The 56,595-nt window shown below is 71.9% G+C and carries 57 protein-coding genes (1 of these 57 only partly in view); 34 read left to right on the forward strand and 23 right to left on the reverse strand.

Features of this window, described 5'->3' with window-relative positions:
* Positions 1-335: 335 nt before the first annotated feature.
* Together AB1673_07575 and AB1673_07580 are read right to left on the reverse strand one after the other, a co-directional pair.
* Positions 336-566 carry a hypothetical protein gene (locus tag AB1673_07575; GenBank protein MEW6153832.1) on the reverse strand — a complete coding sequence of 77 codons (231 nt, stop codon included), beginning with the start codon at positions 564-566 and terminating at the stop codon, positions 336-338.
* 1 nt (position 567) lies between these two features.
* Entirely contained in the window at positions 568-948 is a 381-nt protein-coding gene (locus AB1673_07580) for a carboxymuconolactone decarboxylase family protein (GenBank protein MEW6153833.1), read from the reverse strand.
* Positions 949-2,365: 1,417 nt separating this feature from the next.
* Between AB1673_07580 and AB1673_07585 the strand changes: the two genes are divergently transcribed.
* The 3 genes from AB1673_07585 to AB1673_07595 all read left to right on the forward strand — a co-directional run bounded on the left by AB1673_07585 (position 2,366) and on the right by AB1673_07595 (position 5,030).
* Positions 2,366-2,962 carry a GAF and ANTAR domain-containing protein gene (locus AB1673_07585; protein MEW6153834.1) on the forward strand — a complete coding sequence of 199 codons (597 nt, stop codon included), beginning with the start codon at positions 2,366-2,368 and terminating at the stop codon, positions 2,960-2,962.
* A 181-nt stretch (positions 2,963-3,143) separates the two neighbouring features.
* The gene (locus AB1673_07590; protein ID MEW6153835.1) at positions 3,144-3,878 is read left to right on the forward strand and encodes an ANTAR domain-containing protein; all 735 of its coding nucleotides are present in this window, start codon (positions 3,144-3,146) and stop codon (positions 3,876-3,878) included.
* Between the two features lie 315 nt (positions 3,879-4,193).
* On the forward strand, positions 4,194-5,030 hold the full coding sequence (locus tag AB1673_07595; protein MEW6153836.1) for a sugar phosphate nucleotidyltransferase: 837 nt from the start codon (positions 4,194-4,196) through the stop codon (positions 5,028-5,030).
* Here AB1673_07595 and AB1673_07600 read toward each other — a convergent pair.
* Both AB1673_07600 and AB1673_07605 read right to left on the reverse strand, forming a co-directional pair.
* On the reverse strand, positions 4,923-5,912 hold the full coding sequence (locus AB1673_07600; protein ID MEW6153837.1) for a GDP-mannose 4,6-dehydratase: 990 nt from the start codon (positions 5,910-5,912) through the stop codon (positions 4,923-4,925). The two genes, AB1673_07595 and AB1673_07600, sit on opposite strands and share 108 nt — an antisense overlap.
* Positions 5,909-6,886 carry an NAD-dependent epimerase/dehydratase family protein gene (locus AB1673_07605; GenBank protein MEW6153838.1) on the reverse strand — a complete coding sequence of 326 codons (978 nt, stop codon included), beginning with the start codon at positions 6,884-6,886 and terminating at the stop codon, positions 5,909-5,911. The genes AB1673_07600 and AB1673_07605 overlap by 4 nt, the downstream gene beginning before the upstream one ends.
* Before the next feature lie 47 nt (positions 6,887-6,933).
* On the opposite strand from AB1673_07605, the gene AB1673_07610 reads away from it, so the two are divergent.
* From AB1673_07610 to AB1673_07675, 14 genes are all read left to right on the forward strand, one after another.
* Positions 6,934-8,118: a glycosyltransferase gene (locus tag AB1673_07610; protein ID MEW6153839.1), complete on the forward strand. Its 1,185-nt coding sequence runs from the start codon at positions 6,934-6,936 to the stop codon at positions 8,116-8,118.
* Complete coding sequence (locus AB1673_07615) at positions 8,115-9,113, forward strand: hypothetical protein (protein MEW6153840.1); 999 nt, start codon at positions 8,115-8,117, stop codon at positions 9,111-9,113. Before AB1673_07610 ends, AB1673_07615 begins: the two co-directional genes overlap by 4 nt.
* A complete protein-coding gene (locus AB1673_07620; protein ID MEW6153841.1) occupies positions 9,110-10,240 on the forward strand; it encodes a hypothetical protein in 1,131 nt (376 codons plus the stop codon). Before AB1673_07615 ends, AB1673_07620 begins: the two co-directional genes overlap by 4 nt.
* Before the next feature lie 158 nt (positions 10,241-10,398).
* Positions 10,399-11,352, forward strand: coding sequence for a glycosyltransferase (locus AB1673_07625; GenBank protein MEW6153842.1), 954 nt, complete (start codon positions 10,399-10,401; stop codon positions 11,350-11,352).
* Positions 11,349-12,290 carry an SDR family oxidoreductase gene (locus AB1673_07630; GenBank protein MEW6153843.1) on the forward strand — a complete coding sequence of 314 codons (942 nt, stop codon included), beginning with the start codon at positions 11,349-11,351 and terminating at the stop codon, positions 12,288-12,290. Before AB1673_07625 ends, AB1673_07630 begins: the two co-directional genes overlap by 4 nt.
* Positions 12,284-13,327 (forward strand): polysaccharide biosynthesis protein, encoded by a 1,044-nt coding sequence (locus tag AB1673_07635; GenBank protein MEW6153844.1) that lies wholly within the window; start codon positions 12,284-12,286, stop codon positions 13,325-13,327. Before AB1673_07630 ends, AB1673_07635 begins: the two co-directional genes overlap by 7 nt.
* Positions 13,324-14,400 carry a UDP-N-acetylglucosamine 2-epimerase (non-hydrolyzing) gene (gene wecB, locus AB1673_07640; GenBank protein ID MEW6153845.1) on the forward strand — a complete coding sequence of 359 codons (1,077 nt, stop codon included), beginning with the start codon at positions 13,324-13,326 and terminating at the stop codon, positions 14,398-14,400. Before AB1673_07635 ends, wecB begins: the two co-directional genes overlap by 4 nt.
* 68 nt (positions 14,401-14,468) lie before the next feature.
* Positions 14,469-14,849 (forward strand): VOC family protein, encoded by a 381-nt coding sequence (locus tag AB1673_07645; GenBank protein ID MEW6153846.1) that lies wholly within the window; start codon positions 14,469-14,471, stop codon positions 14,847-14,849.
* A gap of 206 nt (positions 14,850-15,055) precedes the next feature.
* Complete coding sequence (locus tag AB1673_07650) at positions 15,056-16,459, forward strand: DEAD/DEAH box helicase (protein MEW6153847.1); 1,404 nt, start codon at positions 15,056-15,058, stop codon at positions 16,457-16,459.
* A 112-nt stretch (positions 16,460-16,571) separates the two neighbouring features.
* A complete protein-coding gene (locus tag AB1673_07655) occupies positions 16,572-16,859 on the forward strand; it encodes a hypothetical protein (GenBank protein MEW6153848.1) in 288 nt (95 codons plus the stop codon).
* On the forward strand, positions 16,846-17,145 hold the full coding sequence (locus tag AB1673_07660) for a hypothetical protein (GenBank protein MEW6153849.1): 300 nt from the start codon (positions 16,846-16,848) through the stop codon (positions 17,143-17,145). Before AB1673_07655 ends, AB1673_07660 begins: the two co-directional genes overlap by 14 nt.
* A 62-nt stretch (positions 17,146-17,207) precedes the next feature.
* On the forward strand, positions 17,208-17,498 hold the full coding sequence (locus AB1673_07665; protein ID MEW6153850.1) for a hypothetical protein: 291 nt from the start codon (positions 17,208-17,210) through the stop codon (positions 17,496-17,498).
* Positions 17,495-17,716: a hypothetical protein gene (locus AB1673_07670; GenBank protein MEW6153851.1), complete on the forward strand. Its 222-nt coding sequence runs from the start codon at positions 17,495-17,497 to the stop codon at positions 17,714-17,716. The genes AB1673_07665 and AB1673_07670 overlap by 4 nt, the downstream gene beginning before the upstream one ends.
* Before the next feature lie 52 nt (positions 17,717-17,768).
* Entirely contained in the window at positions 17,769-19,019 is a 1,251-nt protein-coding gene (locus AB1673_07675; GenBank protein ID MEW6153852.1) for a Gmad2 immunoglobulin-like domain-containing protein, read from the forward strand.
* Positions 19,020-19,069: 50 nt separating this feature from the next.
* On the opposite strand, the gene AB1673_07680 is transcribed toward AB1673_07675, so the two are convergent.
* The 6 genes from AB1673_07680 to AB1673_07705 are packed head-to-tail and all read right to left on the reverse strand — an operon-like array spanning position 19,070 to position 26,039.
* The gene (locus AB1673_07680) at positions 19,070-20,728 is read right to left on the reverse strand and encodes an ABC transporter substrate-binding protein (protein ID MEW6153853.1); all 1,659 of its coding nucleotides are present in this window, start codon (positions 20,726-20,728) and stop codon (positions 19,070-19,072) included.
* Positions 20,725-22,506 carry an ABC transporter ATP-binding protein gene (locus tag AB1673_07685; GenBank protein MEW6153854.1) on the reverse strand — a complete coding sequence of 594 codons (1,782 nt, stop codon included), beginning with the start codon at positions 22,504-22,506 and terminating at the stop codon, positions 20,725-20,727. Before AB1673_07685 ends, AB1673_07680 begins: the two co-directional genes overlap by 4 nt.
* Complete coding sequence (locus tag AB1673_07690) at positions 22,503-23,471, reverse strand: ABC transporter permease (protein ID MEW6153855.1); 969 nt, start codon at positions 23,469-23,471, stop codon at positions 22,503-22,505. The genes AB1673_07685 and AB1673_07690 overlap by 4 nt, the downstream gene beginning before the upstream one ends.
* The gene (locus tag AB1673_07695; GenBank protein MEW6153856.1) at positions 23,468-24,535 is read right to left on the reverse strand and encodes an ABC transporter permease; all 1,068 of its coding nucleotides are present in this window, start codon (positions 24,533-24,535) and stop codon (positions 23,468-23,470) included. Before AB1673_07695 ends, AB1673_07690 begins: the two co-directional genes overlap by 4 nt.
* Positions 24,536-24,564: 29 nt before the next feature.
* Complete coding sequence (locus AB1673_07700; protein MEW6153857.1) at positions 24,565-25,380, reverse strand: class I SAM-dependent methyltransferase; 816 nt, start codon at positions 25,378-25,380, stop codon at positions 24,565-24,567.
* A 20-nt stretch (positions 25,381-25,400) separates the two neighbouring features.
* A complete protein-coding gene (locus AB1673_07705) occupies positions 25,401-26,039 on the reverse strand; it encodes an FmdE family protein (GenBank protein MEW6153858.1) in 639 nt (212 codons plus the stop codon).
* 102 nt (positions 26,040-26,141) lie between these two features.
* Between AB1673_07705 and AB1673_07710 the strand changes: the two genes are divergently transcribed.
* The 8 genes from AB1673_07710 (at position 26,142) to AB1673_07745 (ending at position 35,047) form a co-directional block, all read left to right on the forward strand.
* Positions 26,142-27,056, forward strand: a complete 915-nt coding sequence (locus tag AB1673_07710) for a LysR family transcriptional regulator (protein MEW6153859.1) — start codon at positions 26,142-26,144, stop codon at positions 27,054-27,056.
* 110 nt (positions 27,057-27,166) lie between these two features.
* Positions 27,167-28,609, forward strand: coding sequence for a vanadium-dependent haloperoxidase (locus AB1673_07715; GenBank protein MEW6153860.1), 1,443 nt, complete (start codon positions 27,167-27,169; stop codon positions 28,607-28,609).
* Between the two features lie 66 nt (positions 28,610-28,675).
* Positions 28,676-30,199 (forward strand): L,D-transpeptidase family protein, encoded by a 1,524-nt coding sequence (locus AB1673_07720; protein MEW6153861.1) that lies wholly within the window; start codon positions 28,676-28,678, stop codon positions 30,197-30,199.
* 63 nt (positions 30,200-30,262) lie between these two features.
* Entirely contained in the window at positions 30,263-31,075 is an 813-nt protein-coding gene (locus tag AB1673_07725; protein MEW6153862.1) for an alpha/beta hydrolase, read from the forward strand.
* A gap of 37 nt (positions 31,076-31,112) precedes the next feature.
* The gene (locus AB1673_07730) at positions 31,113-32,234 is read left to right on the forward strand and encodes a peptidoglycan DD-metalloendopeptidase family protein (protein MEW6153863.1); all 1,122 of its coding nucleotides are present in this window, start codon (positions 31,113-31,115) and stop codon (positions 32,232-32,234) included.
* A 27-nt stretch (positions 32,235-32,261) separates the two neighbouring features.
* Positions 32,262-32,789, forward strand: coding sequence for a rhodanese-like domain-containing protein (locus AB1673_07735; protein ID MEW6153864.1), 528 nt, complete (start codon positions 32,262-32,264; stop codon positions 32,787-32,789).
* A 16-nt stretch (positions 32,790-32,805) separates the two neighbouring features.
* Positions 32,806-34,209 carry an MBL fold metallo-hydrolase gene (locus AB1673_07740; GenBank protein ID MEW6153865.1) on the forward strand — a complete coding sequence of 468 codons (1,404 nt, stop codon included), beginning with the start codon at positions 32,806-32,808 and terminating at the stop codon, positions 34,207-34,209.
* Positions 34,210-34,234: 25 nt separating this feature from the next.
* Complete coding sequence (locus AB1673_07745; protein ID MEW6153866.1) at positions 34,235-35,047, forward strand: sulfite exporter TauE/SafE family protein; 813 nt, start codon at positions 34,235-34,237, stop codon at positions 35,045-35,047.
* A 15-nt stretch (positions 35,048-35,062) separates the two neighbouring features.
* On the opposite strand, the gene AB1673_07750 is transcribed toward AB1673_07745, so the two are convergent.
* The 4 genes from AB1673_07750 to AB1673_07765 all read right to left on the reverse strand — a co-directional run bounded on the left by AB1673_07750 (position 35,063) and on the right by AB1673_07765 (position 37,762).
* Entirely contained in the window at positions 35,063-35,734 is a 672-nt protein-coding gene (locus AB1673_07750) for an alternative oxidase (protein ID MEW6153867.1), read from the reverse strand.
* 121 nt (positions 35,735-35,855) lie between these two features.
* Positions 35,856-36,500 carry an arsenate reductase ArsC gene (locus AB1673_07755; protein ID MEW6153868.1) on the reverse strand — a complete coding sequence of 215 codons (645 nt, stop codon included), beginning with the start codon at positions 36,498-36,500 and terminating at the stop codon, positions 35,856-35,858.
* 16 nt (positions 36,501-36,516) lie between these two features.
* On the reverse strand, positions 36,517-37,224 hold the full coding sequence (locus AB1673_07760; GenBank protein MEW6153869.1) for an aquaporin: 708 nt from the start codon (positions 37,222-37,224) through the stop codon (positions 36,517-36,519).
* A gap of 31 nt (positions 37,225-37,255) precedes the next feature.
* Complete coding sequence (locus AB1673_07765; protein ID MEW6153870.1) at positions 37,256-37,762, reverse strand: ArsI/CadI family heavy metal resistance metalloenzyme; 507 nt, start codon at positions 37,760-37,762, stop codon at positions 37,256-37,258.
* Between the two features lie 80 nt (positions 37,763-37,842).
* Between AB1673_07765 and AB1673_07770 the strand changes: the two genes are divergently transcribed.
* From AB1673_07770 to AB1673_07790, 5 genes are all read left to right on the forward strand, one after another.
* Positions 37,843-38,208, forward strand: a complete 366-nt coding sequence (locus AB1673_07770; GenBank protein MEW6153871.1) for a metalloregulator ArsR/SmtB family transcription factor — start codon at positions 37,843-37,845, stop codon at positions 38,206-38,208.
* A 31-nt stretch (positions 38,209-38,239) separates the two neighbouring features.
* Complete coding sequence (locus tag AB1673_07775) at positions 38,240-39,928, forward strand: FAD-dependent oxidoreductase (GenBank protein ID MEW6153872.1); 1,689 nt, start codon at positions 38,240-38,242, stop codon at positions 39,926-39,928.
* Complete coding sequence (locus AB1673_07780; GenBank protein ID MEW6153873.1) at positions 39,925-41,385, forward strand: ATP-binding protein; 1,461 nt, start codon at positions 39,925-39,927, stop codon at positions 41,383-41,385. Before AB1673_07775 ends, AB1673_07780 begins: the two co-directional genes overlap by 4 nt.
* A 298-nt stretch (positions 41,386-41,683) precedes the next feature.
* A complete protein-coding gene (locus AB1673_07785; protein MEW6153874.1) occupies positions 41,684-41,860 on the forward strand; it encodes a hypothetical protein in 177 nt (58 codons plus the stop codon).
* 525 nt (positions 41,861-42,385) lie between these two features.
* On the forward strand, positions 42,386-42,757 hold the full coding sequence (locus AB1673_07790; GenBank protein ID MEW6153875.1) for a hypothetical protein: 372 nt from the start codon (positions 42,386-42,388) through the stop codon (positions 42,755-42,757).
* 790 nt (positions 42,758-43,547) lie between these two features.
* Here the strand turns inward: AB1673_07790 and AB1673_07795 are convergent.
* A complete protein-coding gene (locus tag AB1673_07795) occupies positions 43,548-43,739 on the reverse strand; it encodes a hypothetical protein (protein ID MEW6153876.1) in 192 nt (63 codons plus the stop codon).
* Positions 43,740-43,847: 108 nt separating this feature from the next.
* On the opposite strand from AB1673_07795, the gene lon reads away from it, so the two are divergent.
* The gene (gene lon / locus AB1673_07800; GenBank protein MEW6153877.1) at positions 43,848-46,202 is read left to right on the forward strand and encodes an endopeptidase La; all 2,355 of its coding nucleotides are present in this window, start codon (positions 43,848-43,850) and stop codon (positions 46,200-46,202) included.
* A gap of 123 nt (positions 46,203-46,325) precedes the next feature.
* Here the strand turns inward: lon and AB1673_07805 are convergent, their stop codons facing one another.
* The gene (locus tag AB1673_07805) at positions 46,326-47,432 is read right to left on the reverse strand and encodes a L,D-transpeptidase family protein (protein MEW6153878.1); all 1,107 of its coding nucleotides are present in this window, start codon (positions 47,430-47,432) and stop codon (positions 46,326-46,328) included.
* 56 nt (positions 47,433-47,488) lie between these two features.
* Positions 47,489-49,120 (reverse strand): murein biosynthesis integral membrane protein MurJ, encoded by a 1,632-nt coding sequence (murJ, locus tag AB1673_07810; GenBank protein ID MEW6153879.1) that lies wholly within the window; start codon positions 49,118-49,120, stop codon positions 47,489-47,491.
* 173 nt (positions 49,121-49,293) lie between these two features.
* On the opposite strand from murJ, the gene AB1673_07815 reads away from it, so the two are divergent.
* On the forward strand, positions 49,294-49,749 hold the full coding sequence (locus AB1673_07815; protein MEW6153880.1) for an ATP-binding protein: 456 nt from the start codon (positions 49,294-49,296) through the stop codon (positions 49,747-49,749).
* Here AB1673_07815 and AB1673_07820 read toward each other — a convergent pair.
* Positions 49,694-51,280, reverse strand: a complete 1,587-nt coding sequence (locus AB1673_07820) for an ATP-binding protein (GenBank protein ID MEW6153881.1) — start codon at positions 51,278-51,280, stop codon at positions 49,694-49,696. The two genes, AB1673_07815 and AB1673_07820, sit on opposite strands and share 56 nt — an antisense overlap.
* Positions 51,281-51,457: 177 nt before the next feature.
* A complete protein-coding gene (locus AB1673_07825; protein MEW6153882.1) occupies positions 51,458-52,135 on the reverse strand; it encodes a response regulator transcription factor in 678 nt (225 codons plus the stop codon).
* 531 nt (positions 52,136-52,666) lie between these two features.
* On the opposite strand from AB1673_07825, the gene AB1673_07830 reads away from it, so the two are divergent.
* The gene (locus AB1673_07830; protein MEW6153883.1) at positions 52,667-53,515 is read left to right on the forward strand and encodes a hypothetical protein; all 849 of its coding nucleotides are present in this window, start codon (positions 52,667-52,669) and stop codon (positions 53,513-53,515) included.
* Between the two features lie 40 nt (positions 53,516-53,555).
* Here the strand turns inward: AB1673_07830 and AB1673_07835 are convergent, their stop codons facing one another.
* Together AB1673_07835 and AB1673_07840 are read right to left on the reverse strand one after the other, a co-directional pair.
* Positions 53,556-54,062 (reverse strand): phospholipase, encoded by a 507-nt coding sequence (locus AB1673_07835; protein MEW6153884.1) that lies wholly within the window; start codon positions 54,060-54,062, stop codon positions 53,556-53,558.
* Entirely contained in the window at positions 54,053-54,478 is a 426-nt protein-coding gene (locus tag AB1673_07840) for a VOC family protein (GenBank protein ID MEW6153885.1), read from the reverse strand. Before AB1673_07840 ends, AB1673_07835 begins: the two co-directional genes overlap by 10 nt.
* A gap of 77 nt (positions 54,479-54,555) precedes the next feature.
* On the opposite strand from AB1673_07840, the gene AB1673_07845 reads away from it, so the two are divergent.
* Positions 54,556-55,185, forward strand: coding sequence for a TetR/AcrR family transcriptional regulator (locus AB1673_07845; protein MEW6153886.1), 630 nt, complete (start codon positions 54,556-54,558; stop codon positions 55,183-55,185).
* A 92-nt stretch (positions 55,186-55,277) separates the two neighbouring features.
* Here the strand turns inward: AB1673_07845 and AB1673_07850 are convergent, their stop codons facing one another.
* Both AB1673_07850 and AB1673_07855 read right to left on the reverse strand, forming a co-directional pair.
* Entirely contained in the window at positions 55,278-55,727 is a 450-nt protein-coding gene (locus tag AB1673_07850) for an SRPBCC family protein (GenBank protein ID MEW6153887.1), read from the reverse strand.
* Positions 55,728-55,768: 41 nt separating this feature from the next.
* Positions 55,769-56,595, reverse strand: partial view of a hypothetical protein gene (locus AB1673_07855; GenBank protein ID MEW6153888.1) — the 3' portion only. Its footprint extends 19 nt past the window's final position; only the last 827 of its 846 coding nucleotides appear in the window; its start codon lies beyond the right edge, outside the window; its stop codon occupies positions 55,769-55,771.

Genomic DNA, 56,595 nt, shown 5'->3' on the forward strand with positions numbered 1-56,595 from the left:
CGCCGGTGGCCCCGGCGGCGGCGACTATCGAGCGGGCGGTTCCGTTGGCCGCCGCTGAGCAGTTCTCATGGCCATGAGCGGGCTGTTCCGTGGCCGCATACGGGCATTATCTAGTGGCCGTCGACACATGGCGTGGCTCGAACCGGCGCGTCACCGGCGCCAGGGTCGTCCCAGCTCGCTGATGTCGCCTGCGGTCCTGATCCCCCGAGGCTCCGGAGCATCACGCCTGTGCGGCGCGCGCACCGGGTTCTCGACTGTGCGATGGCGACCTCATCGTCGTGCTGGCTGGCGGCCGGGTGGTCGAGCATCGTACGGATCGCTCGGTTCGCACTCGGTCAAGTCGCGACCGCTTGTACCGAGGGGCCTGAGGGGGCCGAGATGGAGCTGCGCAGGTGGGCCACCGAGCGGTCGAACCCGCGCAGGACCCGTTCGAGCTCGTCTGCCTGCTCGGGTGACTGGGCGGCCAGGGCCGCGGCCGCCAGGCGTGCCCCGGCCACCAAGGCGGCCAGTTCCTCCACCTTGAGCGTCGCCCGCACGACCCCGGCCCGTTCCCAGTCAAGCCGCATGTCAGGCGGCCTTGACGTGCTCGACGACCCGGGCCACCTGGGCCTTGAAGTCGTCGTAGTTGACCTGCAGGCCGTTGATGTAGGTGCTCCAGCCCACCACCAGCTTGGTGTAGTGGACGGCCTCCTCGACCTCCTCGTCGGTCGCGCCGAACAGCTTGGCCGACTCGGTGTGGAAGAGAACGCAGTAGCGGCACCTGGTGGCCGCCGACACGCCCAGCCCGATCAGTTCCTTGTACTTGTTGGGGATGAGCGTCTCGCCGAACTGAACCCGCTTGATCAGGTCCCACTCGGAGTCGATGAACTGGTCGGGGATCTCGTCGATGAAGCCGATGACCTCGCCGAACATCTCCTTCATCTCACGCTGTACGTCCGCTCTGGCCATCTCGGTACGTTCCTTTCGTCTCGGGTCGGGCTCAGGTCGAGCCCGTGACCGGACCTTACGAAGGACCGATTGCAGACGGCCTGCACGGGCCGGCCGGCGCCCCGGCCGGCGCCTGCGCCCCCCCTGCAGGCCGAGCCCCGGCTTGGCGGCCGTTCCCGGCCGGGATTCCGGCCAGCGATCGAGACGTGTCGGGCCGCGGGATCAGGGTTGCCATGATCAACCGGAAACTACCCGACTACCGCCTGGCTCCAGTTGCCGCTGAGGGGAGTGCCGGGTCAGGGGTGTGGGGGACCAAGAGGTTCGTCGCGGCCAGTCCCGTCGGGGTGGCCCGCGATGGTGAGCCCATAGGCCCGCAGGGCCTCTTGGATCGGCTCCGGCGGGTGACTGATAGCCAGGACGGCGCCCCGACGTTGGGCGCGCTGGGCGGCGGAGGCAATGACGAGTGCCGTCAAACCCTCATCGTCGGACGGGCTCGCATCACGGAGGTCTACCGTGAGCGACTTGTTCCCCTGACCGTCGATGAGGTCCGCCAGCATGCGATCGAGCTGTTGGGCGTCGAAGGGCCCGAGCTCACCGCGGACGGTGACGAAGACTGCCTCCTGACGGCGGCCGATTACCACACTGGCAGGGGGTCGGTCGGGCGCTGCCGAGCCGTGGGGACCGATGACCGTGTGCGGGCGGGCACTCTGGCCGGGACGGGCGGGACCGGGCCCTGCGGTCTTTGGCCCGTTCGGCCGGGCCCCTTCGGGGCCGGGGGCGTTGGGCAACACGCTCATGAGGTGGGCCCCTCGGCCCCGGGCGGAACGTCGCCTGCCCGTCGGGCGTGGATGACGACCGAAGGTCGGTGCCAGCCCAAAGAAGGACTCGGCGGGAGCCCGGCAAGCTGGGGCCTACCCGGCATCGGTCGTGCCGGGAGATCTAGCGGGAGCCGATCGGCGCGGCTACGCCTGCTCCACTTCCATGGCTTCGGCTCAGGCCCTTCCGCCAAAGTGTGCTCCTATCCAAGGACGCACTACCGGGGACCAGAGCAGCTATACGAACTTTAACAATCATGCTAGCCGCGACTGGGATGTGTGGTCAACGGGTCGCTCCCATCCACCTGCCGGGCCACGACGTATCCGTAGGTCGGCCCGGTAGCCCTGCGCCCAAGCCGGCGTCGAGGGCGCGGGTTAGAGTGCGTTCCCAGCCCCGAGAATGCGGGGCGGTTACCGCTGGACCGGGTCCCCGTCGAGCGATTCACCCGAGGGGTCCGGATAATGGCTATGAGCGGAACTGCAAGCGGCGCTTCATGGCGGTCCGGCGTGCCGACTAGGGGCTGACGACGGCCGGCGAACGTCTCGCACGGGTCCTGGCTGGCCTGGAATCGGCTGGTTGGGATGGTACGTCCCCTGCCGGGTTGTGTGCCGGCTGCGCCGCGGTGACGGCCGTTTCCGGGGCCGGGGTCATACTCATGTCCGGTGACGTGCAGCGAGGTTCGGTGTGTAGCTCCGACCCCGTGAGCGCCCTCATCGAGGAGCTCCAGTTCACCCTCGGCGAAGGCCCCTGCATCGACGCCTTCTCCGGGCAGCGGCCCGTTCTGGAGTCCGAACTGGCGGCCGCCCCCACCCGCTGGCCGACTTTCAGCCCGAGGGCGGTGGACATGGGCGTTCATGCCATCTTCGGCTTCCCGATGGTGATCGGCGCCGCCCGCATCGGCGCCCTCAACCTCTACCGGGCCGAGCCTGGGCCTCTCCGTGCTGAACAGCATGCCGACGCCTTGGTGCTCGCGGGCGTGGCTGCCCGAGCGGTCTTGGCGGCCCAGGCGGGCGCCCCCCCGGGAGCGTTGGGGCCCGAGCTCGAGGCTTCCTCTGACTTCCGCGTCGTCGTACACCAGGCCGCGGGGATGGTATCGGTGCAACTCGACGTGAGCGTGGCCGAGGCCCTGGTCCGCCTCCGCGCCTATGCGTACGCCAACGACCACTCGCTGAACGCGGTGGCGCAAGACGTTGTCGCCCGGCGGCTGCGGTTCACCTGAGGTGGCCTCCGCGCTGTGGCCCACTGGGCAGGGGGATCGTGGGCACGGCTGAGCTTGGCGCCGGGGAGTGGCCCGGGGGACGAAGAATCGGGTACTCAGCACGACGAGTTGGGCGCTGGGCCCCGGTAACCTCTAGTGCGGCTGGCCCCTTATTGCCAGCCATGAAAGGAATGGGCTGTCGATGATGGCGGGGGACACACTTCTGGTCAAGACGCTGGTCCAACTCGCCGACAATCTGGTCGAGGACTTCGACGTCGTCGACCTGCTCTCCCTTCTGGCTGACCGGTGTGTCGAGATCCTCGACTTGGGCGCCGCCGGCGTGATGCTCGCCTCCCCTGAGGGCGACCTTCGGGTCGTTGCGTCGTCGAGCGAAGCGATGCGGGTCGTCCAGCTCTTCGAGGTGCAGGCCGACCAGGGCCCGTGCCTCGATTGTTACCGTGCCCGCTCCGCTATCAGCAACGTTGAGCTCGCGTCCTCGGGCGTTCGTTGGCCCCGGTTCGTCCCGGTCGCACTCGACGCCGGGTTCGAGGTAGTACACGCTCTGCCCATGCGGCTGCGGGATACAGTCATCGGCGCGCAGAACCTGTTCGGGCGGCAGCGCCTCGATGATGGGGAGTTGGCGGCCGCTCAGGCGCTGGCGGACATCGCCACGATCGCCATCCTCCAACAACGCGTGGTCGACGAAGCTCGTCTGGTCAACGACCAGCTCAACCTCGCTCTTACGACCCGCGTGGTCATCGAGCAGGCCAAGGGGGTGCTGGCGGAGCGGGCCGGCCTGTCCGTCGACGCGGCGTTCGACACCATGCGCCGCTACGCTCGTTACAACAACCTCCGCCTGGCCGACGTGGCGCGAAGGGTCGTCGACCGCTCCCTCCCGCCCGGGGCCATGACAACCCCTCCGCGCCGGCCATCCTGAGGGTCGTGCCGCCCGGGCGGGGCGACCCCTCGGCCGAATGAATCAGAATGCCTGTTCCTGGCAGGCAGCCCGAGATAGCTGAACGCACTCAGGGCCTCGGTGTGGCGCCTGCGAGCAGCTACCTCGCACGACGGAGGCTCGTCTTGACGGTCGCAGGTCCACTCGGGGCGTTGGCCGCCAAGGTGGGCCGTCGTCGGTGGCCTGGGGCCTCGGCGAGGCCCGGCCGGGTCTGGGGCGCCGGTGGCGGGGGTACGCTGCGGTCGTGATGCGGGTCACGGTCGCTCGGCCTGGGCGGGGCTCGGACGCCGCAGCGCCATGAGGGCGGTCGTGCTCATCGGGGGCCGCGGGCAGCGGCTGGCGCCCTACACCACGGTGTTGCCCAAGCCCCTGATGCCACTGGGGGACGAGCCCATACTCAAGTTGCTGGTCGACCGGCTGCGGGACTGCGCGATCACCGATCTGGTCTTCGCCGGTGGGCACCTGGCGTCGCTGGTAGAGGCCTACTTCGGCGACGGCTCTAGGTTCGGTGTCGACATCGAGTACTCGGTGGAGCCCGAGCCCCTGGGGACGGCCGCGCCCCTGCGGCTGGTCGGCGACCTGGGCCCTTCGTTCCTGCTGCTCAACGGCGACCTGGTGACCGACCTCGACTTCCGGCGCATGGTGAGCTGGCACCGGCAGTCGGGGGCGTTGGCCACCGTGGGCCTGCGCCGCCACGAGCTCCCCAGCGACTACGGGGTGATCGAGACCGACGAGAGCGGGCGGGTGACCGGCTACGTCGAGAAGCCGGTACAGACCCGGCTGGTCAGCATGGGCGTCTACGTACTCGACCGGGCGACCCTCGATCACCTGCCCCCCGAAGGGGCCTGCGACCTCCCAGAGCTGCTCAACCGGCTGGTGGCGCGCGACCTGCCAGTGATGGGCTTCGTCCACGAGGGTTACTGGGTCGACATCGGCCACCCCGAGGAGTACCGCCAGGCGGCCGAGGACTTCGAGCGGCACGGGCCCAAGCTCTTCGGCATCGACCGTTCGCCCGGCCCCGAGCGGTCAGCGCCGGTACTCGGAGGGGCAGAAGCGTTCGGGGTGGGCGCGCACCCACTCGATGGTCCGGTCGAGGCCGTCGTCGAGGGGGACGGTCGGGCCCCAGCCCAGTAAGGAGGCGGCCCGCGAGTTGTCGGCCACGAGGCGGTTGACCTCGCTGCGGGCGGGCCGCAGCCGGTCCTCGGTCGAGACGACTTCGGCGCCCGTCCCGCAGCGCTCGATGGCCCGCCGGGCCAGGTCGCCGACCGAGATCTCCCGCCCGCTGCCCAGGTTGACCTCCCGGCCCTCCACCCCGGCGGCGTGGCCCGCCGTCCCGATGCCGGCGGCGGTGTCGGTGACGAACGTGAAGTCCCGTGTCGGGGTCAGCGCCCCGAGCCGGACCGGCCCGCCGGCCAGCGCCTGGCTGACGATCGTGGGGATGACCGCCCTCTGGGACTGGCGGGGCCCGAAGATGTTGAAGGGGCGAACGGTGACGACGGGCACCCCGAAGCAGCGGTGGTAGCTCTCGGCCACCCGATCGGCGGCGATCTTGCTGGCCGAGTAAGGCGACTGGCCCTGCTGAGGGTGGAGCTCGGTAATGGGGACGAACTGGGCGGTTCCGTAGACCTCACTCGTCGACAGGTGCACGACCCGCCGGGGCGAGTGGCGCCGGGCCGCCTCCAGGACGTTGAGCGTGCCCGTCACGTTGGTCTCGACGACCTCGCGGGGATGGGCGTAGGAGTATGGAATGGCGATCAGCGCGGCCAGGTGGAACACGACCTCCTGGCCCTCCATGGCCTCGGCTACCGCGCCCGGGTCGCGGATGTCGCCGAACACGCACTCGACGGCCGCCCGCCGCTCGGGCCCGAGCTCGGCCAGGTTGCCCAGGCTGGCCTCGGACGTGTAGCGCAGGAAGGCCCGGACACGGGCCCCCTGGTCGAGCAGCCACTCCACCAGGTGGCTGCCCACGAAGCCGCCGGCCCCGGTGACCATGGTCGTCACCCCGGCCAGGCTCAACGGTCCTTCTCCTGGGGGCGCCCCCGCCAGTCGGCCAGCGTGTCCCGCACCGAAACCGTCAGCGGCACCTCGGGCTCCCACCCCGTCAGTTGGTGGAGGCGGGCGTAGCTTCCCACCTGCTCGGCCACCTCGGAGGGCCGCAGGCGGGTGGGGTCGGTCCGGAAATCCAGGGGCGCGCCGGCCTCCCCGGCCAGTAGTTCGCAGCACTCGGCCACCGACGTGGAGCGGCCCGAGGCCACGTTCACGACGCCTGGCTTCCCCTGGGCCACCGCTAGCAGGGCCAGCGCCCGGGCCGCGTCCCGCACGTCGACGAGGTCACGGCGGGCGGATCTGTCGCCCACCGGGACGTGGTCGGCCCGGCCCCGCTCGAACTCCACGACCCCGGCCGCCAGCTGGGCCAGCACCGCGCCGCCTCGCTGGCCCGGCCCCACGAGGTTGAACAGCCGGGCGATGACGACCTCGGGCCCACCGGCCATCTCGTGGCCCCGGGCCACCATCTCCTGGGCCAGCTTGCTGGCCCCGTAGGCGCTGGCCGGCGCGGGCGGGACCTCTTCGTCGACGGGGAGCACGCGCGTCGCACCGTAGACCGCGCTGGACCCGGCGACCACCACCCGGGCCACGCCCGCCTCGCCGGCCGCTTCCACCAGGCGCTCGGTGGCCAGCACGTTGAGCTCGAACAGCTCGGCCGCCCCGGCCGGCCCCCCGGGCGAGCCGGCGGCGTGGACCACCACCGCGGGCCGGGCCTCGGCGAGGGCAGACCGCAGGGCTCCGGGGTCGAGCAGCGAACCCGTGAGCAGGCGGCCTCCTGCGAAGGCGGCGGGGTCAAGAACCGGGGAACGGCACAGCCCGAACGTCTCGTGCCCGGCGGCGGCCACGGCCACAGCCACGTGGCGGCCTAGGAACCCCGATACCCCCGTGACGAGGACACGAGCCGGGCCGTGGACGTGAGCCTTCGTGGCGACCGACGCTACCAGCCGACCTGCCCCTGGCGACCACCGGCGGGGGCGCCCACAATGGCGGGGTGCGGCTCCTGGTCGTCGGCTTGCCCGGCAGCGTTCACCTCGCGCGTGCCCTGGCTCCCCTGCGCGGCCTCGACTGGGACGTCCATGTCTTCCCGTCCACCCCCGCGCCGATCACTCCGTTCCTGGAGGACGTGACCTTCTACGACACGTCACCCGGCCAGGGCGCGGGCGCCCATCCCAGCGTGCGGGTGGATCGCCGGTGGGACGAGAGCGACCTCGGCGCCGACTACCCCCGGGTGCGGACGCTGCGGTGGCGGCGCCGGGCCGCGGGGTGGTTGGCCGGGGTGGTGGCGTCGGCCCGCCCCGACCTGGTCCACGCCCACGAGCTCCAGCACGGCGGCTACCTCACCTTCGACGCCCGTGCCCGGCTGGGCCGCCCGGGTGGGTTCCCGCCGTGGATCGTCAGCTCGTGGGGGGCCGACCTCCACTGGTTCGGGCGCGACCCCCGTCACCGTCACCGCCTGGAGGCCCTGATGGCGGCCTGCGACTTCCTCTGGGCCGAGTGTGACCGCGACGCCACCATCGCGCAGCGCTTCGGTTTCCGGGGGCGGCTTCTCCCGGTCCTGCCCATCGCCGGCGGGTTCGACCTCGACGAGATCGCCCGGTTGGCCGTGCCCGGGCCAGCGTCACGCCGGCGGACCATCGCCGTCAAGGGCCGCGAGGGCTGGATCTACCAGGGCCTGAACGCCATGGCCGCCCTCGACCGGTGCCAGGACCTGCTGGGTGGTTACCGGCTGGCCCTGTACCTGCCCTCGCCCCCGGTGGTGGAAGCCGCCCGCCGGCTCTCGAAGGTGTCCGGGGTACGCGTAGACCTGGTCGAACGGGTCTCCCACGAGGACCTCCTGGGCATGCACGGCCGCGCCCGCGTGTCGATCAGCCTGGCCGCCAGCGACGGCATCTGCACGTCGTTCCTGGAGGCCATGGCCATGGGCGCCTTCCCGGTGCAGTCGTCGTCGGCGTGTGCCGACGCCTGGGGCCGCCACGGGGAGCAGGCCCTGTTCGTCCCCGGCGACGACCCCGACGCCGTGGCCGCGGCCATCCGCCGGGCGTTGACCGACGACGCCCTCGTCGACCGGGCCCAGGAGCTCAATCGCCGGGCGGTGACCTCGGGGCTGGACCGGCGGTGCATCGCCCGGGCGGTCGTCGAGACTTACCGGCGGGTGGCGGCCGAGGTGCTGGTGTGACGGACGTGACCGTGGTCGCCCTCGGCCCCGATCCCGCTGGCGGTCCGCCCCTGCCCCCCGGGGCGGTGCCGGCCGACGAGCACGGCGGGTGGGCCCAGGCCGTGACCACGCCGTTGGTCGCCTTCGTGCGGCCCGGGGACCGGTTCCGCCCCGGCAAGCTGGAGCGCCAGGCTGCCGTCCTGGCGGCCCGGCCCGCGACCGTCCTGGTCTTCACGTCCTACGCCCTGAACGACGCCGGTGGCCGGCTCACCGAGGTGGTCAGGGACGGCCGCGAGGCGCGTTCGGGCGGGGCCGGGGTGTTGCTGTCTCGGCCCTTGGAGGCGTCCACGGTGATGGTGCGGGCGGAGGCCCTGGGGGCGGTTACCGGCTGGCCGGTGCTGGGCCAGCCCGGGGGCGACACCGCCTGCTGGGCCGAGCTGGCCGAGGTGGGGCGGCTCGAAGGGGTCGACGAGGTGCTGGCCGACGTGGTCCTCGACCGTACCCGCCACGGCCTCGACGCCGGCCCCGAGCTGGCTCGCCTGGCCACCCTGCTGGCCAGCCCCGCGTGCGGTGGCGAAGTGGCCTCGGTGCTACGCCGGCGAGCCTTGCGCCGGCGTTACATCGACCTCGAGGTGCCCGGGGCCCGCTTACCCGGGCCCGGCCGGGTCGTACGCCCTCGGGCCCGGGGGCGCGAGGATTTCCCGGTGGGGGACGAGCACGACGCCACGGTCCGCGACCTGGAGTGGGCGCTCGAACGCCAGGCCGAGCGGTTCTCGGCCGACCTGGCCGCGTGGGCTAACCCCGAAGGGCCCGTCCCGGAGCTGGCCCTGCGGTGGCCCGACGCCGAGCTGGCGGCCCGGGAGGAGGAGGTGCACGACCTGACCCGCCAGCTCTCCGACGCGGGCAAGACGATCGCCGCCCTCGAGCGGAAGGCGGGCCACCTCGAGCGCCAGGTGAAGGCGCTGGAGGGCCAACTGAGGCGGGCGCGGTCATCCGAGAAGGGCCGGGGCGAGTGAGCACGGTCCTGGTGACCTTGGTCGTGCGGGTCGCCAACCGGCCGGTGGCACTCGTCGAGGCGACCCTGGCGGCGGCCGCCGCCCAGGACCATCCGCACCTCGAAGTGGTCGTGGCCGGGATGGCCGCTGGGGTGGGCCCGGACGTGCGGGCCCGTTACGGGGAGTGGGCCCGGTGGGTGGACGCCGTCCCCGGCGACCGGACGGGAGGGGCCGCGCTGGAGCAGGCCTTGAGGGGAGCGGCAGGGGAGCTCGTCGGTGTGCTCGAGGCCGGGGTGGGGATGGGCTCGTCGGCCGTCGGCGCCGTGGCCCAGGTGCTCGGGGAGCGGCCTGAGACCGTCGCGGCCTGCCCCGACAGCTTCCTGGTCGACGGCCACGGCACGCTGGTGGGGCGGGTGAGCGAGCCCTCGCGGGACCTGTTGGCCATGGCCCGCGACCACGGCCCTGTACCAGGACCAGGCGCGCTGTTCCGGAGGGCCGCGGGCGAACGGGCCGGGGGTTGGGACGCGGCGATGCCCGCCGAAGTGGCGGCCTACGACTTCTGGCTGCGCCTAGCGGTGATCGGCCCCTTCGTCGGCGTGCCCGAGCCTCTCGGGCTGCGCCCCCTGCCTTCGGGCCCGCAGGAGGCCCCCGGCCGGTGGGAGGTGGCGGCGGCCCACGTCGAGGCGGCCCGCCGCCTCTTCCGTCGCTCCAGCCTGCCCGAGGAGGTCAAGGCCGTCGAGATGCAGGCCGCCAGGGCGGCCTACGTCGCGGCTGCCCTCGCCGTCGGTGGCGGCCCGGGCGGTGACGGCGAACGGTTCGTCGTGTACGACCGGCTGCTGGAGCGGAGCGAGCTATGGCGCCCCGATGAAGGTGGGGCACTGTCGGTCGGGGACAGCCTGGTGGGCCTGCGCCGGGCCATAGCCGCGAAGGAGCGCCAGGTCGCCCAATTGGAGGCCCGGGTGGCGGAGCTCGAGGCCGACCGGGCGGGCGGCCTGCTGGGGATGGCCGTAGGGCAGGCCCGGTCGGGCTGGCGGGCCGTGGGCGATGCCGCCCGGCGGCTGCCGCCCCGCTCACCGGTGCGGCGGGCCCTCGCCCAGGCCCGCCTGGGGGTACGAACCTTCGGCCTCGGAACCAGGGCGCGGCGGTGATGACCACCGGCCGACGTTCGCGCCGGCTGGTCCCGGCCCAGGCCGGCCGCCGGGCTGGCGGCCTCATCGCTGGTAGCGCACGGCGCGCCCCTCCGCCCCTGGCGCGGGACGCGGCGATGACTGCCAGGGGGGTAGCTGTCGCCGCGGGTGGGCCGGCGGTGACAGTCCTCGTGCCGACCTTCAACCGGCCTGAGCACCTGCTGGCCCAGGCGCTCGACAGCGTGGTCGGCCAGGATTACCCGTACCTGGAGGTCATCGCCCTCGACGACGGGTCCACGAACGGCACCCCGGCCGTCCTCGACCGCTACGCCGACGCCAACCCCGGCCGGTTCCGAACCGTGCGTCACGACAACATGGGCCAGGCCCGCACCCTCAACCGAGGCTTCGAGCTGGCCCGGGGCGAGCTGGTCGGCTACCTGGCTGACGACGACCTCCTGCTGCCCGGGGCGATAGCCCGTCTGGTCCAGGCCCTCTGTCGAGTGCCGGACGCGGTGGGTGCCTACCCGGCCTTCGAGGTGATCGACGCCGACGGCACGGTCGGCCATGTCGTCAACCCTCTCGAATGGTCGGCGGCCACCGCATTGCGCTGCCACGACCCCATCGTCAGCGTGGGTGCCCTCGTGAGGGCCGAGGTGGCCCGGGCCCACCCGTGGGACCCCGACCTGGCCTACACAGGTGACTTCGACTTCTGGCTGCGGGTCGGTCTCACCGGCCGACTGGTGCTGGTGCCCGAGGTGCTCGCCCGCCACCGGTCGCACCCTGGGTCGTTGACCGTGGCCGGTCACGGCGACCGTCGGAGGGTGGAGGACTCGCTGGCCGTGCTCGACAAGCTGTTCGCACGGACGGACCTGCCGGCCGAGGTGCGGGCGGCGCGGGGGTCGGCCTACCGGGCCGCCTTTGTCACCGCCGCCTTCCAGACGACCCGCACCTTCTACGAGCCCGGCGACCGCTACGAGGTCGTCGACCGGCTGTGGGAGATCGCCGCCGAACGCCCGGCCCGTGACGCCAGCGCGGTGGGCTCGCTCTATGGCCGCCTGCCGAAGTCGGTACGCCGGGCTGCCCGCCGCCGGGCCCCCCGGGTGCTGCGCCGGGTATGGGGACGCATCCGGTGAGCGCCACCGGTGGTACGGGCTGGTGGCCACCGGGCCCGCGAAGCCCAGGTCTCACGACCCTGGTCGTGGGCGGGACGGGCATGCTGGGCCACCGGGTGTGGCTGGCCGCCGACCGCCGGGGCCCGGCCTGGGCCACGGTCAGGGCGCCCATGCTGACGCCCGCCCTGGCCACCGTCCTCCCCGGGGACCGGGCCATCGTGGGCGTGGCCGCCGACGACCTGGAGGGCGTGAGCCAGGCCATGGACCGGGCCCGGCCCGACCTGGTCGTCAACTGCGTGGGGGTGGTCAAGCAGGCCGACGAGGCGTCGGACCCGGTGCCGTCGATCATCGTCAACTCCCTCTTCCCCCACCGGCTGGCCGCCCTGTGCCGCGAGCGCGGGGCCCGGCTGGTGCACATCTCGACCGACTGTGTGTTCTCCGGGCGGCGGGGCTCCTACGGCGAGGACGACCTGCCCGATCCCGTCGACCTCTACGGCCGCTCCAAGCTCCTGGGCGAGGCGGCCGGCCCCGGCTCGCTCACGGTGCGGACGTCGTTCATCGGGCGGGAGCTGGCGGGCGGCCGGGGCTTGCTCGAGTGGTTCCTGTCGAAGCGGGGCGGCCACGCCCCAGGGTTCACCCGAGCGGTGTTCTCGGGGCTCACCACGGCCGCCGCGGCCGAAGCCGTCCTCGATCTGGGCACCGGTGACCGGGCCATCGAGGGCGTGGTGCACCTGGCCGGCCCGCCGGTGGACAAGTACCGGCTGCTGGTCATGCTCCGTGACGCCTACGGCATCGATGTCGACGTCGTGCCCGACGAGTCGGTCGTGATCGACCGGTCCCTGAACGGCGCGATGCTGGAGGCCAGGAGCGGCTGGCGGCCACCGACATGGGAGGCGATGATCCCCGAACTGACCGCAGACCCGTTCCCCTACGAGCAGGTGCGGGCCGAGGCGTGCTGACCGGCAAGCGGGTCGTGGTGACCGGGGGGACGGGCTCTCTGGGCCGGGCCCTAGTGCGCCGTCTGCTGGAGGGCCCGATGGGCGAGCCCGAGCGCATCGTGGTCTTCTCGCGCAGCGAGGCCCACCAGCACCAGATGCGCCTGGACTTCCAGAACCGGGCGGTCGCCACCGACGACATCGTCTACGAGGAGGCCCGCTACCAGCGCATCGTCTTTCGCATCGGGGACGTGAGCGACAACGGGGCGGTCATGGCCGTGCTGCGGGGCGCCGACGTGGTGTTCCACGCGGCGGCCATGAAGCAGGTCCCAACATGCGAGTACAACCCGTGGGAGGCCGTCAAGACAAACGTGCTGGGCGCCGAGAACATCGTGCGTGCCATCCGCGACGGCGGCCTGCCGGTCAGCGCCGTGATCGGCGTCTCTACCGACAAGGCGTGCAAGCCGGTGAACGTCATGGGCATGACCAAGGCCGTGCAGGAGCGCACGTTGACCTCGGCCAACCTCGAGGCCCCGGGCACCCGGTTCGCGGTGGCCCGCTACGGCAACGTCTTGGCCTCGCGGGGTTCGGTAGTGCCCCTGTTCCGGGAGCAGATCGCGGCCGGGGGGCCCGTGACGCTGACCACCCCGGAGATGACCCGGTTCCTGATGACGCTCGACCAGGCCGTCGACACCGTCTTCGCGGCCTTGCGCTCGGCCCGCCCGGGCGAGACCTACGTGCCCCTCGTGCCGTCGGCCCGAATGGTCGACCTGGCCGCGGCCATGGTGGGCAACTCGGGGGTGGAGACCAAGTTCGTCGGCATCCGTCCGGGCGAGAAGGTCCACGAGGTCCTGGTCTCGGAGGAGGAGGCGTCGAGGACGCACCACCGCGACGGCCACCTGGTGGTCCTGCCTATCCTGCCCGAGCTCCGGTCCTCCGACCCCGACGGCCCACCGCTGGGCCAGCGGGAGTACTCGAGCGCCGACCGCCTGCTCGACCGCGAGGAGTGCCGCGCCCTCCTGGCCCGCCACGGGATGCTCCCGCCGGCGCCGGGCCCGTGAAGGTCCTCACCCTGCTGGGCACCCGGCCCGAGATCATCCGGCTGTCCTGTGTCGTCGAGCGCCTCGACGCCCTCTGCGACCACGTGCTCGTCCACACCGGGCAGAACTACGAGCCCGCCCTTAGCGATGTGTTCTTCGAACAGCTCGGGGTGAGGGCGCCCGACCACAGCCTGGGTGTCCGGGCCGGCACCTTCGGGGAGCGGGTCGGGCGCATACTGGCGGCCACCGAGGCGGTCCTGCGGGCCGAGCGGCCCGACCGGTTGCTGGTCCTGGGCGACACCGACAGCGGCTTGGCCACCATCGTGGCCAAGCGCATGGGGGCCCGCACCTTCCACATGGAGGCCGGCAACCGCTGCTTCGACGACCGGGTTCCCGAGGAGGTCAACCGGAGGGTCATCGACCACGCCAGCGACGTGCTCATGCCGTACACCGAACGCAGCCGGGCCAACCTGCTGCGGGAGGGGATCGGCCCCGATCGCGTGCTGGTCACCGGCAACCCGATCAAAGAGGTCCTCGACCGGCATGCCGCGGGCGTGGCCCGGTCGACCGTGCTGGCCGACCTCGGCCTCGACGCCCATGGCTACTTGCTAGTCACGACCCACCGCCAGGAGACCGTCGACGTGCCCGCCCGCCTGGCCCGGCTGGTGGAGGCCGTCAACGTGGTGGCGGCCAAGCTGGGGATGCCCACGGTCGTCAGCCTCCATCCCCGGGCCCGGGCCCGGCTGGCCGAGGCGGGCCTGGCCTTCGACACGGCCGGCATCACCGTTCACGAGCCGTTCGACTTCTTCGACTTCGTCCACCTCGAACAGCACGCCCGCTGCGTGCTCACCGACAGCGGCACCGTCCAGGAGGAGTGCTGCCTCTTCGGCGTGCCCGTGGTCACCCTGCGGGGCACGACCGAACGCCCCGAGACGGTCGAGTGCGGCAGCAACGTGCTGGCCGGGGTGGAACCCGACGCCGTGCTCCGGTGCGCCAACATCGCCCTCTCGTCGCCGCCCAGGTGGTCGCCACCCCCCGAGTACCTAGTCCCCGACGTCAGCGCCACGGTGGCCAAGATCGTCCTCGGTCGGTGAGGGCGGACAACCGGCCCCGGTCCGGCGTAGACCAGGTGTGACGATCCGACTGCCATGAGGAGGGAACCGTGGGCTTGAACCTGAACAGCGTGATGTTGGGCTCGGAGGACTCGAAGGCTCTGGCCGAGTTCTACGGCAAGGTGCTGGGGGCGCCCAACCCGCAGTGGAGCGACGAGGCCAACGGGTGGTTCGGCTTCGGGGTGGGCGACAGTGGGCTGGCCATCGGTCCCCACAGCGACGTGAAGGGCCGGAACACCCAGCCCGGGCGCATCATGTTCAACCTGGCCACGCCCGACGTGACCGGCGAGTTCGAGCGCATCAAGGCCCTCGGGGCCGAGGTGGTGGCCGAGCCCTACTCCCCGGGCGACGGCATGCTGCTGGCCACCTTCGCCGACCCCGACGGCAACTACTTCCAGCTCGCCACCCCCTGGGAGCCCGAGAAGGCGTAGGGCTCGGGCTGCGCCCGCCCGGCCTTGGCGGGGGCATCGCCGGTGGCCCCGCAAGGTTCGGGTAACGTGGTGGCGAGACGGTCCCGCCGGGGCCTTCCAGGTCGAGTGCAAGGCGCCGAGTAAAAGTACTTGTCGCCGGTTTCCCGCTTTCGAGGCGTGCGGCCGCAGCATCAACGGCCATCTGTTCGCATCGAAAGGTCTCACCCTTGCCTACCACCCCACGCGCCGGCGGCCGGTCCCGCCCAGGCAACCGCCGTCGTCCCCAGGCGCCCGCCGCCCGCCGCCCGAAGCCGGTCGCGCCCGTCGAGCGCACCCCCCAGTACGAGGTCGCCCCCGAGCGCCCGCTGGCGGCCACCTTCTCGGAGCTGGGCGTGCCTGCTCCCGTAGTCGCGGCGCTCGCCCGCGCCGGCTGCCACGCGCCGCTGCCCATCCAGTCCTCGGCTATCCCGACCGCACTGGCGGGGCGCGACGTGCTCGGCCGCGGTCGCACGGGCAGCGGCAAGACGGTTGCCTTCGCGGTGCCGACCGTCCTCAAGGTGGCGGCCTCGGCCGAGGCCCGCCGGCCGGGCCATCCCCGTGCCCTCGTGCTGGTGCCCACCCGGGAACTGGCCGCCCAGGTAGTGGCCACCATCGCCCCGCTGGGCCGGGCCATGGGCCTGCGCACAGCCAAGGTCCACGGCGGGGTCGGCCAGGCCCCCCAGGTCACGGCCCTCCGCCAGGGGGCCGACATCGTCGTAGCCACGCCTGGCCGCCTCGAGGACCTCATCGCCCAGCGCCAGTGCAGCTTGGCCTCGGTCGAGGTGACCGTGCTCGACGAGGCCGATCACCTGGCCGACCTCGGGTTCCTACCGGCCGTCAGGCGCCTGCTCGACCAGACCCCGGCGACAGGCCAGCGCCTGCTGTTCTCGGCCACCCTCGACCAGGCCGTCGGGTCCCTCGTGGGCCGCTACCTGTCCAGGCCCCTCGTCCACTCGGTCGACCCCGAGGTCTCCACTCCCCCCGAACTGGAGCACTACGCGTTCACAGTCTCCCCGTCGGACAAGTCGGCGGTGGTACGGGAACTGGCCTCGGGCCTTGAGCGGAGCCTGCTGTTCACCCGGACCAAGCACGCGGCCAAGAAGCTGGCCCGCGACCTCACCCAGTTCGGTATCCCTGCCGTCGACCTGCACGGCAACCTGTCCCAGGCCCAGCGGGACCGCAACCTGGCCTCGTTCACCGGGGGCGGCGCCCGGGTGCTGGTGGCCACTGACATCGCCGCTCGCGGCATCCACGTCGACGACGTCGCCCTGGTGGTGCACGTCGACCCGCCGACCGAGCACAAGGCCTACCTCCACCGGTCCGGGCGTACCGCCCGGGCCGGGGCGCGCGGCTCGGTCGTGACGGTGGTGCTGCCCGACCAGGTGGGCGACGTGGCCGCCATGGTCCGCCAGGCGGGGATCCGTCCGGCCCAGTCCCGCGTGGGCCCGGGGGCGCCCGAGACCCTGGCCCTCACCGGCCCCCCCGCCCGGCTCGTGCCCGCCCCCGCGCCGGCCCCGGCGGCCGGTCCGCCCAGGTCGGGCAGGCCTCAACGGGGGGCTCCGGCCGGGCCCCCCCGGCGCCGTCGCCGGTGACCGAGGACGGCGGGGGGAGCTACTCTCGTCTCAAGCCCAGTTCCTTGGGAGACGCCTCGGCCCGCGAGATGCCGTCGGTGCCTCTTCTGAGCAGCGCACCCGAGGAGAACCGATGACGCCGAGCCCGACCCTGCGAGATGTCCCCTTCGATGGAGACGAGGTGGCCCGCCAGCGGCGACGGCGGGCCGAGGGCCACCTCAACCGCCCGGTGGCGGGCTTCGACATGACCCTGAACGACGTTCTGCGGTCGGTCGTGGCGGCCACTCACGAGAGTGCCGGTCCCCTCGACGTGGAGGCCTTCCTCCGGGAGCGGGGCCACGCGTGGCAGACCGTGGAGATGGTGCAGGTCTGCCTGAAGTTCGTCGACCTTCAGGAGGAGGAGCGCAATGGCCCCCGATAAGACCGACATCGATGAGCAGGCGTTGGAGCTGCGCGGCAAGTCGAAGGGGTTCGGCAAGATCTCCGAAGCCCTGGGCCTACCGCGCCCCAACGACGCCAACGAGGCCTTCAACCGGGCCCTTCGACGCCGCTCGCCTGACGAGCAGGTGAAGATCCGCCAGCAGGAGAACGCCCGCCTCGACCTGCTGGCCCGGTCGGTCAGCGCCGACAGCGTCCGCACCCAGGACGAGATCGACAAGCGGCTGCGGGCCATCGACCGCCTCCGCAACCGCCTCATGGCGGAATGAACCCGGGGTAAATAGGTCTTTCGACCCTGGCGCCTCGGGCCGGGCTGGCTCAAGATCGGTCCATGGCGAAACGAGGCGTGGTGCCCAACATCCCGAGCATCCCCGTCCTGGTCACAGCAGCGGTCTCCACCCTGGTGATCGTGGGGGGAGCCCTCCTGGGGGCGAGCGCCACCGTGATCGTGGCCTGCGGTGGGCTCGGCTTCGGGGCCGTCCTGGCCGCCGGTCGCCGGGACAGCGCCGGCCTCCGGCCCCCCGTGGCTCCCCTGACGTCGTTCACCGCGGAGGTGACTGTGCTGGCCCCCCGGGCCGCGGACCTGGCGGCGTGGCCGGCCGCAGGCACAGAGGCGGCTTGATGTTCGGGGCCGGGTTGGTGGAGAGCCAGCAGGGGGACGAGCGACTGGTGGTGACCAAGGCCGTGGTGCCGGCCGGGCTCTTGGAGGGAGCCCGGCCGGTGCCCGCACCGCCACAGGCGGCCGGGCGGGAGCGCGGCGAGGTCTCCGACGCCGTGGCCGACGGCTTCTTCGTGGAGTGGCAGATAGGGTCGAGGGCCGGAGGTCCGGCGTCACCGTAACGACGGCCCGCCGGGCATGATCTAAGCCTCCTGCCACCTACGGAGGTGCGAGATGAGTGACGCCGCAACCGGTCGTCCCCGCTGGCTGATGCCGGCCCTGGTCGGGGCTCTGGCCCTACTGGTGGCGGTGGCCGCCGTGGTCCTCCTCACGAGGAACGGGGAGGGCGACGGAGCCCAGCCCGCGCCCACGTCGACCACCACCGGCGAACCGGGCCCGACCTCGACCGCGCCGGTCACCACCGGGCCCGGCGGCACGGCCGCGCCCACCACCGCTCCTGCGACCACCGCTCCGCCCGCCGGCGACCTCAGCTCGGCGGTGTGGCCCGTGGCGTCGGGGCCCACCCGGTTCTCGGCGCCAGTCGACGCCGCCCGTAGCTTCGCCGTCGACTTCGTGGGGTTCACCGACCCGGTGGTGGGGACGTTCCGGGCGGGTGACAGCCGCTCGGGCGAGGTCGACGTCCGGCCCCGGGCCACCGGCCCGGTGACCACCGTGCTCCTACGCCAGCTCGGCAATGACGGGTCGTGGTGGGTGATCGGCTCGGCCACCCCCAACATCCGCGTGCAGGACCCGTCGGCGCTCGACACCATCGCCAGCCCGGCCCGCCTACGGGGTACGAGCACCGCCTTCGAGGCCACGGTGAACGTCGAGGTCCGCGAGGACGGCAACCGCCAGCCTCTGGGCAGCGGGTTCGTCATGGGCGGTTCGATGGGCGACCTCGGGCCCTTCGACGGCACCGTGACCTTCACGAGCCCGAGGGCCGCGGCCGGAGCGGTGGTCTTGCTCACCCGGTCTGCTGAGGACGGCCGGGTCTGGGAGGCGTCGGTGGTGAGGGTCCGGTTCGGCTCGTGCGGTCCGGCTCCCAGCCGGCCCACGGCCGGGGCCGGCCAGATGGTGGTCACCGTCTACTTCAGCTGCGGCGACTCGGCGGGCACGGTGGCCGCCTACCGGGTGGTCCCGCAGTCGGCGGGGGTGTTGCGGGCCCCGCTCGAGCAGCTACTGGCCGGGCCCACGGCCACCGAACGGGCGGCCGGGCTCAGCTCGTTCTTCTCATCGGCTACCGCCGGGATGGTGACAGGCGTCAACGTCCGTCCCGACGGGTCGGCCGTCGTCGACTTCGCCGACCTGCGACCGGTGATCCCCAACGCCAGCACCAGCGCCGGCTCGCGGGTGCTGCTCGAACAGCTCGACGCCACCGTCTTCCAGTTCGCCTCGGTCCGCAATGTGACCTACCGCATCGCCGGCAACTGCCAGGCCTTCACCGAGTGGCTCCAGTTCGGCGGGTGCGACCCCCGGACGCGATGAACGGGGGCGGCCGCCGCCGCCCCCGTTCGGTGTGAGCTGGACCGCCCGGGTCAGAACCCGGTGGTCTGGCCGGTCACGTACATGTGCTTGTTGCGGGTGCCTCGGCACGGGCTGCAACCAGGCGTGTAGTACCAGTTGTCGAACACCGCGTTGGCGAAGAACGCCACCCGCTGAGGCACGTACAGCGGGAGGATGGGAAGGTCCTCGGCCACGATGCGCTGCATCTCGACCAGGATGTTCCTGCGCTCGGCCTCGTTGAGCGCCACCAGTTGCTTGGCCGCCAGGTCGGCGAAGGTCGGGTTGTTGTAGCCGATGGCCCGGCTGAACGACGTGCTGTTGCGCGGGGCGGCGTAGCGGTTGCGCAGCGAGTCGGCGTCCCCGGCGATCCCGCCGTAGCCGACGAGGGCCAGCGTGTAGTTGCCCTGGCCGGCGTTGGTGTCGGCTGCCGACCGGTCGAGCACCTGGATGTCGACGTCGATGCCGACCTCGCGCAGGTACTCCTTGATGAGCTCGGACGACTTCGGGTCGAAGCGGTTGCTGGCCTGGAGCTCCTGCACGAACCGGCTCCCGTCGGGGTTCTCCCGGATGCCGTCACCGTTGGTGTCCCGCAGGCCGATCTCGTCGAGAAGGGTACGGGCGCGGGCCACGTTGCGCTCGTAGGTGGGCAGGCCGGGCGCCAGCATCTGGTGGTCGGGGGCGAGCCCGACGACGCTGGCGGGCACACCCCGGCCCAGCAGGAGGCGGTCGACCATGTCCGGGCGGTCGATGGCGTAGGCCAGGGCGTGGCGGAACCGCTTGTCGTCGTAAGGGAAGCCCTTGGCGATGTTGATGTGCAGGGCCAGGTTCCAGTCGCCCGCTCCTTCCAGCTTGCCGAAGCGGGGGTCGTTCTCGAAGGCCCTCAGCTGCTCCTCCGGAGCGGGGTCCTCGGAGAGCTCGGCGGCGTCGATCTCACCCCGCTGCAGGGCGAGCAACTCGTCGGGGGCGGGGACGAACTCCAGGCGCTTGATGTAGGGCACGCCCAGGTGGAACTCCTCGTTGGCCACGTAGAGGTAGCTGCCCGATGCCTCGTCGAAGGTCTGCAGCTTGTAGGGCCCGGACCCGATCAGGGCCTTGGCATCGCGGTAGCGGGCGGGGTCGCTGACTGTCGACCACACGTGGCGGGGGATGATGAACGCCCGCATGGCCACCGACTGCTCGAACACGGCCGAGGGCGTGTTGAGGCGGATGATCACCGTGCTGGGCGCCTCGGTCACGATCTCTTTGAAGTCGAAGCGCACGCCGCCGGCGGCCGCCCCGTCACCGGATGTCAGGTACTCGAACGTGAACTTGATGTCGTCGAGGGTCAGCGGCTGACCGTCGTGCCACTTGACGTTGTCGCGGATCGTGAAGCGCCACTCGAGGCCGTCGGGGCTCGACGACCACGCTGTGGCCAGCCAGGGGATGGGCTTGCCCGTCGAGTCCTGCCACAGGAGGGTGTCGAAGATGTAACCGGTCTGGATCATGCCCGGGCCGCGTACGTAAGCGAACGGGGTCGGGTAGCCGAAGTCACCACCTGCCAGCCGTACCCTCTCCACGCTGGTGGGCCGCTCCGGTGCCTGGCCGGCGGGGCTGCCGCCATCGTCGGACGCACACGCGCCCAGGACCGTCAGGGCCACGGTGGCCAGCGCCACTCGCTTGGCCCACGTTCGCCGTCTCCGGGTTGTTCTCATCTCTGCTCCCTTTCTCGTGCCGTCTCCGGCTTGGTCATATCGAACAAGAGGTCCCGCCCGGCAGCCCGCAGGAGGGCCTGGGTGGCCTCGTGCTGGGGCTTCATCAGCAGCTCGCTGCCCGTGCCCTCCTCCACCACCCGGCCCCTGGCCATCACCAGGACGCGGTCGGCCACCCGCAGCACCGAAGCGAGGTCGTGGGACACCAGGACCATGGCCATGCCCCGGTCGACCTGGAGCTGTTTGAGGAGTTGGAGCACCTTGGCCTGCTCGGAGGGGTCGAGCATCGAGACGGGCTCGTCGGCCACCAGCAGCTTGGGCTTGAGGACCAGGGCACGGGCCAGCGCGACCCGCTGGAGCTGGCCGCCCGACAGCTCGTGGGTGAAGCGGCGCAGGAACGAGTCCTCGGCCGGGAGGCGGGCGGCCCGCACCGTCTCGCGGACCAGGCGCTCCCGCTCGTCGCGGCTGCCGATGTCCTGGAGGTCGAGCGGTTCCTGCACAGCCTGGCCGACGGTCATGCGGGCCGAGAGCGCCTCGAACGGGTCCTGGAACAGGAGCTGGACCCTGCGCCGGGCTGCCTTCAGGTCCGCCCCCTTGAGGGTCAGAAGGTCGCGCCCGTCGAGCTCGATGCAACCCGAGTCGGGCTCGAGCAGGCGGACGAGCATCGACGACACCGTCGACTTGCCGGCCCCGGTCGCCCCCACCAGGCCGACCACCTCGCCCTCGTAGACGTCGAGGCTCACGTCGTCGGCCGCCCTGAACTTGTCCTTGCGCACGAGCTTGCCGGGCACGTCGTAGGACTTCGTCAGGCCCTTGGCCCGCAGCAGGGGGACGACCCCACCCCGAACGCACGCCACCAGCCGGGGGCCGTGCTCCCCGGTCGGGGGCAGCAGGGGCGGCCGGCCCTGGGCACAACTGTCGATCTCCTGGGTGCAGCGCCCCGTGAAAGGGCAGCCGGGCGCCACCTGGGTGGGGCTGGGCGGGTCGCCCCGGATGCCCCGCAGCTCCTTCACCGAGGCCAGGGTCGGGCGGGCGTTGAGCAGGGCCCACGAGTAGGGGCCACGCGGCTGGGAGAGCACCTCGCGGGCCGGGCCGGTCTCGGCCAGCCACCCTCGATAGAGCACGGCCACCTGGTCGGCCAGCATCTCCAGGGCGTCGGCGTCGTGGCTCATCACCACCAGTGCCCGCTTGTCCTCGCTGCGGACCCGCTTGAGCACGTCGAGCACCCCGTTGCGGGTCTCGGGGTCGAGCCCGGCCGTGGGTTCGTCGAGCACGATGACCTCGGGGTCGCACACCAGCGCCATGCTGAGCAGCACCAGGCGGCGCTGGCCGCCGGACAGCTCGCGGGGGTGGCGTTGGAGCGCCCAGTCGCCCAACCCGACCCGGGTGAGCACCTCGGCGCTGCGCTGATCGGCGTCGGCCCGGGACCGGCCCAGGTGTACCTGCTGGGGTTCGGCCAGCTGCACGCCGATCGTGAGCACCGGGTTGAGCGAAGCCGCCGACTGCATGGCCATGGAGATCCGGCGCCACCGGACGTCACGCCAGCCCTTCTCGTCGAGCCCGGTCAGGTCGAGGTCGCCGAGGCGGATGTCGCCTTCGACCTGGGCGTCACTGGCCAGCCCGAGCAGGGCCCGGCCCAGGGTCGACTTGCCCGATCCCGATTCGCCCAGCACCCCCAGGCACTCGCCCGCTTCCACCGAGAGGGACAGGTCGTCGACGGCCCGCACCGGGGGCGGCCCGGGGTAGGTGACCCGCAGGTTCGACACCGAGATGCCGTTCACCGGGCGCCCCGCACCCTGGGGGCGGCGCCCGCCTGGTGGCGGACCAGCCGGGGGTTGATGCGTTGCTCGAGCCCGATCCCCAGGAACGTCACGCCCAGCAGGAGCACGCTGATCGACACGACCGGCGGTACCAGCCACCACTTCCAGGCCTGGGTGAAGAACAGGCCGCTGAAGTTCAGCGAGTCGCGCAGGACGGCACCCCAACTGGCCCGCGAGGGGTCCCCTAAGCCCAGGAAGGCCAGGCCCGCCTCGAAGGTGATGGCCCGGCCGGCGGCCCCCACGAACCCGGCCACCAGGATGAGGCCCACCTCGGGCAGGATGTGGTGACGCAGTATCTGGGCCGAGTTGGCCCCGAACCCCAGGGCCGCCTTGACGTGGGCGCGCCGCCGCAACGACAGCACCTGGGACCGAACGACGCGGGCGGTGGGGGGCCAGGCGGTCAGGGCGATGATCAGCGAGAGCATCGCCAGCCCCGGCCCGGCGTAGGTGCCGACAACGATCAGCAGTGGGACCTTGGGGATCACCAGCACCAGGTCGACGATCCGCATGAGCACGGCATCGGTGGTCCCTCCGGCCCAACCCGCGACCATGCCCAAGATGGCGCCGATCAGCAGGGTGCCCCCTCCGGCCACCAGGGCGACGAACAGCGACACCCGCGCCCCACTGAGGAGCTGGGTGGCCACGTCCTGGCCGACCCCGTTGGTGCCCAGCAGGTGGCTACCGCTGGGCGCCTCCAGCGGGCGGCCCGCCAGCTCGATGGTCCGGTAGGGGCTCAGGTAAGGCGCGGCCAGGGCCAGCGCCGCGAACACCCCGACGATGGCCAGGCCGATCCAGCCGATGACCGGGAACGGCGGCCGCGGCGGCTTGTTGGCACGTGACCGGCGCTTGTCCCGCCTGCTCTGGCGGACTTCACCGCCCGGCCCGGGTGCGTCGACGTCGCCGGGGGGCGACAGGGTGGCCGTCATTCGGCCCCCACCCGGGGGTCGACGCGGGCGTAGATCAGTTCGAGCAGGAGGTTGACGGCCAGCACCACCAGGGCCAGCACCAAGAAGGTCGCCTCCAGCACCGGGTAGTCCCGAGCCTCGACGGCCCTCAGGATCAGCGTCCCCATGCCTGGGTAGGCGAAGACGGTCTCGACGAACACCGAGCCACCGACCGCGAAGCCGGCTTGGATCCCCAAGACGGTGAGGAACGGGAGCAGGGCGTTGCGCCCGGCGTGGCGGTACTTCATCATCCGGTCGGGCAGGCCCTTGGCCCGGGCCAGGACCATGTAGTCCTGGCCCAGGGTGGAGATCATGGTGTTGCGCACGAGCAGGAACTTGGTGCCCAGGAGCGAGAGCGTCAGGGCGGTCACGGGCAGGACCATGTGGCGTGCGATGTCGTAGTACTTGTGGGCCCCGGTGTAGTCGTTGAACGGGGTCTTGGCCCCGGCCAGCGGGAACAGGGGCACGACCACCGCGAACGAGATCAGCAGCACGGCCGCCAGCGCGTACTCGGGAACGGCCCTGGCGATGGTCAACCCGATCGTCAGGGCCCGGTCGCCGAACCGGCCCCGCTTCCAGGTGGCCGCCACCCCGGCCATGAAGCTGAGGCCGGAGGCGAGGGCCAGAGAGACGCCCATGAGCAGCAGTGTCCAAGGGAGGTGGAGGCGGATGAGATGGGACACCTCGGCCTTGCGGGCGATCGAGAACCCCAGGTCGCCGGTGGCCAGGCCGGTGACGTAGCTGCGGAACTGCTCCACCAGCGGCTTGTCGAGCCCGTAGTACTCCTGGAGCTGGGCCCGCAGCTCGGGGTCGCTCAGGTAGTAGCTGTTGTCCGGGTCCTCGAGGGCGCGCAGCGGGTCGCCGGGCATGGCCCGGGGCAGGGCGAAGACCACCATGACCACGGCCATCATCGTGAGCGCGTACAGCCCGATGGAACGAAGGGCGGCCGCCCGGTAGCGCCGTCCCCGCGCCGGAGCGGGGTGGGTGGCGGGCTCATCCTCGGTGGAGGGCGCGCCCGTACGGGGCTCGGCCAGTTCGGTGGGCAAGAGGGTCCTCGGGCCGGGGCCAGCCGGGGCTAGCCGGCTCCCGCCTGGCCGGGCCACCAGATGGTCACGGAACGGCGCAGCGGGCGCTCGTAGTCGGTGGGCAGGATGGCGTCGATCTCGGCGTCGCGCTCGGGGCCCACGCACAGCCGCCGGCGGGCGAAGGCGATGGCGTCGTCGCGGCTCCGGTAGGACGGGGCCAGTTGGCGCTCCCACTGCTCCCACTGAACGTCGAGGCCCATCTCTTCCAGCACGGCCACAGCGTCGAGGGCCGTCGGGCCGGCCGGGCGGTCGATGCCGTGCAGGGCCTTCCACAGGGGGTTGAGGTTGGACGCCGGGTGGTCCATGGTGATCTCGGCCACCACGCGGCGGCGAGCGTGCTCGGTGAGGGCCTGGGCGAACGCCACCAGGTCGGGCACGTTGTAGAAGACGTTGTGGCACACGACCAAGTCGGCTGCCCCGACCTCGGAGGCGATATCGGGCCAGCGCCCGAGCACGGTCTCGAACTCGACCCCTTCCCGGCGGGCGGCGTCGGCAAAGGCGGCCAGCAGTTCCTCGCTGGCGTCGGCGGCCGTCACGCGGCTGGCGGGCGGCACCAGGGGCAGGCTGGCCCGGCCCCCACCCGCGCCCACGTCGAGAACGGTCCCACCGCCCTCGACGGCCTCAAGGGCCCGCTGGCGCGAGGGCGTCACCATCGGACGTTCGAAGGCCGATCGCTCGGGTGTCCAGGCGAAGACCTCGGGTGGGAACCGCCACGGCGGCCCCTCCGGGGCGGCTTCGACGATCTCCGCAGGTATGGCCCAACCGGCCAGTGCGTCGGCCCAGCGGGTCGCGGCGGCTCCGCTCATGACGTCGGTCACCGGACTGGTCACTGACCGGGACGGCGGGTCGGGGCGGCTACCGGCTCGTCGCCGGCCATGGCCGCGTCGAAGCACGGCGGGCACAGCTCGCGGCCGGCGATGCGGCGGATGCGGGTCTCCATGGTCCCCTCGCCGCACTGGGCGCACACGACGCTGGCGTGGATGCGGGCCCGCTGGGGAGCGGGGCCGGCCACGGGCTGGACCTCGAACAGCGAGTCGGGGTCGAGCTCGAGGACCCGCTTGGACTCGGACTGGTGAAGCTCGCGGAAGCGGGCCTTCTCCTCGTCGGTGGCCATGTTGGCCCGTACCTTGGCGGACAGCGCCTGGTGTTCGGGGTTGCGGGCCCAGGCGTCGGGCCGGCCCACGATGCGGATGGCCTTGCCGTCGGACCGGCGATAGAAGCTGTAGGCGTTCTTGCCCCAGTCGCGGTGCTGGAGGTTGCCCTTGCCGAACGTGCAGCCGGTGAGGAACTGGATGCCGTCGACCCCGCACATGTCGGTCTCCACCACGGCCACCACCTCTTCGTCCTTGGCGTGGGGCCCGATCTCCCGCAGGGCGATCTGGGCGGCCTGGATGCCCATGGCCAGCCCGGGGCACATGTGCCCGTGGAAGTCCACCACCCGGTCCAGCAGTTGCTCGTCGATCACGGTCCCCTCCCTCGCGCGGCAGATCCGCCTTCCGGGGGAATATAACGACTTGGCGCCTATGCTCGCCTGAACTATACCGAATCGTTATACTAGGGGCGCTAGATGGACCTTCGGCAGATCGAGTACTTCGTGGTGGTGGCCCGCCAGCGCAACTTCTCGCGCGCCGCCCAGGTCCTGGGGGTGGCTCAGCCCGCTCTGTCCCAGCAGGTGAAGCGGCTGGAGGACGAGCTGGGCGTCAAACTGCTGGACCGCTCCACCCGGCCCGTCACCCTCACCGACGCAGGTGAGGCCTTCCAGGCCCGGGCCGAGCGGGTCCTGGCCGAGGCTCGCATGGCGCGCGAGCACATGCGGGAGTTCGCGGGTATCGGCCGGGGCCGGCTGGTGGTGGGCGCCCTGCCCGCCCTGGCCTCGTTGTGGCTGCCGGCTGCGCTGGGGGACTTCTACCGGGCCCACCCGCGCGTCGAGATCTCGGTGCGGGAGGAGAACACCGAAGAGCTGGCCCGCCTCCTGGGCACGGGGCAGCTCGACCTCGCCCTGCTCCACGCCGTGCCGGGCATGGCGTCGGGCGGCCCGAACCTCCAGGGCCTGGTCATGGAGCGGTTGTTCGACGAGGAACTTGTGGTGATCGCCAGCACCGGCCACCCGCTGGCCGGCCGCCGGTCGGTCCGCCTGGCCGAGCTGCGCAACGAGCCGTTCGTGTTGCTGGCCCGGGGTTCGGGCCTGGCCCACACCGTGCTGGGTGCGGCCGGGGCGGAGGGCTTCACCCCCCAGGTGGCGGCCGAGGCAACCAGCATGCCCACCCTCCGGGCGCTGGTGGCCGCCGGGCTGGGCGTGTCGGTCGTCCCCCGCCTGCCGGCCAGCGCGCCGGGCCCGGCCGTGGCCGTGCTTCCCCTGCGCCCGGCCCTGCCCAGCCACTCGACGGCGGTGGCCTGGCGAGGCGGCCTGCGCCCCTCGGCCACCACCGAGGCCCTGCTGGGCTACGTCCGCGGCCACGCCCAGGGTCTCCTGTCGCGCTGACGCACCGGCGAGAGGCGAGGCGGGTGATAGCGCCAGCGTTACGCGGGGCAACGGGACGTTTACGGGGCGATCGCTACGGTGACCTCAAGCTACCGATGAGGGGGGCCGGCATGACCCGTAGGAGCATTCGGACGGCGGCGCTGTTCGTGGCGTTGGGGCTGGTCGCGGCCTCGTGCTCGGCCGACGAGGAGGCCTCGGCGGGCGGCCAGGCCGAGCCCACGGCGGGCGCCTGGCGGACGTGGGTGCTCACCAGCCCCGACGAGATCGCCGTGCCCCCGCCCCCGGCCGAGGGCTCGGCCGCCGAGGAGGCCGAGGACGCCGAGCTGCGGGACATGGCCGACGGGCGAACGACCGAGATCGTCGACCAGGTGCGCAAGTGGGCCTCGCTGGGCCAGCCCGTAAGCACGCCCTGGGTGGAGATGAACCTCGAGTTCATCTCGGCCCGCGCCAAGGACCCGCCTCTGGCGTCGCGGGGTTACGCGCTGGTGAGCACGGCCGTCTACGACGCGGTGGTCGCCACCTGGCACTACAAGTACCTCTACGACCGTGAGGCCCCCAGCGTGGTCGACCATGTCGTGCCGCCTGGGCCCGACCCGTCCTACCCGAGCGAGCACGCGGCCATCGCCGGGGCGGCGTCGACCGTGCTGGCCTACCTGTTCCCCGAACGGCCCAAGCTCCGCCTCGACGAGCTGGCCGACCAAGCGGCCGAGTCGCGCCTGTACGCGGGCGTGAACCGCCGCTCCGACGTGGAGGCTGGTCTTGAACTGGGCCGGCAGGTGGCCGAGAAGGTGATCGCCTACGCCCAGGCCGACAGGGCGGAGGACCCCTGCAACGCTCGCCGGCCCGGGCCTGCGGGCCGCTACTGGGACCCCCCGCCGGGCAGCGTGGCCAACCCTGTCCAGCCGTGCGCCGGCCAGTGGAAGCCTTGGGTCCTGACGTCGGGCGACCAGTTCCGCCCGGGGCCGCCCCCGGTCCTCGGTTCGCCCGAGTTCCGGGCCCAGGCCGAGGAGATCGTGGCCGTGAAGGCGGCCCTCACCGACGAGCAGAAGCGCATCGCCACGTTCTGGGCGGGCGGCGAGGGAACGCCCCTGCCACCCGGGGTGTGGATCAACGTGGTGCTCGCCTACCTGCGTGACCGCCAGCCCACCGAGCCCCAAGCGGAACGTGTTCTTGCCATGGTCAACGTGGCCCAGTCCGACGCCGGCATCGCCGCCTGGGACACCAAGTACACCTACTGGGACCCCAGGCCCGAGAACGGCGTCCGCGACATCGGGCTCGACCCGTCGTGGTCGCCTTACATCGAGACGCCCTTCTTCCCGTCCTACATCTCAGGGCATGCCACCTACTCGGCCGCCGCGGCCGAGGTGCTGGCCCACCTCTTCCCCTCCGACGCGGCCGAGTTCCACCGCAAGGCCGAGGAGGCTTCGAACTCGAGGCTGTGGGGCGGCATCCACTGGCGGCTCGACAACGAGGTCGGAATGGACGTCGGGCGCCAGGTCGGGGCGCTGGTCGTGCAGAGGGCGACCACCGACGGGGCACCCCCGATGCGTTGAACGAGCCGTAACCCGATCGCGCTCGACTGATCACGCAGCCGTCATGTCCGAGGGTAGTGGCACTGGATGGACGGACGTCTCATGCTCCGCAGCCGCGCCCGGCGGATGGTGGTGGGGGCGGTCGCGGTGCTGGTCGTAGCCGGGTTGACCGGCCCCGCGTCCATCGCCTCCGCCCAACTCCAGGCCCCGGAGGCCGACACCGTGGAGCTCAACACGGTCTCGGCCTTCGGGGCGGCCGGCCAGCACGGGCCTGCTGCCGGGTTCCCGTTCGCCCTGCCGGTGATCGGCATGGCCGCCACCCCTTCGGGCGAGGGCTACTGGCTGGTGGCCGCCGACGGCGGCATCTTCACCTACGGCGACGCCGGCTTTTTCGGGTCCCGGGGCGGCCAGCCCCTCGTGCAACCCATCGTCGGGATGGCCGCCACCCCGTCGGGCGAGGGCTACTGGCTGGTGGCCGCCGACGGCGGCGTCTTCACCTACGGCGACGCCGGGTTCTTCGGGTCCCGGGGCGGCCAGCCTTTGCTCCAGCCCATCGTCGGCATGGCCGCCACCCCGTCGGGCGAGGGCTACTGGCTGGTGGCCGCCGACGGCGGCATCTTCACCTACGGCGACGCCGGGTTCTTCGGGTCCCGGGGGGGCCAGGTCCTGGCCGAGCCGGTCGTAGGCATGGCCGCCGCCGGATCAGGCGACGGCTACTGGCTGGTGGCGTCGGACGGGGGCGTGTTCACCTACGGCGACGCCGAGTTCGTGGGTTCACACGGGGGGCGCCGGCTCGACGACCCGGTGGTGGCCATGGCCGCCAGCGACGACGGCGACGGCTACTGGCTGGTCGACCGGGGCGGGGAGATCTACCCCTTCGGTGTGCCCGACCTGGGGTCGGCGGCGGCACGCGACGCCGAGGAGCGGGCCGCCACCGTGGCCATCGCCGCCCACCCGGGGGGCGACGGTTACTGGTTGGCCCACGGTGGTACCCAGGTGGCCGAGGTCGACGACCGGGGACCGCACGTGGAGGCCCTACAGCAGCGCCTGCAGTCGTTGGGGTACTGGGTTGGTCCGGTCGACGGCGTCTACGGACGGCTCACCCGCCAGGCGGTGTACGCCTTCCAGAAGGCGAACGGCCTGGAGGTCGACGGGCGGGTAGGTGCGGGCACGGCCGCGGCTCTCGATCTGGCCGGGCGTCCCCAGCCCCGCAGCAGCAGCGGCGACCTGGTGGAGATCGACAAGACCAACCAGGTCCTGTTGGTGGTGCGCGACGGCGCCGTGCTGTGGGCGTTCAATACCTCGACGGGCACCGAGCAGCCCTACACCTACGAAGGCCAGACCTACGTCGCCGACACCCCACCGGGCCGATGGGACGTCTACCGCAGTGCCGACGGGGTCGAGGTCTCCCACCTCGGGAGGCTGTACCGGCCGATCTATTTCCATCACGACGGCATCGCCGTCCATGGGTACTCGTCGGTCCCGCCCGAGCCCGTCTCCCACGGCTGCGTCCGGGTGACCAACGCGGCCATGGACTTCATCTGGGACCAGAACTTCATGCCCATCGGCTCGCCGGTCTGGGTCTACGGCACGTCACCCGGTACCCCTTGAACGGCCGTTGACAGCCGGGCCCGGGCCCCGGGAGGATGGGGCGGCCGACGGGGAGGGCGCGCCATGGCTGACACCAGGGAGGTTGCCGACCGCTTCCACGTCAGATCGGCCGACGGCACGGCCATCGCCGTGTGGGCCGAGGGGTCGGGGCCCCCGCTGGTCTTGGTCCACGGCGCACTGAACGACCACACCAGCGACGCCCGGTTCGTAGCCGCACTGGCTGACAGGGTCACGACCTTCGCCATCGACCGGCGGGGCCGGGGCGGCAGTGGTGACGGCCAGGCTTACGCCATCGAGCGGGAGTTCGAGGACGTGGCCGCGGTGGTGGACGCAGTGTCCGGGCCCACGGGTCGGCCCGTGGCCGTGTGGGGCCATTCGTTCGGGGCCGACTGCGCCATGGGCGGGGCCGCTCTGACCTCCCGGGTGAGCCACCTGGTCCTCTACGAGCCGGGCCTGGGGTGCGAGATCGCCGACGAGGCCATCGAAGCCGTCGAGGCCGCGTTGGCGGCCGGCGACCGGGAGGGCGCGCTGGTGGCCACGCTGGCGAGGATCGTGGAGCTGACCGAGGACGAGATCGCCTTCGTGCGGGCCAGCCCCGGTTGGGACGCCCGCCTGGCGGCCGTGCCCGTGGTGCCCCGCGAGATCCGGGCCGAGAGGGACTGGGCGTACCGTCCGGGGCAGTTCGACACCATCACCGCCCAGGCGCTGGTCCTGGACGGGACGGCCAGTCCGGCAGCCCAGAGGGCAGCCACCAAGCAGGCGGCCCAGGCCGTGCCCGGGGCCAAGCTCCACCAGCTCGAGGGCCACTCCCACATCGCCCACCGCACCCACCCGGCGGCCGTGGCCGATCTCGTGGTCGGCTTCGTCCTGTCGTGACCGCGCCCGTGCGGGGCCGGCCCCTAACCTTCCGGGGGTGAGAGAGGCCAGGGCCGGGCGACGGCGACCGACGGCGATGGCCGTGGCTGCGCTGGTGGCCGCGCTGGTGGCCGTGTTGGCGGGGCCTGCGGGGCCAGCCGCCAGTGCGTCCGCGGAAGACGACCTGCGGGCCGCCCGCCAGCGGGCCAACCAGGTGGCCGCCGACCTGTCGGCCGCCGAGGAGGCGCTGGCCCGCTCCGAGGACACGGTCGCCCACCTCCAGCAGCGCCTGGCCCGCACCGAGGCCCGGGCCGCCCAGGCCCACGGCCGGGTGCGGGAGCTGGCCGTGCGCCTCTACGTGGAGGGGATCTCGGGCGTGACCCGCCTCCTGCGCATGAGCGAGGCCAACGAGCTGGTGCTGGCCCAGGGGTACAGCGACGTGATCGCGGGGGCGTCCACCGACGCCCTGCGCCAGTTCCGAGCCGACCGGGCCGTGATGGTCGAAGAGCAGGCTGTCCTGGCCCGGGAGATGGGCCACCAGGAGGCCGCCGCCGAGCAGTTGCGCCGCCAGAACCAGGCGGCCATCGCCGAGATCGACCGGCTGGCCGAGGTGGCGGCCCGCGCCCAGGCCGCCCGGGAGGCCGAGGCCCGGCAAGCGGCGGCTCGCCAGGCGGCCGCCTCACCGACGGGCGGGGCAGGCCCCGCCGCAGGGGCAGGGGCTTCTCCCGCCGGCACAGCCGCACCCTCCCCGGTCGCGGCCGCCAGCCCGGCGGTGGCCGCCGTCCCGGCGGGCGGAGGCTGGGTGTGCCCCGTGCAGGGCCCGCTGGCATTCAGCAACGACTACGGCGCGCCCCGGGGCGGCGGCTACAGCCACATGGGCAACGACATCCTCGCCCCCCGGGGCACGCCCGTGGTGGCCCACGTCGGGGGAGTCGTCACGCACCGCGACGGGGCCGTGAGCGGTCTCGCCTACTTCCTGGCAGGCGACGACGGCAACCGCTACTTCGGGGCCCACCTCGACTCCTTCGGGGCCAGCGGTCGGGTGTCAGCGGGCACGGTGATCGGCACGGCGGGCAACACGGGAGATGCCGCCGGCGGCCCTCCCCACCTCCACTTCGAGATGCACCCGGGCGGGACGGGCAACGTGAACCCCTACCCGATGCTGGTGCAGTACTGCTAATGCCTCGGCGGCTGGCAGGATGGCGGGATGCTCGTCTCAGAACTGGTGGCTCGCGGCGGCGCGGTCCAGGTGGTCGACGTGCGCTGGCCCAACGAGTGGGAGGCGGGCCACATCGAGGGCTCGGTCCACATGCCCCTCGACGACATCGAGGAGCGCTACCGCGAGCTCGACCGGGGCCGGCCGGTGGTGACTGTGTGCCGCTCGGGCAACCGGTCGGCCACGGCCGCCCGCCACCTCGAGGCCGAGGGCTTCGGGGCCGAAAGCCTCGAGGGCGGGCTGGAGGCCTGGGTGGCCGAAGGCCGGGCACTGGTGGCAGCCGACGGCTCGCAGGGGTCGGTGGTCGACGCCCAGCCCCCGGCCGACGACCGTCCCGCCGAGCACCAGAGGCTCGAGGCCGAGCTGCTCAGTGTCCTGTTCGCCGTGCAGGCCCACTTCGGCGACCGGGAGCCGTCGGACGAGGAGGTGCGGGGGTTCCTGCGCCAGCGCCTGATCGACGAGGGCCGGAGCGAGGCGGAGGCCGACCGGTTCATGGCCTCCCTCGACGGGCCGGGCTGATCCGAGGCAGCCGGCCGTGTTCTTCAAGCAGTTCCACCATCCCGGCCTGGGCCACGCCAGCTACCTCGTGGGCGCCGAGAGCACGGGCGAGGCACTTGTCTTCGATCCCCGGCGCGACGTGAGCCCCTACTTCGACGTGGCCCGCGACCAGGGCCTGCGGGTCGCCTTCGCCCTCGACTCCCACGGCCACAACGACTACCTGTCGGGCCTCACCGAGGTCGGCCAGCGGGCCGAAGTGGAGAAGTGGGGCTCGTCGGCCGCCGAGCTGGGGTACGACCACCGGCCCTTGCGCGACGGCCAGCAGATCGAGATGGGTGAGGTCGGCCTCGAGGTGTTGCACACGCCCGGCCACACCCCCGAGCACATCTCGCTGCTCGTCTACGACCGCGACGTGTCCGCCGACGAACCGGCCCTTCTGCTCTCGGGCGGGGCCCTGCTGGTCGGCGACCTCGCCCGGCCCGACCTGCTGGGCGGCCACGACCAGGCGGTCGAGGCAGCCAAGGTCTTCTGCCACACCATCCAGTCCAAGATCCTGCAGCTGCCCGACCACGTCGAGGTGTTCCCGACCCACGTGGCCGGCTCGCTGTGCGGGGGCAACATCGGCAGCCGCCTGTCGACCACGGTCGGCTACGAACGGCGGACCAACGCCATCCTTTCCCAGGTCTCCTCCAAGGGTGAGTTCGTCGAGCAGTGCCTGCGCCTCGACAACCTGCCGGCCGTGCCGCCCTACTGGAGGCGGATGCGCAGCCAGAACATGGCCGGGGTCTCCCCCCTGGGTGCCCTGGGCGAGCCCCCGGCGCTTACCCCGGCCCGCTTGGGGCAGATGGCGGCCGACGGGGTGGTCGTGCTCGACACCCGGTCGGCGGAGGCCTTCGCCGGCGGCCACGTGCGCGGTGCCCTCAACGTCGGGCTGGGCTCGGCCTTCGCCACGTGGGCGGGCACGGTTATCGACGACGGCGACGAGGTGGTGCTGGTGCTGTCGTCCCCGTCGGAGCTGTGGACGGCGGTCTGGGAGCTACTGCGCATCGGTTACGACCTCCCGCTCGGGTGGTTGTCGGGGGGTATGCAGGCGTGGCGGACCTCGGCCTACGACGTGGCCCGCCTGCCCCAGATGACCGTGCACGAGCTGCAGGCGGGCTTGGCGGCCGGCGACGTCGACCTGCTCGATGTCCGCCAGCCCGCCGAGTGGGCCGCCGGCCACGTGGAGGGGGCGATGTTCGTGACCGGAGCCGAGCTGCCTCGCCGCCTCGACGAGGTGGCCGGCGGCAGCCGCCCGCTGGCGGTTACCTGCGGGTCGGGCTACCGGTCGTCGGTGGCCGCCAGCCTGCTGGCCCGCGACGGCCGCCGCCCGGTGCTCAACACCATCGGTGGGATGAGCGCGTGGTCGGCTGCCGGCCTCCCGACGGTGAAGGACGGCTGACGGCCACCGGCTTGCGGGCCCACGGGTGAAGGCCCTCTTCGTATCCCCCCTCGGGCTGCTGATCGGCCTGTCCCTGGGGGCCCTGGGTGGCGGCGGCTCCATCCTGGCTGTCCCCGTGCTCGTCTACGCCGCCGGCCAGCCCGTGCGGGCCGCGACCACCACCAGCCTGCTGGTCGTGGGGGTGGCCGCGGTGGCCAGCGTGGTCGGCCACTGGCGAGCCGGGCGGGTGATGGCCGGCCCCGGCACGGTGGTCGGCCTGGCCGGCGTCGGCGGCTCGTTCGCCGGGTCGGCCCTGAACCGCGGCCTCGACCCCGACGTGCTGCTGCTGGCCTTCTCCGCCCTGGTCCTGGTGGCTGCTTGGCGGATGGTCACGGGGTGCCCGTCGTGCACCCGCGCCGGCGAACGCCAGGCCCTGGCCCTGGCCACCCCCGGGGAGCGTTCGGTGGGCGGGTTGCGCCTCGACGGGCCCACGGTGGCCAAGGTGCTCGCTGTGGGGACCGTGGTCGGGTTCTTCACTGGGCTGTTCGGAGTGGGCGGGGGGTTCATCATCGTGCCCGCGCTGACGCTCGTAATGGGCTTCACCATGCCGGTGGCCATCGGAACGTCCATCCTGGTCGTCGCCATCAACTCCGCCCTGGCCCTGGTCGCCCGGTTGGGCGACCAGGGGGTGGACTGGGCGGTGGCCGGCCCGTTCACGGTGGCCGCCGTGGCCGGGGCCCTGGCCGGGTCACGGGTGGCCGACCGCCTGCCCGCCCGGCTGCTGGTGCGGGCTTTCGCCACCCTGCTGGTGCTCGTCGCCGCCTACACGGCGGCCCGCGCCCTGGCCGACCTGCTCTGAACCCCGTCTAGTGCCTCAGCCCAGGCGGGGGGAGGTGAGCGCGGCCAGGCTCTCCAGCTTGTGGTGGCGTTCGTCGAGACCGACCTGGCGGAAGAAGTCGGCCATGGACGCGAAGTACCCGTAGTCGGGGGCGAACTGGCTCACGAACGCCATGTCCTCCAGTTCGGGGCACTCGGCCACGAACTGCATGTACTCGTGCTCGGCGTGGTCCTCGAACTCGGCGTTGAGCCGGTAGCTCCACGCTGGTTTGACCACGAATAGCACCACCGACACCTGGTAGACGAGCATGGCCAGCACTTGTGGTACGACCCGGTACCACAGGATGCTCTCTCGCACCTTTGACCGCCGGATCTGCTCCTCGATGATCAACAGGTGCCACTGCTCATTGTCCTGCTGGTGACGGCTCTCCTCCACCCGGCGGAACACCCGCCGGGCACGCTGGGGCCACGGGTGCGTGTGGGTCAGGGCGATGTAGCCCACTCTCTCCCACGCCTGGTAGGGCACCCGAGCCACGACCTCGAGCACCCGGAACTTCGAGAGGCTGCGGCGCCGCCCGTAGAAGAGGTCGAGAGAGGCGAAAAGGGCTCGCGAAAGGAGGCTGTAATGAAGCCGAGGAGACGTGAGCGTCTCTTCCTGGGCCAGTCGGAGAACGGCCGCAGGATCGTCGTTGTATGCAGTGAGGGCCATGCCGTCAACATACTGGCCCGGGGTTACGGCACCATTGGCCCCGCATGGCCAGCAAATGAACAACGCCTCACGCCTCCCTTCGTAGGCGTGGCCGGCGGACCGGGGGCGGCCCGGTAGGCCCTCAGGCGGTCGGTACCCCGAGGCTGGTGAGCAGGTCGCGGACCCGGCGGCCGATCTCGTCGCGAACGGGGCGGACGGCCTCGACGGTCTTGCCGAAGGGGTCGTCGAGCACCCAGTCCTCGTAGCGCTTGCCCGGGAACAAGGGGCAGGCGTCCCCGCAGCCCATGGTCACGACGACGTCGGCCGCCTGGACGATCTCGGTGGTCCAGGGCTTGGGGAACTCAGAGGAGATGTCGATGCCGACCTCGGCCATGGCCGCCACGGCCGCCGGGTTGACCTCGGCCCCGGCCTCGGACCCGCCCGACCAGGCCACGGCCCGTTCGCCGGCCAGGTGGTTGAACCACCCGAGGGCCATCTGCGAACGCCCGGCGTTGTGCACGCACAGGAACAGGACGACGGGCACGCCGCCCACGGCCCGGCCCTCGACCCGGGCCAGCGCGGCCAGGCGCTGGCGGGCGAAGCGTTCGGCCAGCAGGGGAAGGAAGTTGGCCACCGTGGCCCGGGTGGCGAACTGGTCGTAGCTGGTTGTGAGGAACATCTCGATGGTCTCGGGCCCGAACGTCCCGCCGAACTCGTCGGCCAGCCGTAGGGCGGCGCTGTGCAGCAGGGCCCTCTGCTCGAGGGGGACCTCGTCGGTATTGGTCACTGGTTTCTCCTTTCGATCAGTCGCCCGGGCGGGGCAGGACGGTGTCGGCGGCCAGCTCGGCGGGCGCAGGGTGCAGGTAGGCCACGGTGGCCACGGCCAGTGCCGCGCCCACGAGTTGGGCGGTCACGAAGGCCGGCACCGAGCCCGGGCTGATGCCTGCGAACGTGTCCGACAGGGCCCGGGCGACGGTGACCGCCGGGTTGGCGAAGCTGGTGGAGGACGTGAAGAAGTAGGCCCCCCCGATGTAGGCGCCGACGGCGAACGGGGCGACCGAGGCCCGGCCCGAGCGGACCACCCCGAAGATGACCAGCAACAGGCCGAAGGTGGCCACGATCTCGCTGGTCCACAGGGCGGGCGAGGAGCGGTCGGTGGTGGCCATGGTGACGGGGCCCACCGAGAACATCACGTTGGCCACGACTGCGCCGGCTGCCCCCCCGGCCACCTGGGCGGCCACGTAGGCCGCCGCCTCCCGGTTGGACATGGCCCCCAGGGCGCGGTTGGCCAGGGTGACCACCGGGTTGAGGTGGGCGCCCGAGACGGGCCCGACAGCCAGGATGATGGCGACCAGGGCGGCAGCGGTGGCTGCCGCGTTCTGCAGGAGTTGCAGCCCGGTGTCGCCCGGGGACAGCCGCGAAGCGGCGATCCCCGAGCCGACGACGGCCATGACCAGCAGGCCCGTTCCCAGGGCCTCGGCCGTGGCCCGGCGGGGCAGGTCGGTGCTCAAGCGGCCCTGCCCCGCGGCTGGGGCCAACCGATCAGCAGCACGCCGAGGTACCGGCCTTGACCGTGGTCGTGCCGTCCTCGGCCGTGACCGTCTCGGCGCAGCACACGGCCCCGGTCTCAGGGTCGACGGTGCGCAGGGAACCACCGGGCATCTCCACGTCCTCGAGGACCGTGTAGATCTCCCACGGCTCGCCCGAAGGGCCGTCGACCCACACCTTGTCCTGGCGGGCGTAACAACAGGCCACACCCTCTTCGGTGGCCGTGGCCAGGCCCTCGCCGGCCAGGCGGGCTTGGGCCGCGCCCACGAGCTCGCTCGAGCCCACCTCAACGCCGAGATGGTTGATCGTTCCCCCCTTGCCGGGCTGCTCGAACAGCACGAGCTTCAGCGGCGGCTGGGCGATGGCGAAGTTGGCGTAGCCCGCTCGGCGCTTGGCCGGTGCCGTGGCGAACAGCTTGGAGTAGAAGTCGACGGCCGTGTCGATGTCCTCGACGTTGAGGGCGAGCTGCACCCTCGAACCCTCCAGCTTCCCTTGGTCCATGCTGGGCCCTCCTTGATAGATAGACTGTCTTCGATCAGTAGTAGATCCTATCCATCGATGAATGTCAATAGGTGATGCCAGTGGACGGAGCGGTGGTGCCTTCGAGGCCGGGGCGGCGGCCGGTGGCGGTGATCGCCGACGAGTGCTGCCCGGCCGGGCTGACCTCGCCGCTAGCCGAGGCCGAGGCCGAGGCACTGGCCCGTGACTTCTCGGCCCTGGGCGACCCGGTGCGGCTCCGCCTGCTGAGCATGCTGGCCTCGGCTCCTGCCGGGGAGGCGTGCGTGTGCGAGCTGGTCGAACCGCTGGACCGTTCCCAACCCACGGTGTCGCACCACCTCAAGGTCCTGGCCGACGCCGGCCTGATCACCGGGGAGAAGCGGGGCCGGTGGGTCTGGTACCGGCCCGTCCCCGAGCGCTTCGCCGACCTGCGCCGCTTCCTGGCCTGATCGCGGGAGCACCCGGGCGCCGGGTGGGAGAATGCCGCCCGTGGCCCCCCCTGTGCTGCTCACGATCGACGACGACCCGGGCGTGTCCCGGGCAGTGGCCCGGGACCTGCGCCAGCGCTACGGCGAGCGCTTCCGCGTAAGGAGGGCCGAGAGCCCGGCCTCGGCCCTCGACGCCCTCCACGAGCTCAGGGCGCGCGACGACCGCGTCGCGCTGCTCCTAGCCGACCAGCGCATGCCCGACATGACGGGCGTCGAGCTGCTCGACGAGGCCCGGGCCATCTTCCCGACGGCCCGCCGGGTGCTGCTCACGGCCTACGCCGACACCGACGCGGCGATCGCCGCCATCAACGACGTGAAGGTCGACTACTACCTGCTCAAGCCGTGGGACCCGCCCGAGGAGAAGCTCTACCCCGTGCTCGACGACCTGCTGGAGGACTGGGCCGCTCAGCACCCGCCGCCGTTCGAGGGCGTGCGGGTGGTGGGCCACCGCTGGTCGGCCCGGTCCCACGCGGTGAAGGACTTCCTGGCTCGCAACCTCGTCCCGTTCCAGTGGCTGGACGCCGAACGCGACCCCGGCGCGGCCCGCCTCCTGGGCGGCAACGGGCCCGGGGACGGGGCCGGGGACGGGGCCGGTCGGGACCGGCTCCCGCTCGTGCTCCCGCCCGGCGGCCAGGCGCTCCACTCGCCGTCGATCGGCGAGCTGGCGGCTGCCCTGGGCCTGTCCAGCGCGCCGGGCCTGCCCTTCTACGACTTGGTGGTGGTGGGGGCCGGCCCTGCGGGCCTGGGGGCGGCCGTGTACGGCGCGTCGGAGGGCCTGCGCACCCTGCTGATCGAGCGTGACGCGGTGGGCGGACAGGCGGGCCAGAGCTCGCGCATCGAGAACTACCTGGGGTTCCCCTCGGGGTTGTCAGGCGCCGACCTCACCCGGCGGGCGGCCACCCAGGCTCGGCGGTTCGGGGCCGAGATGCTGCTGGTGGCCGAGGCCGTGGGGGTGGAGCGGTGCGGGGCTGGGCGGGTCGTCCGCCTGGCCAGCGGGGACGACGTCGCCGCTCACACGGTCCTGCTCACGGGAGGCGTGTCCTACACCCGCCTGGAGCCGGTCGACGAGTTCGCGGGCCGGGGCGTGTACTACGGGGCGGCGACGACCGAGGGGATGAGCTGTAAGGACGACGACGTGTTCGTGGTCGGAGGCGCCAACTCGGCTGGCCAGGCGGCCGTCTACTTCGCCCGCTGGGCCCGCCACGTGACCCTGCTGGTGAGGGGTGACGACCTCGGGAAGTCGATGTCGCACTACCTCATCGCCCAGATCTCCGAACTGGAGAACGTGTCGGTGAGGACAGGGGTGGAGGTCGTGGGGGCATCGGGCGAGGGCCACCTCGAGCGCCTCCTGCTCCGGGACCGGGTCACGGGCGACCAGCAGGAGATCGACGCGTCGTGGCTGTTCGTCTTCATCGGCGCCGCCCCCCGCACCGAGTGGCTGGGCGAGGACGTGCGCCGTGACAGCCGGGGGTTCGTCCTCACCGGCCCCGATGTGCTGGTGGATGGGCGCCCGCCGCCGGGCTGGGACCTCGACCGCCAGCCTTACTACCTGGAGTCGAGTGTTCCCGGGGTGTTCGCCGCGGGTGACATGCGCCACGAGTCGGTCAAGCGGGTGGCCTCGGCGGTGGGGGAGGGGGCCATGGCCGTGACCCTGGTCCACCGGTACCTGGAGCACCTGTGACCGACGGCTCGGGCGGAGGCGGGGCGGGCGGGGCCGCGGGCGGAGCCGCCGAGGCCGGGATCATCGACGAGATCCGGACCTGCTTTCTGTTCGACGCCCTCGACGAGGGCCAACTGGCCCACCTGGCCGGGCTGGGCCGAACCACCGAGTACGCCGAAGGCTCGTTCGTCTACCGCGAGGGCGAACCGGCCACCTGCTTCTTCGTGCTCCTCTCGGGCGAGGTGCAGTTGCTCAAGCGGGTCGGTCCCGACGACGTGGTGATCCTGGCCAGCGACCACCGGGGGGCCTACGCCGGGGCGACGCGGGCGTTCGTGCCGTCGATGGGCGACCAGGCCTACTCCAACAGCATGCGGGCCGTCCGGGAGTCGCGGTTCTTCGAGCTGGGGGCCGACGACTTCGCCGACGCCCTGCGGCGCTGGTTCCCGATGGCCACCCACCTGCTCGACGGCCTGTTCCTGGGTCTCACCAACATCGAGGCCATCACCGGCCAGCGCGAGAAGCTGTTCGCCCTGGGCAAGCTGTCGGCCGGCATGGCCCACGAGCTCAACAACCCGGCGTCGGCGCTTGTGCGGGCATCGCAGTCCCTGCGCCGGCGCCTGGCCGAGTCCCAGGGCGCGGTGTCCCACCTCGTGGGCCGGGTCGACCCCGAAGCCTTCGCCCAGGTGGTCGCACTGTGGGAGGAGGCGGCCGCCAGCGCCCGGGCGGCCGGGCCCCTGAGCCCCCTGGAGGCCGGCGACGCCGAGGACGAACTGGGGGAGTGGCTGGACGAGAACGGTGTCGAGGGGCCGTGGGAGCTGGCCCCCGTGCTGGCCAACGCCGGCATCGGCACCGACTGGCTGGCGAGGATGGCCGAGGTGACGGGCGAGAAGCTGGGGCCGGCCCTGCGCTGGGTGGTGGCCCGGGTCGAGGTCAACTCGCTGGTCGACGAGGTCGAGGACTCGGCCCAACGGGTCTCGGCGCTGGTGGCGTCGGTGAAGGAGTACACCCACATGGACCGCGCCCCCCACGCCGAGACCGACGTGCACGACGGGCTGGAGAGCACGCTGGTGATGCTGGGCCACAAGCTGCGGGGCGGCGTCGAGGTGGTGCGCGACTACGACCGCTCGCTCCCCGAGGTGTTGGCCTATGGCAGCGAGCTCAACCAGGTGTGGACCAACCTGATCGACAACGCGGTGGACGCCATGGACGGCCACGGCACCCTCACCATCCGCACGGCCCGCGACGGCGACCACCTGCTGGTGGAGGTGCGCGACACCGGGCCGGGGATCGCCCCCGAGCACCAGCGGCGGGTCTTCGAGCCCTTCTTCACCACCAAGGAGGTGGGCAAGGGGACCGGCCTCGGCCTCGACATCGCCTACCGGGTGGTCGTCCAGCGCCACCACGGCGACCTGCGGCTGCGGTCCGAGCCCGGCGACACCCGCTTCGAGGTACGCCTCCCTCTCGACGGCCCCACCTGACCGCAACGGCCGGCCGCCGGACGGGCTGTCGCTCCGTCGGAGGGGCGCCCGTGCCGGCACACGAGAAGCGGACGCGGCGGGACCGGCGGTTCTCCGGGCCCGGCGGTGCGCAGCAGAGGAGACGGGCCCCGATGCGAACGACCCGACGGCACGGAGCCCCGGCCTCCCGGGCCGACCCGGCCCCGGGCCAGGCGGGGGCCAGGTGGTGGGGGCCGATATCCACTTCCTTGGTTCATACTTCTAGGGGTCTGCCATGCGAACGTTTCTAACGGCCTGCGGTGGGGTCCTCCTGGTTGGCGTGATCCTGATGCTCGCCGGGCTCGAGTTCACTGTCTGGGGACGAGGAACTGATGCCGATGAGCCGATAGCTCACTTCGCCATGCTGGGCAAGTGGTCTCGCTGGATCGGCGTGTCCATATCACTGGTGGCTGGAGCTGGGCTTCTGCTTGGGCTGCTGATCCGGGCGCTGAGCTGACCCGCCAAGCAGCGGATCGCCTGCACGCGGTTGAGCCCGGCGTACCGGCTGAAGGCGACGGACAGCGCCCACGGCGATGTCCCGGCGACAGGCCGGGACGTAATGGCGGTCAAGGGCGTCCTTAGGCCGCCGGTCGCCTAGCCCTGACGGTCCGGGCCATGCCGCACACTTGAACACGGAGCCCGCCAGGGCTTCGTGGGCCTTGACCACCTTCGGCCACGACCACGCCGACCGCCTGGTCGGGGCCTCGCCTAGCCTGGGGCCCATCGCCTACGACGACCACGGCAACACCACCGCGCTGGGGGCGGCCGCCCTGTCCTTCGACGGGGCCGGCCGTCACGTGGCCACCACCGAGGGCACGGCCACCGTCACCTATGCCCGCGACGCCACCGGTCGGGTGGTGGCCCGCACCGACGCCTCGGGCACCGTGCGCTACGCCCACCGGGGCCCGGGCGACAGCCCCTCGGCCGTACTCGACGGCCAGGACGTGCCCGTCGAGGCCACCGTGGCCCTGGCCGGGGGCCGGTGCTCACCCGCCGCTTGGTGGTCACACCCCCCCTGGCCCTCACCGACGTGTGGAGCTACCCCGACGTGGGGGGCCACACGGCGGCCACCGCCACCTACGCCGGGTCGCTCTTGGGCCTGCACGTTCCGGTGGGCACCACCAAGCACGCCTACACCCCCGACGGCACCGGCCCCCCGCCCGACAACTCCGACGGGGACTACGACTACGGCTGGCTGGGCTCCCACCAGCGCCCCACCGACCACGGCCTGCCCACCACCGTCGTTCAGATGGGCGCCCGCCCTACGTCCCCGCCCTCGGCCGCTTCCTGTCCGTCGACTCCGTGGAGGGTGGATCGTGCAACAGCTACGACTACGTCTGCGGCGACCCGGTGAACGGCTTGGACCTGACGGGGACGCACTGTTCGTGGCGCCACCCCCACCACTGCGCCGGCGCCGCCGTCCGGGCGGTCGTGGACTACGCCACCGCCGGGGACCTCAAGCGCCAGGACCGCGAGAGCTACGAGTGCAACTGCATGGCCGAGAACACTAACCCGATCGCCCAGGCACACCAGGCATATGTCGACCGAGGCTATGCCGATGACACACTACGGGTGGTAGCTGCCGCCTCAGCGGTCCTCCTTGCGCCGGCCGGCGTTCCCGCCGCCTCGGTGCTTGTGGCCGTCCTCGCATCGACGGCGGGCAACTTTGCCGACTCTGATTGCTCAAGAACGGGGATAGGTGCAGGCGCGGTCGCGTCAGCGTTAGCAAGTGCGGCCGCCGAAGGCGTCGCAGCGAATACCACTGGTGGACTTGCAGGCTGGGCTCGTCGCGTATCCTTAGGGAGCTCGGTCGCGACATCTATAGCGCCCTGTGTGCCCTGATGAAGGACGCGTGTCGGCATTGTGGGCGAGTCGGCGTTCATGCCTGGGATTGCAGGTACACGATCACCGCCGTACAAGGGTTCGTCGGAGTGGGCGTCGCCGTCCTTATCCTAGGGTGGGTTCTCGGAGCGCAGAATCTCAACTACCCGGCCCTCGTGCTCTGGATCACCCTCACCGGCAGCTGGGTGTCAGCCGCCCTTCTCAGGCGCAGGAGATCAAGATGGGAATGACACCCTGCGCCGCCTGGCGCTTAATCGCAGAGTTCGAGCGGAACCGCAAGGCGAACCTTTACGAGCTCTTGGTTAGGTCTGCAGCTCCAGTGGGCGTAGGCGGCGGGCGTCGACCAGGTTGATCTCGCGGCCGTTGTCGAAGTTGACGCGATAGCGCAGCCACGACAGGCCTGACTGGCCCACGATCGTGCCCGGGGTGCCGGCCGGCACACCTCGGAGTGTGTCGTCGGCCGCCTCGACCCGGTCCTTGACGCGTAGAGCCATCTGGACAGTGTGCCTCGCCGGCGGCGGGTACGGGGCGGCTGCGACCGGGAATCGCGTACCGGTGCCCGGCGTTGTCGGTGTGTACCGCTTACCGGACGTGAGGAACACATGCCTGACCTGAAGACGCAGACGCTGCCCCTGCTGCCACTGGCGACCGGCGTGGTGCTCCCGGGCATGGTCGTCACCATCGCCCTGGAGAGCCCCGAGGCCCGGGCCGCGGTGGGGGCCTCGGACGGCTCCGAGGGCCGCATCGTGATGGTCCCCCGCATCGACGACCGGTTCGCCCGGGTGGGCACGATCGCCAAGATCGAGGACCGGGGCGACCTGCCCAACGGCACCAAGGTCGTGGTCGTGCGGGGCATCGAGCGGGGTGTCATCGGCGTGGGCGTCCCCGGGCTGTCGGCCGGGCCGGCCACGTGGGTCGAAGTCGAGCCCGTCCGCCCCGGGCCGGCCAGCCAGCGGGCCTCCGACCTGGCCCGGGAGTACCGCGCCGTGGTCGAGAACATCCTCGACGAGCGGGGCGCGGGCCACATGTCCGAGCTGTTCCGAGGCATCAACGAACCCGGGGCCATGGCCGACACGGCCGGCTACTCGCCCGACCTGACCCTCGAGCAGAAGGTCGAGCTGCTGGAGACCGTCGACGTCGAGGAGCGCCTGGAGAAGGTGCTGGCCTGGGCCAACGGCGTGCTGGCCGATCTCGCCCTCAAGGCCCGGATCCACCAGGACGTGACCGAGGGCATGGAGAAGACCCAGCGGGAGTTCCTGCTGCGCCAGCAGATGGCCGCCATCCGCAAGGAGCTGGGTGAAGGCGACGACGGTGAGGGGGCGGTCGAGGAGTACCGCCGCCGGCTCTCCGAGTCGGGCGCGCCCGACGACGTGAGGGCGTCGGTCGAGCGGGAGATCGGGCGGCTCGAGCGCACCAGCGAGCAGAGCCCCGAGCACGGCTGGATCAGGACGTGGCTCGACACCGTCTTGGAGGTGCCGTGGGGCGAACGGTCCGAGGACCGGCTCGACGTGGCCGAGGCCCGTACCGTGCTCGACGCCGACCACACCGGCCTGGAGGACGTCAAGGACCGGATCGTGGAGTACCTGGCCGTTCGCAAGCTGCGGGCCGACCGCGGCCTGCCGGCGGTCAGCGGACGGGGCTCAGGGGCGATCGTGGCCCTGGTGGGCCCGCCCGGGGTGGGCAAGACCTCGCTGGGCGAATCGGTGGCCCGCGCCCTGGGCCGCAAGTTCGTCCGGGTCGCCCTCGGAGGCGTGCGGGACGAGGCCGAGGTGAGGGGCCACCGGCGCACCTACGTCGGCGCCCAGCCCGGTCGGGTCGTCCGGGCGTTGCAGGAGGCGGGCACCATGAACCCCGTGTTCCTGCTCGACGAGGTCGACAAGCTGGGTTCGGACTGGAGGGGCGACCCCTCCTCGGCCTTGCTGGAGGTCCTCGACCCGGCCCAGAACCACACGTTCCGCGACCACTACCTCGAAGTCGACCTCGACCTGTCCGAGGTGCTGTTCATCGCCACCGCCAACGTGGTCGAGACCATCCCCGGCCCTTTGCTGGACCGCATGGAGGTCATCGCCCTCGACGGCTACACCGAGGACGAGAAGGTGGCCATCGCCCGCGACCACCTGATGGCCCGCCAGCTCGAACGCAACGGCTTGGGGGCCGAGGAGTGCGTGGTCTCCGACGACGCCTTCCGGCGCATCACGGCCGACTACACCCGAGAGGCCGGGGTGCGCAACCTCGAACGGGAGCTGGGCAAGCTCCTGCGTAAGGTGGCCACCAAGGTGGCTTCCGGCGACGAGGCCGTGCCGGTGACCGTGGGGGCCGACGACGTGGCCGCTTACCTGGGCCGCCCCCGCCACTTCTTCGAGGCGGCCGAGCGCACGGCCGTCCCGGGCGTGGCCACCGGCCTGGCGGTCACGGGCGTGGGCGGCGACGTGCTGTTCATCGAGGCCACCGGCCTGCCTGGGGGCGAGGGCCCTCGCCTGGTGTTGACCGGCCAGCTGGGGGAGGTCATGAAGGAGTCGGCCGAGATCGCCCTGTCGTGGGTGCGCTCCCGGTCGGCCGACCTGGGCGCGGGGGACGGCCCGTCACGCTTCCACCTTCACGTGCCCGCGGGCGCGGTGCCCAAGGACGGCCCTTCGGCGGGCGTGACGATGACCACTGCACTGGCCAGCCTGGTCACGGGCCGGCCCGTGCGCCCCACGGTGGGCATGACCGGTGAGGTCACCCTCCAGGGCCGGGTGCTGGCTATCGGCGGCGTCAAGCAGAAGGTGCTGGCCGCCCACCGGTCCGGCCTGCGCGAGGTCATCCTGCCCAGTCGCAACGGGGCTGACCTCGACGACGTGCCCGAGGCCGTCCGGGCCCAGATGACCTTCCACCTCGTCGACGACGTCCGCCAGGTCCTCGACATCGCCCTCGAGCCGGCTCTCGCCGGCTCGAGGGAGCAACCGGCAGCCGCCTGACACGTCGCCGGTCGCGCTCGGCCACCGCCGCGTGGGCACCGATGAAGAAGCCGGTGGGTCGAAGCGCTGGTGAACTCCACGTGCTCCGCACGGCAGCTGGGCATCTGCGTCTATTCGACAGGTTCAGAACTGCACGGCGGCGGCCTGCTCGGCGGTGGCGGTGACCGGGTTGTCGGTGCGGGCCTGGGCCTGGCCGGCGTGCACGATGACCACCGGGGTGCCTACGGAGACCATCTCGAACAGCTCGAGCTCGTCCTCGGCCAGCATGCGCACGCAGCCGTGGGAGGCGTTGTACCCGATCGAGGCCCGGTCGGGTGTGCCGTGGATGAGGATCAAGGGGGCGTCGAGCTGGAGGGCGTGGGTGCCCAGGGGGTTGTTGGGACCGGGGCCGATGCGAGCCGGCATGCCCCGGGCCCAGGCGCTGCCGGGGTTGTACCAGGTGGGGTTGACGATCTTGTCCACGATGCGCCAATGGCCGGCCGGGGTCTCGTGCCCGGGCTTGCCGGTGGCCACCGGCCAGTCCCTCACGATCGTGCCGTTGCGGTAGAGGTAGAGGCGGTTCTCCCCGGTCCTCACCAGGATGGCCTGGTGGCCCCGGTCGTCGGCCGAGGGCTCCACCCTGCGGGTCACGAGCCGCAACGACTCGTCGCCCGGCAGCAGCCCGTCGAGCACGGCTCGGCGGGACCGTTCCACGTCGAGCTCCACCCCGGGCCTGGCCCCCACCGTGCGCAGCCAGCCCGACGAGGAGTCGAGCTCGACCTCGGTGGGGTCGACCCGCACCTGGCCGGCCACGGCCTCGAGGGCGGCATCGAGCACCTCGTGCTGCCAGGTGGGCCGGGCCTCGACGAGCACCGGCGAGGGTGCGGCCGCCCGTCGCCAGACCCTGGTCAACAGGCTGCCGCCGGTGCCTTCAGCCGCCTTGGCCACGGCCGCGACAACGTCGACGCGCAGCCCGAGGTCCCACGCGGTGGTGGTCACCTCGGTCCCGCCCGCCACCAGGCGCAGGGGGCGGCGCAGGGGGTCCTCCAGCTCGGCCCTCACCCGGTCGGCGGCCTGCTCGATGGACATGCCGCCCACTTCCACGCCCCCGATGACTGTCGAAGGCGGCAGGTGGCCCTGGTGGCGCCGGTCGTAGTTGGTGGCCCAGGCCGCCGCCACCCCCGACGTGCCCACCAGCGAGATGGCCACGGCCACGGCCACGACGGCCCAGCGACGGCCTGTGGTCCTCACTTGGTGCTCACCTCACTGCCCTCCAGCTTGGGCCCGCCTCCGCCGTGACCATGGCGTCAGGGTAGCGAGGGTTCCCCGGGCGCGCCCTGGCCCCGGCGGGGGAGGAGCTGGCGGAACAAGGCCAGGTCCTCCACCCGCAGAGCCCTGGCCGCCATCAGGAAGGCCACCGCCCCCGAGGCCCCGCCGGCCAGGAGCTGCACCAGGGCGCGGGTGGTGCCCGGTCCAATGGCCGCGGCCACCAGCTCGACGACCACCACCATCACGGCCGCGGAGGCGAGAGAGGCAGCCGTCACCTTGGCCAGCTCCCGGGCCGTGTGGCGCCCCTCCAAGCCGCCGATACGCCTGGCCAGCAGCCACGCCGCCATGCCCGCAGCCACCACGTAGCACAGGGTGTGGGACAGGCCCAGGCCGGCCACCTCCATGAACGGGAAGAGGGCGAACGAGAAGGCGAGGTAGGCGCCGTTGCTGACCAGGTTGCAGTACAGCGGGGTCCGGGCGTCCTGGCGGGCGTAGAAGGCCCGTACGAGGAGCAGGAAGACCGAGAACGGGAGCATCCCCAGGGCCAGCATGTCGAGGACCGAGGCCACCAGCCGGCTGCTCTCGGGCTGCATCACGCCCCGTTCGAGCATGGTCTGGATCAAGGGCCGCGACAGGACCACGAAGGCGGCCGTGGCCGGGACCATGATGAGCGCCATCGCCCGGATCCCACCCGCCGTCCGGGCCCGGAACCCGTCGTCGTCACCGTCGACGGCCTGGGCCGACAAGGTGGGGACCAGGGCGGTCATGATCGAGACGGCCGCGATCCCGTAGGGGAGCTGGAAGAAGGCGAAGGCGGTGAAGTAGGCCGTGGGGCCGCCCTGCACGCCGTTGGCCAGCACCAGGGCGATGGCGAAGGCGACCTGGTTGCTGACGACGTAGCCGAAGGTCCAGGCCGAGAGGCGGCCCAGCTTGCGCACGGCCGGGTGCCTGAAGGCCAGGACGGGCCGCAGGCGGCCAGGGAGCTGCCTGAGGAACGGCCAGTTGGCCAGGGCCATGGCCGCCACCCCGGCCGTCGTCCCCCCGGCCAGCAGCAGCTTCTGGCCGAGGTCGGCGTCGACGCTGGCCACCGTCGGGACGCCGCTGACCAGGGCCGCGAAGCCCAGGAACATGGCGATGACGACCATGTTGTTGAGGATGGGGACGAACATGGGCACGGCGAAGCGGCCGTGGGCGTTGAGCAAGCCGGCGGAGATGGCGGCGTAGCCGTAGAGCAGGATCTGGGGAGCGAAGACGCGCAGGAAGAAGGTGGCCAGTTCCTGCTGCTCGGCCGCTTCAGGGCCCGAAAGGCGCAGGGTGAAGAGACGGATGATCCACGGGGCGGCCACCACCGCCACCAATGTGAGGGCCGTCAGCACGGTGAGGGCGGTGGTCACGAGGGCGGACACAGCCTCCCAGGCCTTGTCCTTGTCCTTGGTCCGCAACTCCTCGACGACCACGGGGATGAACACCGAGGTGAGCACGCCTCCCAGCACCAGCTCGTAGATCACGTTGGGCATGGTGTTGGCGATGTTGTAGGTGTCGGCCAGCCGCGACTCGCTCACGCCCAGGGCGTAGGCAGCCGCTACCAGGCGGCCCAACCCGGTGACCCGCGACACGGTCGTCCCGACGGCCATCACGGCCGCCGAACGGCCGAGGCTGGGGGCGCTCACCGGCGGGACAGTACCGGCCCCTGCCCGGCCGGTTGAGGGCCCGGCGTGCCGGGTACCAACCAAAGGAGCCGAGAGACTGGCACGGGCCCAGCATGGAGCGACCACATCGGGGCCCGGCGGCCGCCGCCGAGGGGCGGGGCGAACGCCGGGCAGACAGGCGGGGAGGGAGCGGTATGCAGATCGCGCTTTCGCTGATGTTGCCGAGAGAAGAACAGACCATCTCGGTCTGCCGTCACATCATCCAGGGCGCCATGCGGGAGGTGGGCGTGGTAACCGACTGCATCGAGGACATTGCCGTCGCCCAGACCGAGGCATGCGCCAACGTGGTCAAGCACTCGGGGCCGGGCGACAGGTACGAGGTCAGGGTGACGATCGACGCCACCAAGTGCGTGATCCGGGTGGTCGACACCGGCCGGGGGTTCGACTGGCGGTCGCTGACCGATGGCGCCGGGGCGGATTCGTCGGCCGAGGAGGGCCGGGGCATCCTGCTCATGCAGGCCCTGGTCGACGACGTGCGCTTCGTCTCCAAGCCCGAGGCGGGCACGATCGTCCATCTCGAGAAGGGGCTCGTGTTCAACGAGGACGCCCCTCTGGGCCAAGCCGCCACCCGAGCAGGCCCGAGCGGGTGACGCCAAGCCGACGCTTACGGTGCGCCGACTTCGCGGACAACCCGGTGCTCGACATGGCCCGAACGGGTAGCCCGGCGCCCGACGTGGCGTCGAGGTTGCCGGCCAGCACGGGGGCGACGATTAGCTGGTACCTGCGGTTCCGAAGGGCGTTCTCGGCAATGACGATGTCGCGCAGCTCGGCGAACGTCCCGTAGGGAACGCCCATGGCGTCGGCTCCCCGCTGCACCCGATCGAGTTCCTCGGGTGTGAGAGGACCATCGGACGAGCACGCGCGAAGCGTCTCGTACACCGTCCCTCGGCAGATCATCGACATGCCGGGGAGCTCCATGAGGTCTTCGAGCGTGTCAGCGTCGTCGTAGGTCTTGATCAGCGCGATGACGCGGTCTGAACTGCCAGCCGCGGTGTGGTAGCCGATGAGCCACTCCCGCTGGCGGGCCGTGAGGTGGCCGTTCCCGCCGGCGCAGAGGAGGATCGCCTTCGCGTCCAAAGCGTTGTCCTCCTCGGTGATCTGCTCGTACAGCTCTCCGGGCGCTTCCCAGTTCTCCCAACCGATCCACTTCAGGGCGGTCAGCCGCCGTCGCTCGACGTCGACGTCCGCAGGCTCGGCGAGGGGGATGTCGGCGGACACGGTCGTCCCCCGTCCCGGTTCGCTGTCGATCACCAACTCACCCCCGAGGGCGGTGACACGGTCGGCGAGACCTTCAAGTCCTGAACCGGGAATTGCACTGGCGCCGCCCGAGCCGTCGTCGGACACCGCCATATGCAGGGCTCCGTCGGCGACGGTTGCCCGCACCGTCGCTTGGCGGGCCCCGGCGTGCTTATTGACGTTGGTGAGGGCCTCGGCGACGAGGTAGTAGGCGGCCACCTCGACCGGTTGTGGCAGTCGCTCCCGAACATCAAGGTGAAGCTCGACCGGGACGCCCGGCCGCTCGGCGAGGGTTTCCAGCGCACCCGCGAGGCCGGCCTCGTCGACGATCGCCGGGTGGATCCCCCGGGCCAGTTCACGGAGCTCGGTCAGCGCATCGTCGAGTTCTCTCGTCGCGTCGGCGATGAGCTCGGTCATGATCGCGTCCCCTGCGACCTCGCGGCTGGCCAGGCGGAGCATCAGGGCCAGTCCGACCAGACGCTGTTGGGCGCCGTCGTGGATGTTGCGTTCCACGCGCCGAAGCTCACGGTCACCTGCGTCGACGATTCGGGCCCGGGATGCCTGAACCTCGGCGAGCTGGGCCAGGAGCTGGGCCTTGAGCCGCTCGTTGTCGATGGCCAGCGACGCTGCCTCGGTGACCGCCTTGAGCCGGTCGGGGTCATCCAGCAGGGCGCGATCGTGGATCAGGCCGGCGACCGGCTTCCCGCCACGGGCAATGGGGGTGAACGCTCGGCCGTCGATTGCAGTGGTCGCAACCTCGCCGAGCTCGTCGATCCAGCCACCGGTCCCGACTCGGGAGTAGACGATGTCGAGCTCCTGGTCGCCAAGCGCCCGCCTGAGCGTGTCACGCACCGTTTCGCCGGCGCCACCTGCCCCGAGGCTCACGACGGGCGGCGCGGGTGGTAGGGGCTCGCCGGGACCCGGCCTGCGACCGTTCCGAGCGGCATGCAGCCATTCTGGCCGCTCGGACGTAGAACCGCATGGAGCCGGGGACAACGAGAGGGGGACCACCGTGCGAGCCGTCGTGCGAGCCGCGCCGAGGCTGTGCCGTCGCCCCTCCTGTCAGAACGCGTCAGTGCCGGCATGGATGGTCGACGGCCACGTCCTCACGCGGAGGTGGGCGAGCACGGCGAGGGCCCGACGGTGGGTCGCCGGGTCAGCATCGAGGCCGAGCTTGGTAAAGATGCGGCTGATATTGGTCTCCACGGTTCGGGCCGTCACCACGAGCTGCTCGGCGATCCGGTCGTTGGAGTGCCCCTCGGCCACGAGCCCGAGCACGTCGCGCTCCGTGGCGGTCAGCGTTGCCATGGGGTCGGCACGCCGGGGTGTCTGGAAGACGATGCGAACCACCTCGGGATCGATGGCCGTCCCCCCGGCGACGACTCGGCGGACGGCATCAACGAGCTCCGCCGGGCGGGCGATGCGTTCCTTCAGCATGTAGCCCACCCCAGCCCGCCCACTGGTGAGCAGCTCGACGGCATGGCGGGTCTCGATGTGCTGGGAGAGCACGAGTACGCCGATGTCGGGGCGCTCGCCCTTCAGCTCGACGGCGGCCTGCAACCCTTCGGTCGTGTTCGTCGGCGGCATGCGGACGTCGATGATGACGGCGTCGGGCTGGTCGGCTCGCACCGCGGGCAGCAAACCGCTGGCGTCCGAGAGCTCAGCGACGACGTGGGCGCCCTCATCGGCCAGCAGTCTGGCTATGCCGGCACGCACGAGGCGCGCGTCGTCGACGAGCATGACGCGCAACGGGCTCACCGAGAAATGATGCCGTATCGAGCCAGCCGATCGGGACCAGCGGGCAAACGGCGACCCTGGGGAATCGGTCGATAGTCAAGCGCCCACGCTCCCGCAGACGGTGGCGCCGGCGGAGGGCTAGGTCCACGGCCCGGTCCGCACCGGTCGGACGGCCGCCCACCCACCACGTTCTCGGGCAAGCCCCCCTGCGCTCGTGAAGCTCCCCGACCGGCATCCGTGCTGGCACGGACGACAGGAGGCACGTGATGCACGACGATACGAACCCTGCGAGCAACCGGCAGGAGGGCAAGCCCGACATGAACGTTCGCCGTCGGGCTCGGTGCCACGCTCGGCCCCTGTTGCTGGGGCGGAACCACCGTAGGACAGAAGGCGGCATCGACCTGCCCGCCCGCCCGCCTGCGCGGCCGCACGAGGACTGCGCCTGCCGGCGAGCGCATCCCCGACACGATCGCCAACACCGTTCAGGTGGCCGTGGGCCATCTGAAGCCCAAGACCGCTGAAAAGGAACCAACCATGACCACTGCCCCGAACCTCGTCGAGTCACCCCTGGCTGAGACGATCGAGGACTTCTTCCGGACCAAGACGGCTTGCGATGTCGCCGGCACGATGTCCTTCTTCTCCCCCGACCTCGTTACCTACACCGACGCCACCCTCGGCTGGGACATCGGCACCTTCGAGGCGCTTCATGCGATCTTCGAGCAGTACATGCCCAACTGGGGCCCGCCGGCCCGCTCGTACTCCACCGGCATCTTCTCCAACGAGCACAGCGCGCTCATCCACATGGTCGACACACCCGAGCTCTTCGGCGGCGAGCTGCGCATCCTCGCCGCCGTCGACTTCTTGGACGGCAAGATCGTCCGCTGGGTCGACTACTGGGACGCCACGCCCTTCGACCCCGACCTCTACGCCCAGATGCGCACCCCAGCCGATGGGTTCCCCGCCGACCTGAAGGACGACGTTGTTGCCACTCAGGCCGCCCCCGCGATGGTGGCCGCAGCCGCGGCGCTGCAATCGGCGTTCGCCGCCGGCGACGCCGAGGCCGCCGCAGCCCTGCTGCACCCCGACGTCGCCCACGAGGACATGACTCTGCGCACTCGGGTCCTCGGCCGTATCGAGACGTCGGCATACCTCGCCCGCGTCCTCACCGACGTCCCCTACGGGAGGGGCAGCGCCCTGCGCCACGTGGTCGGCGGCCGCCGGGGCGGCGGGTTCGAATGGACCGCGGGCGACGGCCTGGTGGGCATCACCGCCATCGAGCTCGACGCAGAAGGCCTGATAAGCAAGGTGACGTCGGTCTACGACGGTCGCCAGGTCCCGGTCGGGCGCCGGAGTGCGGTCCTCGCCGCCACCTTCGGCTCCTGACAGGAACTACCAGGTGTCCTTCGAGCTCCACATGGAACGGCTACGTCTTCCCATCAGGCGGAGCCTCAGGTTCGCGGACGGTGCTGGCGAACGCGTGTGATGCCTGCAGGAGGGCCCAAACCACCTCGGCTTCGGCGGCGTCGCGCGGGGCGTACACCATGACGACGGACCCAGGGAAATCCTCGGTTCTCGCGACAAGGTGAAGCTCGGCCCAGCCCCGCTCGATGGCGAGGTCGGCCGTCGAATCGGCAAGCACCAAGTGCAGGCTCCAGTCCGGCCCCGGGTGGAAGTGCGCGAACTCGCGGCCCCGGATGAAAGCCACGGGAGGACCTGTTGGCCGGTCCTCGGCCAGCACCAGGGCACGCGCCCCCGGTACCGATACGTTGCTCGGCCGCTCGACGACGCCCTCGAGCCCGAAGGCCCGCTCGGCGAGGAGATGCAGCGGGTTCGGATCGTCGGGCTGCTGGTCGAGCTGGCTGTGGGGGAACTCCGACGTCGTCTTCGGTCGCCCGCCGCTCCGTCGGGGGAGGTCAGTCGCTACATCCATACGAGTTCCAGGGCGATGTTGTCGGGATCGCGAAAGCACAGCGTCGCCGCCGGGAAGGGCTCGGTGACGTCGTTGATCTTGCTGTGGGCAACGCCGAGCGCGTCCAAACGCTCGACCCAGGTATCGAGGTCCTCGCGCCGGCCGACGCCGAAGGCGAGGTGGTCGAGCCCGGTACGGTGCTCGCCGAACTGCTCCCCCTGGTGGCCGTCGTGCTTGTCGAGGCCCATGAAGATGGCCGTGCCGGGGATGCTCATCACCACCGCGTAGCCGTTGCCCTGCTGGTGCGGCTCGACGAAGGCCCGCTGGAAGCCGAACACCTTCCCGTACCACTCCTCGCTGCGATCGAGATGGCACACCGTGAGCCCGAGGTGGTGATACCCGGTGACCGCCGTGACCGCCGTCAACTGCCCCCCCATGTCTTCCCCCTATGGTAGATTGTAATTGTTTAACGAGATTCTATTAATCTTCGAGGGGAAGTCAAGGGGCAATCTGGGTGGCGCGCAAGAGGAGCACCGAGACCGAGTCCCGGATCGCGGAAGCGGCCACCAACCTGTTCTGCAACCAGGGCTACGTCGACACGACGATGGCCGCGATCGCCAATGCGGCCGGCGTGTCCGTGCAGACGCTGTACCTGCGCCACGGATCGAAAGCGGCCATCCTGTCGGCCGCGCTGGACGTGGCGATCGCTGGTGACGCCGAGCCGATCAGCCTCACCGTACGAGGCTTCTTCCCCCTTGCGCTCGCCGAGGAGGACGCCGCCACCGCGCTGTCGATCTGGGCCCACGGCGCCCGCACCATCTGCGACCGCACGCACCGCCTGTACGACGTCATCCGGTCGGCGGCCGCCGACCCGGAGGTCGCACAGGTACTCGAGAAGAGCCGACGGGACCGCTCCACCGCGCACCGCATGCTGGCCGAGGCTCTGGTGACGCGGGAGCGATACAACCGAGGCGTCCCGGTGCAGCGAGCGGCGGACGTGCTCTACGCGCTGGGGACGGAGGATTCCTACCTCTTGTTCGTGGTCGACCGGGGGTGGGCCCCGGACGAGTGGGAGCGCTGGGTGATCGACACCCTCAGCGCGCAACTACTGGTCCCTTCGAGCCCCCGACGCCGACGCACGTAGACGTCCGTTAGTGGATCAACTGCCCTGAAGACCGCGGTCGCCGCCGGAGTGGGAACCCCCCCAGGGCCCTAGAGCCGGCACCCACGGAAACGCTACGTTTTCGTGTCACCCTCCGCCGAACGCTTCAGTGCGGCGAGCGTCGCCCGCATGCCCTCCTCCATGTCAGTGGGCCGGTCCTTCACCCCAGTCGTGAGCCGCGTGACGACCCGGGAGCCGAGGCCGAGCGGCTTGGTCAGCTCGAACGACTCGGTCACCCGCACACCCTCGGTGACCGGCTCGAAGCGGTAGCGCCAGACCGTCTCGGGCTTGACGGCTTTGCCGACCGCGAATGCGAAGGCCCTCCCTGGCTCCGACTCGATGACCTCACAGGTCGTCGACCACCGCGTCCGGCCCCTGCGGTTATGGCCCTTGAACCGGGCGCCGTCCGTCGGGCCGGTGGCGCCGTCGATCCACTCCGCCCGCTCGGTCTCCGGGCTCCATTCGCCCATCCGCGTCACATCGGTGACCATCGACCACACCCGGCCGGCGTCGGCCCGGATCACCACACTGGCCTCCCTCGTGACGTTGCTCATCTCTCTCACAGTCATCGAGCAGGCCCCTGCGCGGCGCCGAGCTCGCGCAGCAGGTGCACGGCGGGCAGACCGAGGTGATGTTCGAGCGTGTCCGTCAGGTCCCGGCTCGATGGTTCGCCGGCGAGCAGGTCCCACACCCGAGAGGTCACGTCCATGCCGCCGAAGTCGAAGATGCTCTTGGCTGCGACGTGGAGCTTCGCCTGGAACCAGCCGTAGTTCGCCCCGTCCATCCCGTGCGCATAGGAGCGGTCGAAGTCGTCCAGGGTGCGGTGGGTGAACCGGTTTGCCACGATGGCGGCGAAGACGGAGGGGAAGGTCTCGAGCGTCGGCAGGTGCTCCGGCTCCTCCAGGGCCACGTAGGCGTGCAGGAGCACGTTGCAGGCCAACTCGAGAACCCACAGCCGGGAAGGGACGCGTCCGTCGGCTGCGATGAAGATGTGGGCCAGCTCGTGCACGCCGAGAAGATCGAAGAAGGGGCTCAGGTCCACGCTGGAGCCCGGCCCGGGATAGGAGCGTTGCAGCAGTTCCCCACCGCCGGGTACCTCGCTGGCGGCGAGGCCGACGAGACCGGTCCAGAAGGGGTTCGGTTCGCCCGCGAGCACCAGGTTGCCGTCCCGGAAGTTCGGCATGCCGTACAGCGGGTGGTTCGAGCGTCGGGCCCAGTCATCGGGACCGAGGACCAAGACGGCGATTCGAGGCTCGACCCCGAGCTGGTCGATGAAGAAGCGATGGGCGTGCTCTACGCGCTGGATCGTCGCCGCCACGCCCTCATGGAGCCCGGCGGAGACGTGGGCGGGCAATGTGCTCCCGAACGGCTCGAGCCCGCGATGCAGGGTCT

Source organism: Actinomycetota bacterium, from assembly GCA_040754375.1.
Taxonomy (GTDB): domain Bacteria; phylum Actinomycetota; class Acidimicrobiia; order Acidimicrobiales; family AC-14; genus JBFMCT01.

Bases quoted from the DNA above. Each gene is read 5' to 3' on its own strand.
- AB1673_07825 (MEW6153882.1), bottom strand. From the start codon at position 52,135: ATGCTCGTCGACGACGCGCGCCTCGTGCGTGCCGGCATAGCCAGACTG.
- AB1673_07675 (MEW6153852.1), top strand. From the start codon at position 17,769: ATGAGTGACGCCGCAACCGGTCGTCCCCGCTGGCTGATGCCGGCCCTG.
- AB1673_07725 (MEW6153862.1), top strand. From the start codon at position 30,263: ATGGCTGACACCAGGGAGGTTGCCGACCGCTTCCACGTCAGATCGGCC.
- AB1673_07765 (MEW6153870.1), bottom strand. From the start codon at position 37,762: ATGGACCAAGGGAAGCTGGAGGGTTCGAGGGTGCAGCTCGCCCTCAAC.
- AB1673_07580 (MEW6153833.1), bottom strand. From the start codon at position 948: ATGGCCAGAGCGGACGTACAGCGTGAGATGAAGGAGATGTTCGGCGAG.
- AB1673_07715 (MEW6153860.1), top strand. From the start codon at position 27,167: ATGACCCGTAGGAGCATTCGGACGGCGGCGCTGTTCGTGGCGTTGGGG.
- AB1673_07720 (MEW6153861.1), top strand. From the start codon at position 28,676: ATGGACGGACGTCTCATGCTCCGCAGCCGCGCCCGGCGGATGGTGGTG.
- AB1673_07655 (MEW6153848.1), top strand. From the start codon at position 16,572: ATGACGCCGAGCCCGACCCTGCGAGATGTCCCCTTCGATGGAGACGAG.
- AB1673_07595 (MEW6153836.1), top strand. From the start codon at position 4,194: ATGAGGGCGGTCGTGCTCATCGGGGGCCGCGGGCAGCGGCTGGCGCCC.
- AB1673_07680 (MEW6153853.1), bottom strand. From the start codon at position 20,728: ATGAGAACAACCCGGAGACGGCGAACGTGGGCCAAGCGAGTGGCGCTG.
- AB1673_07690 (MEW6153855.1), bottom strand. From the start codon at position 23,471: ATGACGGCCACCCTGTCGCCCCCCGGCGACGTCGACGCACCCGGGCCG.
- AB1673_07775 (MEW6153872.1), top strand. From the start codon at position 38,240: ATGCCGCCCGTGGCCCCCCCTGTGCTGCTCACGATCGACGACGACCCG.
- AB1673_07660 (MEW6153849.1), top strand. From the start codon at position 16,846: ATGGCCCCCGATAAGACCGACATCGATGAGCAGGCGTTGGAGCTGCGC.
- AB1673_07590 (MEW6153835.1), top strand. From the start codon at position 3,144: ATGATGGCGGGGGACACACTTCTGGTCAAGACGCTGGTCCAACTCGCC.
- AB1673_07750 (MEW6153867.1), bottom strand. From the start codon at position 35,734: ATGGCCCTCACTGCATACAACGACGATCCTGCGGCCGTTCTCCGACTG.
- AB1673_07840 (MEW6153885.1), bottom strand. From the start codon at position 54,478: ATGGGGGGGCAGTTGACGGCGGTCACGGCGGTCACCGGGTATCACCAC.
- AB1673_07815 (MEW6153880.1), top strand. From the start codon at position 49,294: ATGCAGATCGCGCTTTCGCTGATGTTGCCGAGAGAAGAACAGACCATC.
- AB1673_07795 (MEW6153876.1), bottom strand. From the start codon at position 43,739: ATGGCTCTACGCGTCAAGGACCGGGTCGAGGCGGCCGACGACACACTC.
- AB1673_07700 (MEW6153857.1), bottom strand. From the start codon at position 25,380: ATGAGCGGAGCCGCCGCGACCCGCTGGGCCGACGCACTGGCCGGTTGG.
- AB1673_07835 (MEW6153884.1), bottom strand. From the start codon at position 54,062: ATGGATGTAGCGACTGACCTCCCCCGACGGAGCGGCGGGCGACCGAAG.
- AB1673_07710 (MEW6153859.1), top strand. From the start codon at position 26,142: ATGGACCTTCGGCAGATCGAGTACTTCGTGGTGGTGGCCCGCCAGCGC.
- AB1673_07735 (MEW6153864.1), top strand. From the start codon at position 32,262: ATGCTCGTCTCAGAACTGGTGGCTCGCGGCGGCGCGGTCCAGGTGGTC.
- AB1673_07665 (MEW6153850.1), top strand. From the start codon at position 17,208: ATGGCGAAACGAGGCGTGGTGCCCAACATCCCGAGCATCCCCGTCCTG.
- AB1673_07575 (MEW6153832.1), bottom strand. From the start codon at position 566: ATGCGGCTTGACTGGGAACGGGCCGGGGTCGTGCGGGCGACGCTCAAG.
- lon (MEW6153877.1), top strand. From the start codon at position 43,848: ATGCCTGACCTGAAGACGCAGACGCTGCCCCTGCTGCCACTGGCGACC.
- AB1673_07830 (MEW6153883.1), top strand. From the start codon at position 52,667: ATGACCACTGCCCCGAACCTCGTCGAGTCACCCCTGGCTGAGACGATC.